General features: G+C 66.8%; 60 protein-coding genes and 1 tRNA gene (2 of these 61 running past the window's edge). 27 read left to right on the top strand and 34 right to left on the bottom strand.

Annotated elements, in window-relative coordinates; all coding sequences use genetic code 11:
- From pgmG to AC1ME3_RS05480, 3 genes are all read right to left on the bottom strand, one after another.
- Positions 1 to 628, bottom strand: the beginning of a protein-coding gene (pgmG, locus tag AC1ME3_RS05490) for a phosphoglucomutase/phosphomannomutase PgmG (RefSeq protein ID WP_480955177.1). The gene continues 749 nt to the left of window position 1, outside the view; the window shows 628 of its 1,377 coding nt (coding positions 1–628); the start codon lies at positions 626 to 628; its stop codon lies beyond the left edge, outside the window.
- A 110-nt stretch (positions 629 to 738) separates the two neighbouring features.
- On the bottom strand, positions 739 to 993 hold the full coding sequence (locus tag AC1ME3_RS05485) for a DnaJ domain-containing protein (RefSeq protein WP_107964210.1): 255 nt from the start codon (positions 991 to 993) through the stop codon (positions 739 to 741).
- Complete coding sequence (locus tag AC1ME3_RS05480; protein ID WP_480955176.1) at positions 990 to 1,829, bottom strand: division plane positioning ATPase MipZ; 840 nt, start codon at positions 1,827 to 1,829, stop codon at positions 990 to 992. The genes AC1ME3_RS05485 and AC1ME3_RS05480 overlap by 4 nt, the downstream gene beginning before the upstream one ends.
- A gap of 75 nt (positions 1,830 to 1,904) precedes the next feature.
- On the opposite strand from AC1ME3_RS05480, the gene panC reads away from it, so the two are divergent.
- Both panC and AC1ME3_RS05470 read left to right on the top strand, forming a co-directional pair.
- Positions 1,905 to 2,744 (top strand): pantoate--beta-alanine ligase, encoded by an 840-nt coding sequence (gene panC, locus AC1ME3_RS05475; protein WP_480955175.1) that lies wholly within the window; start codon positions 1,905 to 1,907, stop codon positions 2,742 to 2,744.
- Positions 2,745 to 2,822: 78 nt separating this feature from the next.
- The gene (locus AC1ME3_RS05470; RefSeq protein ID WP_480955174.1) at positions 2,823 to 3,119 is read left to right on the top strand and encodes a hypothetical protein; all 297 of its coding nucleotides are present in this window, start codon (positions 2,823 to 2,825) and stop codon (positions 3,117 to 3,119) included.
- Between the two features lie 143 nt (positions 3,120 to 3,262).
- Here the strand turns inward: AC1ME3_RS05470 and topA are convergent, their stop codons facing one another.
- A complete protein-coding gene (gene topA / locus AC1ME3_RS05465) occupies positions 3,263 to 5,881 on the bottom strand; it encodes a type I DNA topoisomerase (protein WP_480955173.1) in 2,619 nt (872 codons plus the stop codon).
- Between the two features lie 353 nt (positions 5,882 to 6,234).
- On the opposite strand from topA, the gene AC1ME3_RS05460 reads away from it, so the two are divergent.
- On the top strand, positions 6,235 to 6,693 hold the full coding sequence (locus tag AC1ME3_RS05460) for a GNAT family N-acetyltransferase (protein ID WP_480955172.1): 459 nt from the start codon (positions 6,235 to 6,237) through the stop codon (positions 6,691 to 6,693).
- Positions 6,694 to 6,851: 158 nt separating this feature from the next.
- Here AC1ME3_RS05460 and AC1ME3_RS05455 read toward each other — a convergent pair whose 3' ends face one another.
- Positions 6,852 to 7,079, bottom strand: a complete 228-nt coding sequence (locus tag AC1ME3_RS05455; protein WP_480955171.1) for a hypothetical protein — start codon at positions 7,077 to 7,079, stop codon at positions 6,852 to 6,854.
- A gap of 161 nt (positions 7,080 to 7,240) precedes the next feature.
- Between AC1ME3_RS05455 and AC1ME3_RS05450 the strand changes: the two genes are divergently transcribed.
- Both AC1ME3_RS05450 and AC1ME3_RS05445 read left to right on the top strand, forming a co-directional pair.
- Complete coding sequence (locus AC1ME3_RS05450; protein WP_480955170.1) at positions 7,241 to 7,495, top strand: hypothetical protein; 255 nt, start codon at positions 7,241 to 7,243, stop codon at positions 7,493 to 7,495.
- Positions 7,496 to 7,644: 149 nt separating this feature from the next.
- Complete coding sequence (locus AC1ME3_RS05445) at positions 7,645 to 7,911, top strand: hypothetical protein (RefSeq protein ID WP_480955169.1); 267 nt, start codon at positions 7,645 to 7,647, stop codon at positions 7,909 to 7,911.
- 191 nt (positions 7,912 to 8,102) lie between these two features.
- On the opposite strand, the gene AC1ME3_RS05440 is transcribed toward AC1ME3_RS05445, so the two are convergent.
- Positions 8,103 to 9,764, bottom strand: coding sequence for a uroporphyrinogen-III synthase (locus tag AC1ME3_RS05440; protein WP_480955168.1), 1,662 nt, complete (start codon positions 9,762 to 9,764; stop codon positions 8,103 to 8,105).
- On the bottom strand, positions 9,761 to 10,666 hold the full coding sequence (hemC, locus tag AC1ME3_RS05435) for a hydroxymethylbilane synthase (protein WP_480955167.1): 906 nt from the start codon (positions 10,664 to 10,666) through the stop codon (positions 9,761 to 9,763). Before hemC ends, AC1ME3_RS05440 begins: the two co-directional genes overlap by 4 nt.
- Positions 10,667 to 10,730: 64 nt before the next feature.
- On the opposite strand from hemC, the gene tsaD reads away from it, so the two are divergent.
- From tsaD to AC1ME3_RS05420, 3 genes are read left to right on the top strand one after another with little or no spacing between them, the layout of a single operon-like run.
- A complete protein-coding gene (tsaD, locus tag AC1ME3_RS05430; RefSeq protein ID WP_353466144.1) occupies positions 10,731 to 11,756 on the top strand; it encodes a tRNA (adenosine(37)-N6)-threonylcarbamoyltransferase complex transferase subunit TsaD in 1,026 nt (341 codons plus the stop codon).
- Positions 11,753 to 12,730: an NAD(P)H-dependent glycerol-3-phosphate dehydrogenase gene (locus AC1ME3_RS05425; protein WP_480955166.1), complete on the top strand. Its 978-nt coding sequence runs from the start codon at positions 11,753 to 11,755 to the stop codon at positions 12,728 to 12,730. Before tsaD ends, AC1ME3_RS05425 begins: the two co-directional genes overlap by 4 nt.
- 59 nt (positions 12,731 to 12,789) lie before the next feature.
- Positions 12,790 to 13,287: an MmcB family DNA repair protein gene (locus AC1ME3_RS05420; protein ID WP_480955165.1), complete on the top strand. Its 498-nt coding sequence runs from the start codon at positions 12,790 to 12,792 to the stop codon at positions 13,285 to 13,287.
- 137 nt (positions 13,288 to 13,424) lie between these two features.
- On the opposite strand, the gene AC1ME3_RS05415 is transcribed toward AC1ME3_RS05420, so the two are convergent.
- Complete coding sequence (locus tag AC1ME3_RS05415) at positions 13,425 to 14,033, bottom strand: ankyrin repeat domain-containing protein (RefSeq protein ID WP_480955164.1); 609 nt, start codon at positions 14,031 to 14,033, stop codon at positions 13,425 to 13,427.
- Positions 14,034 to 14,112: 79 nt separating this feature from the next.
- On the opposite strand from AC1ME3_RS05415, the gene AC1ME3_RS05410 reads away from it, so the two are divergent.
- From AC1ME3_RS05410 to AC1ME3_RS05400, 3 genes are read left to right on the top strand one after another with little or no spacing between them, the layout of a single operon-like run.
- Positions 14,113 to 14,706, top strand: a complete 594-nt coding sequence (locus tag AC1ME3_RS05410; RefSeq protein WP_480955163.1) for an SCO family protein — start codon at positions 14,113 to 14,115, stop codon at positions 14,704 to 14,706.
- Positions 14,703 to 15,137, top strand: a complete 435-nt coding sequence (locus AC1ME3_RS05405) for a YcgN family cysteine cluster protein (RefSeq protein ID WP_133020171.1) — start codon at positions 14,703 to 14,705, stop codon at positions 15,135 to 15,137. The genes AC1ME3_RS05410 and AC1ME3_RS05405 overlap by 4 nt, the downstream gene beginning before the upstream one ends.
- Before the next feature lie 15 nt (positions 15,138 to 15,152).
- Entirely contained in the window at positions 15,153 to 15,827 is a 675-nt protein-coding gene (locus AC1ME3_RS05400; protein WP_480955162.1) for a M48 family metallopeptidase, read from the top strand.
- Here the strand turns inward: AC1ME3_RS05400 and AC1ME3_RS05395 are convergent.
- From AC1ME3_RS05395 to AC1ME3_RS05375, 5 genes are read right to left on the bottom strand one after another with little or no spacing between them, the layout of a single operon-like run.
- Positions 15,803 to 17,974 carry a transglycosylase domain-containing protein gene (locus AC1ME3_RS05395; protein WP_480955161.1) on the bottom strand — a complete coding sequence of 724 codons (2,172 nt, stop codon included), beginning with the start codon at positions 17,972 to 17,974 and terminating at the stop codon, positions 15,803 to 15,805. The two genes, AC1ME3_RS05400 and AC1ME3_RS05395, sit on opposite strands and share 25 nt — an antisense overlap.
- A gap of 44 nt (positions 17,975 to 18,018) precedes the next feature.
- Positions 18,019 to 18,429, bottom strand: a complete 411-nt coding sequence (gene msrB, locus AC1ME3_RS05390) for a peptide-methionine (R)-S-oxide reductase MsrB (protein WP_136188816.1) — start codon at positions 18,427 to 18,429, stop codon at positions 18,019 to 18,021.
- 31 nt (positions 18,430 to 18,460) lie between these two features.
- On the bottom strand, positions 18,461 to 19,549 hold the full coding sequence (locus AC1ME3_RS05385; RefSeq protein ID WP_480955160.1) for an NAD(P)/FAD-dependent oxidoreductase: 1,089 nt from the start codon (positions 19,547 to 19,549) through the stop codon (positions 18,461 to 18,463).
- Positions 19,528 to 20,208: a methyltransferase domain-containing protein gene (locus AC1ME3_RS05380; protein WP_480955159.1), complete on the bottom strand. Its 681-nt coding sequence runs from the start codon at positions 20,206 to 20,208 to the stop codon at positions 19,528 to 19,530. The genes AC1ME3_RS05385 and AC1ME3_RS05380 overlap by 22 nt, the downstream gene beginning before the upstream one ends.
- The gene (locus AC1ME3_RS05375; RefSeq protein WP_480955158.1) at positions 20,205 to 21,269 is read right to left on the bottom strand and encodes a type III polyketide synthase; all 1,065 of its coding nucleotides are present in this window, start codon (positions 21,267 to 21,269) and stop codon (positions 20,205 to 20,207) included. Before AC1ME3_RS05375 ends, AC1ME3_RS05380 begins: the two co-directional genes overlap by 4 nt.
- 449 nt (positions 21,270 to 21,718) lie before the next feature.
- On the opposite strand from AC1ME3_RS05375, the gene AC1ME3_RS05370 reads away from it, so the two are divergent.
- The 6 genes from AC1ME3_RS05370 (at position 21,719) to AC1ME3_RS05345 (ending at position 30,576) form a co-directional block, all read left to right on the top strand.
- Positions 21,719 to 22,180: a hypothetical protein gene (locus AC1ME3_RS05370; protein WP_480955157.1), complete on the top strand. Its 462-nt coding sequence runs from the start codon at positions 21,719 to 21,721 to the stop codon at positions 22,178 to 22,180.
- 373 nt (positions 22,181 to 22,553) lie between these two features.
- Positions 22,554 to 23,528: a hypothetical protein gene (locus tag AC1ME3_RS05365; RefSeq protein WP_480955156.1), complete on the top strand. Its 975-nt coding sequence runs from the start codon at positions 22,554 to 22,556 to the stop codon at positions 23,526 to 23,528.
- 11 nt (positions 23,529 to 23,539) lie between these two features.
- Positions 23,540 to 24,013: a hypothetical protein gene (locus AC1ME3_RS05360; protein WP_480955155.1), complete on the top strand. Its 474-nt coding sequence runs from the start codon at positions 23,540 to 23,542 to the stop codon at positions 24,011 to 24,013.
- Positions 24,014 to 24,069: 56 nt separating this feature from the next.
- A complete protein-coding gene (locus tag AC1ME3_RS05355; protein WP_480955154.1) occupies positions 24,070 to 25,206 on the top strand; it encodes a hypothetical protein in 1,137 nt (378 codons plus the stop codon).
- 69 nt (positions 25,207 to 25,275) lie between these two features.
- A complete protein-coding gene (locus AC1ME3_RS05350; protein WP_480955153.1) occupies positions 25,276 to 30,306 on the top strand; it encodes a hypothetical protein in 5,031 nt (1,676 codons plus the stop codon).
- A gap of 18 nt (positions 30,307 to 30,324) precedes the next feature.
- Positions 30,325 to 30,576 (top strand): hypothetical protein, encoded by a 252-nt coding sequence (locus tag AC1ME3_RS05345; protein WP_056064202.1) that lies wholly within the window; start codon positions 30,325 to 30,327, stop codon positions 30,574 to 30,576.
- A 117-nt stretch (positions 30,577 to 30,693) separates the two neighbouring features.
- On the opposite strand, the gene AC1ME3_RS05340 is transcribed toward AC1ME3_RS05345, so the two are convergent.
- From AC1ME3_RS05340 to AC1ME3_RS05330, 3 genes are all read right to left on the bottom strand, one after another.
- Positions 30,694 to 30,846 (bottom strand): hypothetical protein, encoded by a 153-nt coding sequence (locus AC1ME3_RS05340; protein ID WP_165886441.1) that lies wholly within the window; start codon positions 30,844 to 30,846, stop codon positions 30,694 to 30,696.
- 77 nt (positions 30,847 to 30,923) lie between these two features.
- Positions 30,924 to 31,010, bottom strand: a tRNA-Leu gene (locus tag AC1ME3_RS05335).
- A 162-nt stretch (positions 31,011 to 31,172) separates the two neighbouring features.
- Positions 31,173 to 31,940, bottom strand: a complete 768-nt coding sequence (locus tag AC1ME3_RS05330) for an MJ0042-type zinc finger domain-containing protein (RefSeq protein ID WP_480955152.1) — start codon at positions 31,938 to 31,940, stop codon at positions 31,173 to 31,175.
- A gap of 165 nt (positions 31,941 to 32,105) precedes the next feature.
- On the opposite strand from AC1ME3_RS05330, the gene ftsE reads away from it, so the two are divergent.
- Genes ftsE through AC1ME3_RS05310 form a run of 4 tightly spaced genes read left to right on the top strand, consistent with a single transcriptional unit; the run spans position 32,106 to position 34,925 of the window.
- On the top strand, positions 32,106 to 32,825 hold the full coding sequence (gene ftsE / locus AC1ME3_RS05325) for a cell division ATP-binding protein FtsE (RefSeq protein WP_480955767.1): 720 nt from the start codon (positions 32,106 to 32,108) through the stop codon (positions 32,823 to 32,825).
- Positions 32,825 to 33,715: a cell division protein FtsX gene (locus AC1ME3_RS05320; RefSeq protein WP_480955151.1), complete on the top strand. Its 891-nt coding sequence runs from the start codon at positions 32,825 to 32,827 to the stop codon at positions 33,713 to 33,715. The genes ftsE and AC1ME3_RS05320 overlap by 1 nt, the downstream gene beginning before the upstream one ends.
- Positions 33,712 to 34,248, top strand: a complete 537-nt coding sequence (locus tag AC1ME3_RS05315; protein WP_480955150.1) for a YdcF family protein — start codon at positions 33,712 to 33,714, stop codon at positions 34,246 to 34,248. Before AC1ME3_RS05320 ends, AC1ME3_RS05315 begins: the two co-directional genes overlap by 4 nt.
- Complete coding sequence (locus tag AC1ME3_RS05310; RefSeq protein WP_480955149.1) at positions 34,245 to 34,925, top strand: lysophospholipid acyltransferase family protein; 681 nt, start codon at positions 34,245 to 34,247, stop codon at positions 34,923 to 34,925. Before AC1ME3_RS05315 ends, AC1ME3_RS05310 begins: the two co-directional genes overlap by 4 nt.
- 162 nt (positions 34,926 to 35,087) lie before the next feature.
- On the opposite strand, the gene AC1ME3_RS05305 is transcribed toward AC1ME3_RS05310, so the two are convergent.
- Together AC1ME3_RS05305 and hisC are read right to left on the bottom strand one after the other, a co-directional pair.
- Positions 35,088 to 35,996 (bottom strand): prephenate/arogenate dehydrogenase family protein, encoded by a 909-nt coding sequence (locus tag AC1ME3_RS05305; RefSeq protein ID WP_480955148.1) that lies wholly within the window; start codon positions 35,994 to 35,996, stop codon positions 35,088 to 35,090.
- Positions 35,996 to 37,105, bottom strand: coding sequence for a histidinol-phosphate transaminase (gene hisC, locus AC1ME3_RS05300; RefSeq protein ID WP_480955147.1), 1,110 nt, complete (start codon positions 37,103 to 37,105; stop codon positions 35,996 to 35,998). Before hisC ends, AC1ME3_RS05305 begins: the two co-directional genes overlap by 1 nt.
- Before the next feature lie 269 nt (positions 37,106 to 37,374).
- Here hisC and metX point away from each other — a divergent pair, with 269 nt between their 5' ends.
- From metX to AC1ME3_RS05280, 4 genes are all read left to right on the top strand, one after another.
- Positions 37,375 to 38,526: a homoserine O-acetyltransferase MetX gene (gene metX, locus AC1ME3_RS05295; RefSeq protein ID WP_480955146.1), complete on the top strand. Its 1,152-nt coding sequence runs from the start codon at positions 37,375 to 37,377 to the stop codon at positions 38,524 to 38,526.
- Entirely contained in the window at positions 38,523 to 38,957 is a 435-nt protein-coding gene (locus AC1ME3_RS05290; RefSeq protein ID WP_480955145.1) for a GNAT family N-acetyltransferase, read from the top strand. The genes metX and AC1ME3_RS05290 overlap by 4 nt, the downstream gene beginning before the upstream one ends.
- A complete protein-coding gene (metW, locus tag AC1ME3_RS05285) occupies positions 38,954 to 39,541 on the top strand; it encodes a methionine biosynthesis protein MetW (protein WP_480955144.1) in 588 nt (195 codons plus the stop codon). The genes AC1ME3_RS05290 and metW overlap by 4 nt, the downstream gene beginning before the upstream one ends.
- Before the next feature lie 102 nt (positions 39,542 to 39,643).
- On the top strand, positions 39,644 to 40,027 hold the full coding sequence (locus tag AC1ME3_RS05280; RefSeq protein ID WP_480955143.1) for a response regulator: 384 nt from the start codon (positions 39,644 to 39,646) through the stop codon (positions 40,025 to 40,027).
- Here the strand turns inward: AC1ME3_RS05280 and AC1ME3_RS05275 are convergent.
- The 6 genes from AC1ME3_RS05275 to AC1ME3_RS05250 all read right to left on the bottom strand — a co-directional run bounded on the left by AC1ME3_RS05275 (position 40,017) and on the right by AC1ME3_RS05250 (position 46,084).
- On the bottom strand, positions 40,017 to 41,516 hold the full coding sequence (locus AC1ME3_RS05275; RefSeq protein WP_480955142.1) for a sensor histidine kinase: 1,500 nt from the start codon (positions 41,514 to 41,516) through the stop codon (positions 40,017 to 40,019). The genes AC1ME3_RS05280 and AC1ME3_RS05275 overlap by 11 nt on opposite strands.
- A 38-nt stretch (positions 41,517 to 41,554) precedes the next feature.
- Positions 41,555 to 42,145: a single-stranded DNA-binding protein gene (gene ssb, locus AC1ME3_RS05270; RefSeq protein ID WP_480955141.1), complete on the bottom strand. Its 591-nt coding sequence runs from the start codon at positions 42,143 to 42,145 to the stop codon at positions 41,555 to 41,557.
- Positions 42,146 to 42,153: 8 nt separating this feature from the next.
- Positions 42,154 to 44,028: a ferrous iron transporter B gene (gene feoB / locus AC1ME3_RS05265; protein WP_480955140.1), complete on the bottom strand. Its 1,875-nt coding sequence runs from the start codon at positions 44,026 to 44,028 to the stop codon at positions 42,154 to 42,156.
- Positions 44,029 to 44,037: 9 nt separating this feature from the next.
- Positions 44,038 to 44,313, bottom strand: coding sequence for a FeoA family protein (locus AC1ME3_RS05260; RefSeq protein ID WP_056487822.1), 276 nt, complete (start codon positions 44,311 to 44,313; stop codon positions 44,038 to 44,040).
- Positions 44,314 to 44,441: 128 nt separating this feature from the next.
- The gene (locus tag AC1ME3_RS05255) at positions 44,442 to 45,095 is read right to left on the bottom strand and encodes a COQ9 family protein (RefSeq protein ID WP_480955139.1); all 654 of its coding nucleotides are present in this window, start codon (positions 45,093 to 45,095) and stop codon (positions 44,442 to 44,444) included.
- Positions 45,092 to 46,084 carry a DMT family transporter gene (locus AC1ME3_RS05250; protein ID WP_480955138.1) on the bottom strand — a complete coding sequence of 331 codons (993 nt, stop codon included), beginning with the start codon at positions 46,082 to 46,084 and terminating at the stop codon, positions 45,092 to 45,094. Before AC1ME3_RS05250 ends, AC1ME3_RS05255 begins: the two co-directional genes overlap by 4 nt.
- Positions 46,085 to 46,135: 51 nt before the next feature.
- On the opposite strand from AC1ME3_RS05250, the gene AC1ME3_RS05245 reads away from it, so the two are divergent.
- Entirely contained in the window at positions 46,136 to 47,224 is a 1,089-nt protein-coding gene (locus AC1ME3_RS05245; protein ID WP_107963357.1) for an alkene reductase, read from the top strand.
- Positions 47,225 to 47,453: 229 nt separating this feature from the next.
- Positions 47,454 to 47,948 (top strand): hypothetical protein, encoded by a 495-nt coding sequence (locus AC1ME3_RS05240; protein WP_480955137.1) that lies wholly within the window; start codon positions 47,454 to 47,456, stop codon positions 47,946 to 47,948.
- 7 nt (positions 47,949 to 47,955) lie between these two features.
- Here AC1ME3_RS05240 and AC1ME3_RS05235 read toward each other — a convergent pair whose 3' ends face one another.
- From AC1ME3_RS05235 to AC1ME3_RS05190, 10 genes are all read right to left on the bottom strand, one after another.
- Positions 47,956 to 48,330 carry a hypothetical protein gene (locus AC1ME3_RS05235; RefSeq protein WP_480955136.1) on the bottom strand — a complete coding sequence of 125 codons (375 nt, stop codon included), beginning with the start codon at positions 48,328 to 48,330 and terminating at the stop codon, positions 47,956 to 47,958.
- Positions 48,331 to 48,491: 161 nt separating this feature from the next.
- Entirely contained in the window at positions 48,492 to 49,307 is an 816-nt protein-coding gene (locus AC1ME3_RS05230; RefSeq protein WP_480955135.1) for a DUF1206 domain-containing protein, read from the bottom strand.
- A gap of 518 nt (positions 49,308 to 49,825) precedes the next feature.
- Complete coding sequence (locus AC1ME3_RS05225) at positions 49,826 to 50,023, bottom strand: DUF4169 family protein (RefSeq protein WP_480955134.1); 198 nt, start codon at positions 50,021 to 50,023, stop codon at positions 49,826 to 49,828.
- Positions 50,016 to 50,561 carry a GNAT family N-acetyltransferase gene (locus tag AC1ME3_RS05220; protein ID WP_480955133.1) on the bottom strand — a complete coding sequence of 182 codons (546 nt, stop codon included), beginning with the start codon at positions 50,559 to 50,561 and terminating at the stop codon, positions 50,016 to 50,018. Before AC1ME3_RS05220 ends, AC1ME3_RS05225 begins: the two co-directional genes overlap by 8 nt.
- Positions 50,558 to 50,980 carry a 6,7-dimethyl-8-ribityllumazine synthase gene (gene ribH / locus AC1ME3_RS05215; RefSeq protein ID WP_056064133.1) on the bottom strand — a complete coding sequence of 141 codons (423 nt, stop codon included), beginning with the start codon at positions 50,978 to 50,980 and terminating at the stop codon, positions 50,558 to 50,560. Before ribH ends, AC1ME3_RS05220 begins: the two co-directional genes overlap by 4 nt.
- Positions 50,980 to 52,146 (bottom strand): 3,4-dihydroxy-2-butanone-4-phosphate synthase, encoded by a 1,167-nt coding sequence (ribB, locus tag AC1ME3_RS05210; protein WP_056487847.1) that lies wholly within the window; start codon positions 52,144 to 52,146, stop codon positions 50,980 to 50,982. The genes ribH and ribB overlap by 1 nt, the downstream gene beginning before the upstream one ends.
- On the bottom strand, positions 52,130 to 52,753 hold the full coding sequence (locus AC1ME3_RS05205; protein ID WP_480955132.1) for a riboflavin synthase: 624 nt from the start codon (positions 52,751 to 52,753) through the stop codon (positions 52,130 to 52,132). Before AC1ME3_RS05205 ends, ribB begins: the two co-directional genes overlap by 17 nt.
- Positions 52,753 to 53,736: a bifunctional diaminohydroxyphosphoribosylaminopyrimidine deaminase/5-amino-6-(5-phosphoribosylamino)uracil reductase RibD gene (ribD, locus tag AC1ME3_RS05200; protein WP_480955766.1), complete on the bottom strand. Its 984-nt coding sequence runs from the start codon at positions 53,734 to 53,736 to the stop codon at positions 52,753 to 52,755. Before ribD ends, AC1ME3_RS05205 begins: the two co-directional genes overlap by 1 nt.
- Entirely contained in the window at positions 53,733 to 54,080 is a 348-nt protein-coding gene (locus AC1ME3_RS05195; protein ID WP_480955765.1) for a hypothetical protein, read from the bottom strand. Before AC1ME3_RS05195 ends, ribD begins: the two co-directional genes overlap by 4 nt.
- Before the next feature lie 55 nt (positions 54,081 to 54,135).
- Positions 54,136 to 54,779: the 3' portion of a TonB family protein gene (locus AC1ME3_RS05190; RefSeq protein WP_480955131.1), read on the bottom strand. 22 nt of this gene lie beyond the right edge of the window; only the last 644 of its 666 coding nucleotides appear in the window; its start codon lies off the right edge, out of view; it ends in the stop codon at positions 54,136 to 54,138.

The following is a 54,779-nucleotide window of genomic DNA, read 5'->3' as shown; positions in this document are numbered from 1 at the left end:
GATGATGGTTGGGAAAATTGCCGTCGACATCGGCGAAGATCACATGATGCTCACCCGGCAGCAATTGCACGAGCTTCTCGATCACCGGGCCGGCGGCGCCGTTGCCCGTGTCCCAGCCGATCCGGTACGCGCCGCCCGCATAGCCAGCCATCAGCCGCCCGACATAGGCGTCGAGCACGTCCGCAGTCGTGACTTCGCCCTCGCCTTCGCTCCAGGCGCCGGACGCCGCGAGCGCGGCCAAGTCCTGAATGTCGTCGCCGAAGAATGGCGCGTGGGCGTGCACCATCTTGAAGCCGTTATATTCGGGGGGATTGTGGCTGCCGGTTACCTGGATGCCGCCGTCCACTTCTAGCGTCGCTTCGGCGTAATAGAGCATCGGCGAGGTACTGAGGCCGATCCGGACGACGTCTACACCGCCTGCGGTCAGGCCGGCGACGAGCGCGGCTTCGAGGTCTGGCGAGGAGTTGCGGCCGTCATAGCCGACCGCGACGCGCGTTCCTCCGGCGGCGCGGATGCGGGTGGCGAAGCCTCGGCCGATCGCCACGGCGTCGGCGGGGCCGAGCGCTTTGCCGACGATCCCGCGGATGTCGTATTCGCGGAGCGAGGTCGGGTCGAACTGGTGAGTCATGAGCCTCTCGACGATTATATCTCACTGCGGTTCCCCCGCGAAAGCGGGGCCCAGGAGCCAAGAGCGATGGCGTTTGTAACGCTGGACTCCTGCGTTCGCAGGAGAACGGTTTAGCGGGCGCGCTTTAGGAGGAGGTCGCGCGCTGCGTTCACCCGGCGGGTCAGGTCGGTCGAGCCACCGCGATCCGGGTGGACCGAAGCGATCAGGCGGCGGTGCGCGCTGCGGATCGCGTCGGCGTTCGCGTTGCTGTCGATGCCGAGGATCGAGCGGGCCTCGGCTTCATCCGTGACCACGCGCTGTTTTGGCTTCGGGCGGAGGTAATGCCATGCCAGCCAGATGAAGACTGCGGCGACGATCCACTTCACGCAGCGACGTCCGGCGCTTGCTCGACAACTTCGGGCAACTGCAACGCCGCCATCATCTCGCGCAGTTCCTGGCGCGCCGCGACATGGCCGAGGCCCATGCTGCCGAACGCCTTCGAATCGATCATCGTCAGCCCGGCGGGGAACATCTCGCGGTAGATCACGCGCTCGCCAAGCCCCGGGATGATCCGGAAGCCGACGCGCTTCGCCAGTTGCGCAAGCGCGTCCGACACGCGGCGCATGTTGCGCGCCTCGATGTGCTGGAGGCGGTTGCGCAGCACGACCCAGTCGATCGTCGTGCCATCGGCGCGTGCGCGCTGTTTCCGCGCATCCCAGATCAGTTCGGAATAAAAGCTCGGGCGAGTCACCTGATACGTCTCGGGATCGACCTGGCCGATCAGGTCGAAGTCGACGAAGCTGTCGTTCATCGGCGTGACCAGCGTGTTCGCCAGCGCGGCGGCGGTGCGCGCGAACGGATCGTCGCGGCCCGGCGTGTCGACGACGAGGAAGTCCGAGCGTTCGCTGAGCGAGTGCCAGAGATCCTCGAACTGGTCCTCGCTCTGGTCCGACAGCGTCGCGTGGCGCGGCATCGGCAACACCGAGCCGTTGCGCTTCATCGTCTCGGCGCGGTTGTCGAGATAGCGGCCGACGGTGCGCTGGCGGTGATCCAGATCGAGACACGCGACGCGCGCACCCTTGGCGGCGAGCGCGATCGCGACGTGCACCGCGGTCGTCGACTTGCCGGTGCCGCCCTTCTCGTTGGCGAACACGATGACGTGCGTCGATACCGACGGGGCAACGTGCGTCGAAGCTTGGGGTGTATCCGGGCCCGTGGCCAACGCGCGTTTCCTTATTGATCGTAACAGTCACCCTTCATAGAAGCCGCGACCGCACTTATCGAGTAGGAGTTTCACGTGGACACCGTCCGGGACCTTAATGCGTTGCGCGAAAGCGTCGCCGCCTTCCGTGCGGCGGGGCAGCGCGTCGCGCTCGTCCCGACGATGGGCGCGCTGCACGCGGGCCATGTCGCGCTGATCGAGGCGGCGAAGCGGCCGGGGACCAAGGTCGTCGCGTCGATCTTCGTCAACCCGACGCAGTTCGGCCCGAACGAGGACCTGTCGCGGTATCCGCGGCGCGAGATGGCCGATATCCGGATGCTCAACGAAGCCGGGTGCGACCTGCTCTGGCTGCCGTCGGTCGAGACGATGTATCCCGACGGGTTCGCGACGTCGGTGCGCGTCTCGGGTGTCAGCGACGGGTTCGACGGCGCCTCGCGGCCCGGCCATTTCGACGGCGTCGCGACGGTCGTGTCGAAGCTGTTCAACCAAGTCGGGCCCGACGCGGCGTATTTCGGCGAGAAGGATTACCAGCAGCTCGCGGTCGTCCGGCGGTTCGTGGCGGATCTCGATTTCGCGATCGATATCGTCGGGGTGCCGACGCAGCGCGACGACGACGGCCTGGCGATGTCGTCGCGCAACATCTATCTCGACGACGAGCAGCGCAAGCAGGCGGTCGCCTTGCCGCGAGCCTTGGGTGTCGCCGCGCGGGCGATCGCGAAGGGCGAGGACGTGGAGTCCGTGCTCGACGATGCGCGGACGGCGTTGGTCGGGGCGGGGTTCACGATCGATTACGTCGCGCTGGCGGATGCCGAGACGCTGGCGGAGACCCCTGCGGCGGATCGCCCGCGGCGGTTGCTGGCGGCGGCGCGGATGGGCGCGACGCGGTTGATCGACAATATCGCGATAGATTTGTAAAAAACGAGCGTTAACCCATTAACCATTTCGTAGTCGGAATCGCCGCAGTCTGTCCTCAAGAACATTGGGGGCAAGACCATGGGCAGCAGTTTCAAGAACGCCAATATCGGAATCGAACGTCGTCTGGCGGATGCCGCGCGCGGCGACGACCGCGCGTGTTACGAACTGGGGATGGTGTATTCGACGGGGACGGCGGGTGTCGTCCTCGACCTGATCGAGGCGCACAAGTGGTTCAACCTGGCGGCGGTGTCGGGGAACATCGCCGCGCAGGAATGCCGGGCTGAGATCGCCGAGGACATGACGGCTCGGGAAATTTCTGTGGCGCAGCGTGCGGCGCGGGATTGGATGCAGTTGACGCAGCGGCGGGCCGCTTGAGCTAGTCTCTCGATCCTCCCCCGTCAGGGGGAGGTGGCTGGCACTTGCCAGACGGAGGGGGAGGTAAGGAAAAGCTCTGTTCCGTGTCCTCCCCCTCCGTCACTTTCGGTGCCACCTCCCCCTGGCGGGGGAGGATCGAGAGGTCAGGCTTCCGCTTTCTTCTTCGGGGCGGCTTTCTTGGCGGGGGCCTTTTTAGCCGCGGGCTTCTTCGCTGGAGCCTTCGCCTCAGCCTCGTCCTTGGCCACTGCCGTCTTGGCCGGTGCCTTCTTCGCCGCCGGCTTCTTGGCGGGCGCTTTCTTCTTCTTCGTGGCAGGTGCCGCGGCGGCGCGTGCGTCGATCAAGGACGCCGCTTCCTCGAGCGTCAGCTGGTCCTTCTCAATCGACTTGGGCAGCGTCGCGTTGGTCGTGCCGTCGGTGACGTAGGCGCCGTAGCGGCCCTCCATCAGCTTGATCTCTGCCTCGGTGCGCGGATGGTTGCCGAGGATCTTGAGCGGTGCCTGCGCCCCACGCGCGGTGCGACCGCCGCCGGCCGCGGCTTCGGCAAGCTTCACGACTGCCGCATTCATGCCCGTCTCGAACACGTCCGCCGTCGTCTGGAGCCGCGCGTACTTGCCCGCGTGCTTCAGATACGGCCCGAACTTACCGATCGTCGAGATGATCGGTTCGCCGGTTTCGGGGTGGTTGCCGACCGTCCGCGGGAGCGACAGCAGTTTGACCGCCCACTCCAAATTGAGCTCGCCGATGTCCTTCGGGATCGAGGCCATCTTGCGGTCTTCGCCTTCGCCGATCTGCAGATACGGGCCGAAGCGTCCCGACTTGCGCTCGATCGGCTGCCCCGTGTCCGGATGCGTGCCGAGCGTCGACGGGCCTGCGTCCGCCTCGGCATCGCCACCGGGCTGTGCGAAACGACGCGTATATTTGCACTCAGGGTAGTTCGAGCAGGCGATAAACGCGCCGAACTTGCCGCCGCGAAGCGCCAGCTGGCCCTCGCCGCAGTTCGGGCAAAGCCGCGGATCGCCGCCGTCGGCCTTGGCGGGGAACAGATACGGCGCGAGGAAGGTGTCGAGCTCGGCGGTGATCGCCGAGGGCTGCTGCTCCATCACCTCGTTGGTGCGCGGCTTGAAATCGCGCCAGAACGCGTCGAGCACCGACTGCCACTGCGCGCGGCCGCCGGAGACGTCGTCGAGCTCTTCCTCCAGTTCGGCGGTGTAGTCGTAGCCGACGTATTTCTCGAAGAAGCGTTCGAGGAATGCCGTCACCAGACGGCCGGATTCTTCGGCGAAGAAGCGGTTCTTCTCGATCCGGACATAGGCGCGATCCTTCAGCGTCTTGATGATCGACGCGTAGGTGGACGGCCGGCCGATGCCGAGCTCCTCCATCCGCTTGACCAGCGAGGCTTCGGAAAAGCGCGGCGGCGGCTGGGTGAAGTGCTGCTCGGCGTCGACCTTCTTCTTGGCGGGCGCATCGCCTTCGCGCATCCGCGGCAGGCGGCGGGCGTCCTCGTCGGCCGAGTCATCCGACCCTTCCTCGTACAGCGCGAGGTAGCCGGGGAAGAGCACCACCTGGCCGGTGGCGCGCAGGATGTTTCGACCGGTGCCGTCGGCCATCTCGACCGTGGTGCGCTCCATCCGCGCCGACGCCATCTGGCTCGCCAGCGCGCGCTTGAAGATCAGGTCGTAGAGGCGTGCGTGATCGCCGCCGCCGGCCTTGTCCTTGCCGAAATCGGTCGGGCGGATCGCCTCATGCGCTTCCTGCGCGTTCTTCGCCTTCGACTGATATTGGCGCGGCTTGTCGGGGACATAGCTCGCGTCGAAGCGGTTCGCGACGGCGAGGCGCGCGGCGCTGATCGCGCTGCTGTCCATCTGCACGCCGTCGGTACGCATATAGGTGATCGCGCCGTCCTCGTAGAGACCCTGCGCGATCCGCATCGTGTGATCGGCGGAGAAACCTAGCTTGCGCGACGCCTCCTGCTGGAGCGTCGAGGTGGTGAACGGCGGCGGCGGGTTGCGACCGGCGGGCTTGGTCTCGACCGACTGGACGGAGAAATTGCCGTCGAGCACTGCCTGCTTGGCGCGCAGGGCATCGCCTTCGTTGCCGATCGAGAGGCGGTCGAGCTTGTTGCCCTCGAACTGCGTCAGCCGCGAGGTGAAGGCGGTGCCGTCATGCTCCATCTCGGCCGTGACCGACCAGTATTCCTGCGGCTTGAAGACGTCGATCTCGCGCTCGCGCTGGACGATCAGGCGCAGCGAGACGGACTGGACGCGACCGGCGGACTTGGCGCCCGGCAGCTTGCGCCACAGCACCGGCGAGAGCGTGAAGCCGACGAGATAATCGAGCGCGCGCCGCGCGCGGTACGCGTCGATCAGGTCGTCGTCCAACTCGCGCGGGTTCTTCATCGCCTCGGTGACGGTGGCCTTGGTGATCGCGTTGAAGGTGACGCGCTCGACCTCTTTCGGCAGTGCCTTCCGCGCCCGCAGCACTTCGCGGACGTGCCACGAGATCGCCTCGCCCTCGCGATCCGGATCGGTCGCGAGGATCAGGCGGTCGGCGACCTTGGCGAGATCGGTGATCGCCTTCAGCTGCTTTGACTTGTCCGCGTAATTCTCCCACGTCATCGCGAACGCATCGTCGGGATCGACCGAACCGTCCTTGGGCGGCAAATCGCGGACATGGCCGTAGCTGGCCAGGACGCGGTAATCGCTGCCCAGATACTTCTCGATGGTTTTGGCCTTGGCAGGCGATTCGACGATGACAAGCTGCATGGGGAAACCGGGGTCCTTACGTGTACGCGTACGAGGGTGGGGACGAAGGGGCGGTGCCGTCAACCCGGGGTGGGGCCGGAGTGAAGTATAGGAAGTGCAGACGCTGACGTCCGTTTTCCAGAGGAGGATGCCTAGAGCAACGTTTTTGCAGTTCGGTGAAATGCGGGCGGCAGCGTGCGCGAACGACGTCCTCTTGGTTGGTAGCGAATGCCGTGGACCACAATCCGCCAGTAGGACAGCGGTAGGTCGGACGGGAAGGGAAGCCGGCGCGGATTGAGAAACGGCAGAGACTTGATGATCGGCTCCGGTGTCGGCATTCGGATTACGAAACGATCGGTAAGGCGGGGAGCGCGATGTTCGATATTCGCGAGGATGACCTGTCTGGCGATCAGACCCGATCCTTGTTGGCGCTGCATCTCGCGGGCATGCACGCCGCTTCGCCCCCCGGCAACGTCTTCGCGCTCGATGTGTCGGGATTGCAGGTTCCAGAGATAACGGTCTGGACGGCGTGGTGCGACGGCCGCGTGGCCAGCGTCGGCGCGATCAAGCTGCTCGCCGACGGTACTGCCGAGGTGAAATCGATGCGCACGCACCCCGATTTCACGCGCAAGGGCGCTGCCGCAGCGATCCTCGACACGATCATGGCGTTCGCCCGAAAGCGCGGCATAACGCGGCTAAGCCTCGAAACCGGGAGCGGCCCAGCGTTCGAGCCAGCCCTCGCCCTGTATCGCCACCGCGGTTTCGTGAGCGGCGCAGCGTTCGGCGACTATGAGGCAACCGCGTTCAACCAGTTCTTCCACCTCGAAATGTAGAGTCCGCGTGACGGGCCTTCCCGGGCAAGCACGGTGTGCTTGGTATCTGGTCATACCGGCGACTCTGGCAGCGAACGTCGAGCAAAAGCGGCCTGTCTGCTTACGCCCAATCTAAGCCGCTCACGGCTTCGACCGCGCTCCCGATAGCTGCCGGTCGTTCAGCTATGCCGCTTTGCGATGCCAAGAAGGAACAACAGGGCGGGGGTGAAGAAGATCGGGAATGGTAACCAGTCTGCGGTGCGATAGCCCAGACCATCTAACACCGCTTGACCCACCAAGATCGCCGCGACCGTAGGGAGAATGACGGCTGCCAATACTCCGAAGCCTTTCCAGTGACACGGCATGTAGCTCGACGCCACTTTTTCGAACCAGACTTCGCGCTGCAAAGGTCACCTCGTAATGTCCGCTTCCAGTAGATTAGCGCCTAAAGCGGTCAGGCTGCAAACCTCCCATTCCAGCCATTCCGATAACGCCCACTTCCGGTCACAGTAGGGTGGATCGATGCTCCCCGATTGCGGACATCCCCTCGCGCATGCAAAGTGAGCGGATGAGCAAACTTTACCCTGCCCGTCGCGTGGCCCAGTGGTGGGTTGGTATCGGCCTAATCGCGGTCGTCGCCTCGATCGCAATAGATATTGCGCACTTCGGATTCGGCGTTGAGGTTTTCGACAGCGATACTCGCGAGCCTGCAACATCAGCGAGCATCGTGTCGGGCACGGCGTTTATTGGCCTGATCGGGGCGGTGTTCGCATCCGCTGGATCCCTGTTGCTTAGAGCAGCCAATCGCCACAACGGCAGCTAATCGGATCACCTTCCCCAAAGCGGACCGTCGCATAACCTGCCGAAAACAACTTATAGCCGCCTTTCCGCTTTCGCCAATCCCAGAATATTCGGGGCTGTATTGAGGCTTCTCCATTGCAGACTTGATTGATGCCATGCAGGATCTATTTTATGAAGGCACCAGAGTTCCCAAGACGGCATCCTTATTTGTTTCAGGTCGTTGCAACCGCAGTGGTCGCAGCAGCATTTGTTTTGGCGACTGACGCTGTCGGTTACAGGGGAATGGCTAACGCCATCAGTATTTTCCTCCCGCCGATCGCAATTGCGGTGCTGTTGAACCGAAGCTGTGATAGGCGCATTTTCATGATTATGGCCTTGGTTAGCGTGTCGCTGCTCACCAGTATCGTCGTGGGGGTCAACTTTACCAGCTATCGCTGAGCGACGGCAATGGCGCCTCAGGCCGATAAGCGGACCGTCCGCTTTCCTTCCCATTCCGGCCATTCCGCGTCGCCCACGTTCAGCCGTTCAAGGCCGTATTCGGTCGCACTGATCGCGGACATTCGCCCAGAGGCTCATGCGGTCAATAAACACGCTCTGGATTGGCAAAATCGTATCCGCGGCGCCTCTGGTCAGACGCCCGTCGCGTCCGGCGTTTCCTCAATCGTGGGGGCTGCCGGTTCGGGCGTGGGCATTACAACCGGTGCCGGCTGGGGCTGGCCCGGTTGGCCGATGAGTGCGGTGTTCTCGATCACGTCGAGCGCCTGGCGGGCGACGACGTAGCGCCGGGCGGCGTCTATCCAGTTGCCGGCTTGCGCCGCGCCGGGCAGGCGGGCGACTTCGGCGCGGGCCGCCTCGACCTGGCCCGCGCCGAGCAGTCGGCGCGCGCGTGCGAGGCGGTCGGCGGGCATCGGCGAGGGCGTGCCAGCCTTGCGCAAGACCACCAGTGAATCGATCTGATGCTGGATCGTGTCGAGCCAGTTTTCGCCGGTCGAACTCGTGAGATCGGGCGCGATCGCGTCGAGGCCCTGGCGCAAATCCTCGAGCGTCACCGGCTGGCGCGCAGACTGGATCAGCAGCATGGTCGCACGCGGCTGGGCCTGGCCGAACCGCAGGCGCAATTGCTCCTCCAGATAGCCAAGGCCGACCCCGCGATCGAGCGCACGGCGCGCGGCGAACGCCACCAGCAGGCCTTCCGCCCGCGTGGCTTGCCCACCGGCAGCGGCCGCGTCGGTGGTAATCGCTGCGGTGCGCGCCTCGAGCGCGGTCAGCTGGCCCGCCAGCGTCGCCTCGCGGGTTGCCAGCACGGCCGTGTCGACCGGCGCGGCCGCCTGCGGCTGGCCATCCGGACCGAGCGGTTGCGACGGGATATACCCGGAATTGCTCGCGCCGGCTTTCTGGCCCGCGACGGGGGCGCCAGCGGTGGTCGACGCCGTGGCGCCGAACCAGGGCAGCTTCCTTGCGGCATAGGCCATCAGCGCCAGTCCGGCGATGAACGCAAGCGCGGTGAGGGCGATGATGACGCCCATTCTGGGTCCGCGTGCCCGTGGGCGATCGGTCGGCACGTAGTCGCTCATGGCGTGCTTATCCCCGCCATCCACCGGATGGTCAATCGCGCGTATGTTCGCACGTGCAGCAGCCAGCGCGACGAGCGCCGGATCGCTCGGTTGCGGGGCGATCGAGACGGTCGCCCAGCCGGTTCCGGCGGCTTCGGCGACGGCGGCGCTGATCGCGGCAATCTCGATACCGGACCGGTTAATGTCCGCCGTATCGAGCATAGCCTTCAACCGGGCCGCGGCGCGTTCGGAGTGCAGCAGCACTACGGTATCGGCGAACGACTGCGCCGCCGTAGCGTCGATCGGGAGGTCATCGCTCGCGTAGACCGTGACCGCCTCGACCCCGTCGCCGGTCGGGGCACGATCGCGCCCGGCAAGGTGGAGCAGTCGCGCAAAGCCGCGATCGCGTGCTTCGGAAACGGCATCGCGCGCATCGCCCGACCCGGTCACCGCGACCGCAAAACCCGCGTCGGTCGCCGCCGCCGCCGTCGCAGCGCCGACCGCGACCACCGGCAGGCGCTTTAACGCGTCCAGTCCCGCACCGCCGTGCCGCACTGCGTTCGCGCTGGTCAGCAACAGCCCGTCGAACCCTGCAGGATCCGGCACGCTCCAGTCGACCGGAGCTACGGCGAACAGCGGAACCTGCCGTACGTCTAGCCCGAGCGCCCGCAGCGCCGCCGCGGTCCGCGCATTGCCGGGCTCCGGCCGCACGACGACGACCGCGTAAGGCGAGGTCATGCCGCGAACAGCCGGCGGACGCTGGCCGGCGCGCGGGTGAGAAGATCGACCGCCAGCATCGTGCCCAGGTCTTCGTCAGCGCCGCCCTCGATCGATCCGGCGACGTCGCAAGTCCCGTCCTCGGCGATCAGCTCGGCGCGCAACGTCAGCGTCTCGCCTGCCAGCGACGCGAGCGCCGCGACCGGCGAGTGGCAGTCCGCGCCGAGCCGCGCCAGCAACGCCCGCTCGGTCAGCACGCACAGGCTGGTGTCGGCATGGTCGATCGCGGCGACGATCGCATGCGCGGCACTGCCGTCGAGGACCTCGATCCCGACCGCGCCCTGCGCGGGTGCGGGCAGCATGATATCGGTCGGGATCGCATGGCCGTCGTCGCGCCCGAGGCGATCGAGCCCGGCGGCGGCGAGCAGCGTGGCGTCCATCTCGCCGCTCGCCACCCGGCCGAGCCGCGTATCGACGTTGCCGCGGATCAGCACGATCTCCAGGTCGGGCCGCAGCCGCAGCAACTGCGCACGGCGTCGCGGTGAACTCGTCCCGACGACGGCGCCCGGGCGGAGGTCGGCGAAGATCTCCGCACCGATCAGCCGGTCTCGCACGTCGGCGCGCGGCAGCATCGCGGCGATCCGAAGCGTGCGCGGCCGGATCGTCTCGACGTCCTTCATCGAATGCACCGCGCAGTCGATGTCGCCGTCGTGCAGCGCGCGATCGAGCTCCCTGGTCCACAGCGCCTTGCCGCCGATCTCGGCGAGCGCGCGATCCTGCACGCGGTCGCCGGTGGTGCGGATCACGACCGTCTCGACCTTGTCGGGTGACCAGCCATGCGCCGCGCACAGGGCATCGCGGACCAGGCCTGCCTGGGTGAGCGCCAGCGGCGAACCGCGCGTACCGAGCCGAAAAACTGTCATCGTGCGTGCCATGCAGAAAGGGGCCCCCTTCGACAAGCTTCACGCGGGCCTATACAGACACGCGATGATCATTCTCGGCATTGAATCCTCCTGCGACGAAACCGCCGCCGCGCTTGTCACCGGCGACCGGCAGGTCCTCGCGCACCGGCTGCTCGGGCAGGAAGCGGCGCACGCTCCGTTCGGTGGCGTCGTCCCCGAAATCGCCGCGCGCGCGCATGTCGAGGCACTGGAGCCGCTGATCGTCGCGGCGCTGGCCGACGCGAAGCTGACGCTGGCGGATGTCGACGCGATCGCCGCGACCGCGGGGCCGGGGTTGATCGGCGGGGTGATGGTCGGGCTCGTCACCGGCAAGGCGCTCGCACACGCCGCGGGCAAGCCATTGATCGCGGTCAACCATCTCGAAGGCCACGCGCTCTCGCCGCGCCTGTCGGATCCGGACCTGGAGTTTCCCTATCTTCTGCTGCTCGTGTCTGGCGGGCATTGCCAGTTGCTGCTGGTCGAGGGCGTTGGTGCGTATCGGCGCCTCGCCACGACGATCGACGACGCGGCGGGCGAGGCGTTCGACAAGACCGCCAAGCTCTTGGGCTTGGGCTTCCCGGGAGGTCCTGCGGTCGAGCGGGCCGCGGCGTTGGGAGATCCAAAGGCTGTCCCACTGCCGCGCCCGCTGAAAGGCTCGGCCGAACCGCATTTCTCGTTCGCCGGGTTGAAGAGCGCGGTCGCGCGCGTCGTCGGCCAGTATTCGCCCGAGGATATCGCCGCGTCGTTCCAGGCGGCGGTGGTGGACTGTCTGATCGACCGCACGACCAAGGCTTTGCGGACATCGCATGGCGCCACCGCGCTCGTCGTCGCGGGTGGAGTCGCGGCCAACACGGCAGTCCGTACCGCGTTGCAGGGTCTTGCCAGCGCCCACGGGCTCCGCTTCGTCGCGCCGCCCTTGTGGCTGTGCACCGACAACGCCGCGATGATCGGCTGGGCGGGGGCCGAGCGGTTTGCCGCGGGCCTCACCGATCCGCTCGATGTCGCCGCGCGTCCGCGCTGGCCGCTCGATCCGAATGCCGAAGCCGTGCGTGGCGCAGGGGTGAAGGCATGAAAATCGGCGTCATCGGAGGCGGCGCCTGGGGCACCGCCTTGGCTCAAGTCGCGGCCTATGGTGGTCGCGAGGTGATCCTGTGGGCACGCGAGGGCGCGGTGGTCGAGTCGATCAACACTGACCATAAGAACACGCTGTTCCTCGGCGGCGTCGCGCTGTCGCCGGGGATCCGCGCGACCGACGACCTCGCGGCGCTCGCGGACATGGAGGCGATCCTCGTCGTCGCGCCCGCCCAGCACGTCGGCAGTGTGCTCGCCGCCGCCCCGATCGGCCGCATTCCGCTCGTGCTGTGCGCGAAGGGGATCGAGGCGGGGAGCAAGCGTCTCGTCGGCGAGGTCGCGCGCGCGGTACATCCCGATGCGCCGATCGCGGTGCTCTCGGGACCGACCTTCGCGCACGAAGTTGCTGCCGGGTTACCGACCGCGGTGACGCTGGCCTGCGAGGATGCGGCGCTCGGCGAGCGGCTCGCGACACGCCTCGCGGCCCGCCATTTCCGCACCTACGCCTCGACCGACGTCGCGGGCGCGGAGATCGGTGGCGCGGTGAAGAACGTCCTCGCGATCGGTTGCGGTGTGGTCGAGGGGGCAGGGCTCGGCCAGAACGCGCGCGCGGCGTTGATCGCGCGCGGGTTCGCCGAGATGACGCGGTTCGGGCTGGCCCGCGGCGCGCGGGCGGAGACGCTGGCCGGGCTTTCCGGGCTGGGTGATCTCGTGCTCACCTGTTCCTCGACGAGTTCGCGCAACTTTTCGCTGGGCGTCGGCCTCGGGCGTGGCGATTCGGCGGCGACCTTGCTGGCGGACCGCCGGACCGTCGCGGAAGGCGCGTTCACCGCGCCCGTCCTGCGCGAGGCGGCGCGCGACGCGCGCGTCGACATGCCGATCACCGAAGCCGTCTGCCGACTGCTGGAGGGCGCTCCGGTGAGCGACGTTATCGGCGATCTGCTCGCCCGGCCGCTGAAGGGCGAGGCGGGCTGACGACGCGACCAATCCGCGAATGGGCTTGCCTCGTTCGCGGATTGTTCTATTTCCGCCGCATGCTCGATATGCCGCCGGACTCCTGCATCGACAAACCTGGATCACCCTTATGTGCGGCCGACGTGGCGCGCGGCGTGATCCGGATGTTGCTGCGCCACGATCTCACCGCGATGACCGAAGTGCCGCTAGATGGTGGCCGCCGTGCCGACCTGATGGCGGTGGACGCGCGCGGCCAGATCGTCATCCTCGAGATCAAGGTGTCGCGCGCCGATCTGCTAGGCGACGGAAAGTGGCCGGATTATCTCGGGCATTGCGACCGGTACTTCTGGGCTGTCCCTGCCGGGTTCGACGTCGGGCCCTTGAACGGACCTGCGTTCCTGCCCGAGCGGACGGGGATCATCGTCGCCGACCGCTATGACGCGGCGATCGTGCGCGAGGCGCATACCGTGCCGCTGCCGGCGCATGTGCGGAAACGGTGTACGCTCGCGTTCGCCCGGCGCGCTGCGCGTCGTCTGATTGCGCAGATGGACCCGGACGCCGACGGGTTGGCATTCTAACACTAAATCCTCCCCCGCCAGGGGGAGGTGGCACCGAAGGTGACGGAGGGGGAGGAACACGCAACGACCGTAACCCTTTCCTCCCCTCCGTCTGGCAAGCGCCAGCCACCTCCCCCTGGCGGGGGAGGATCAGAAGTTCAGAACTTCGGGCCCGAAACGGCCTTCCGCACCTTCTTCGGCGCATCTTCCAGCAGCTTGCTCACGATCGGGTTGCGTCCATCCTGCTTGGCATAGGCGCGCGCGGACATACCCGCCATGATGTCCGCCTGATCGGGATCGGCGTTCTCGGCCAGCAGCACCCGGATCATGCCCACGTCACGGCGCTGCACGGCGCGGATCAGCGGCGTCTCGCCCGCCGAATTGGCCAGATTCGGGTTCGCCCCTGCCGCGGTCAGGATCGGGATCATGTTCGTCTGGCCCAGCGTCACCGCGAGCAGCAGCGGCGTATTGCCCTTGCCGTCGCGCAGGTTCGCGTCCGCACCCTTTTGCAGCAGGAAGCGCAGATACACTTCGTCGCCGCGCTTGATGACGATATGGAGCGCGCCTTCGCCGCTGGTCACGTCGCGCGTGTTGATGATGTTGCTGCCCGGGCGCCCCAGCATCTCCAGCACCTCGTTGTTCTTCGCATCGCGCACCGCGGACAGGAACTTGTACCCCTCCGACTGGCCTTGCGCGAACGCGGGCGCCGCGACGCAGGCGAGCGCAGGCGTCAGGAGGGTAGCGGCGAGCATCAGACGGATACGCATCGAGAGACTTCCTTGGTTCGTCCTGGATATCGGGTGACGCTTGCGCCGCAGTAGCGAACAGATCAAGACTGGCGGCACCATGACCCTCCGTTTCCTCCTCTGCGCGCTCGCACTGCCTGGCTTGGCGCTGTCCGCGTGCAACTCGTCCCAGCCCCCCGCCAAACCGCCCCTCGAAGGCGCCCGGATCGGCGGCGCCTTCACGCTGACCGACCAGAACGGACAGACCGTCACGGAGCGCAACTTCGACGGCAAATACCGGATCATGTATTTCGGCTACACCTTCTGTCCCGATGTGTGTCCGACGGATGTCCAGGCGATCGGCGCCGCGGTGAAAAAGCTCGAAACGAGCGACCCCGCGCTTGCCGCCAAGATCGTGCCGGTGTTCGTGACCGTCGATCCGGCGCGCGATACCCCTGCGGTACTCAGGCAGTTCGTCTCGGCGTTCCACCCGCGCATGGTTGGCCTCACCGGCACCGACGCGCAAATCGCCAAGATCAAGACCGAGTATGCGGTGTATTCGAGCAAGGGCGACGCGTCGCCGGGTGGCGGCTACCTCGTAAACCACTCGCGCCAGGCCTATCTGATGGACCCGGACGGCAAGCCCCTCGCTTTGCTGCCACAGGAACAAGGGCCCGACGCAGTGGTGACGGAAATCAAGCGCTGGGCCCGGTGAGCGCGCGCTTCTGGGAAGATACGCCGATCGACCAGCTCGACCGCGGCCAGTGGGAAGCGTTGTGCGACGGCTGCGGCAAATGCTGCATCCACAAGCTCGAGGACGAGGATACCGGCGAGCTCGTCGCGACCAACGTCTCGTGCCGCCTGCTCGACCGGCGCAGCGGGCAATGCTCCGATTACCGCCATCGCCACGCCTATGTCCCCGAATGCGTGCGGCTGACGACCGGCAACGTCCGCGGGATCGACTGGCTGCCCTCGACCTGCGCGTACCGCCTGCGCGCGGCCGGCGAGCAGCTGCCCGAATGGCATTACCTCGTCTGCGGGGACCGCGAAGCCGTCCACCGCGCCAAGCAATCGGTGCGCGGCTGGACGATCAGCGAGGACGAAGCGGGCGAGCTCGAATACCACGTGATCGACCGCGAGCTCTGACCCGGTGATAGCCCGATGATCGAGGGCCTGGAGATCGTCCGTCACCCGCGCGCACGCCGCGCGCGTCTGTCGATCGATCCCGCGAGCGGCCGGGCCAGGCTCGTCCTTCCCAAGCGTGCGGCGTTGAAGCAGGCACTGGCCTGGGCGGAGGACAAGGCCGGCTGGATCGCCGAACAGCGCGCGCTGCTCCCCCAGCCGCGCCCGTTCGTGCCCGGTGCGGTCCTTACCGTCGCCGACGAACCGCTGACGATCGTATGGACCCCCGGCAGCCGCCGAACCGTGGTTCGCGAGGGCTCGGTCCTGTCGCTGTCCGGCCCCCCTGAAACGATCGCGCGCCGCGTCGAAGCGTGGCTCAAGCGCACCGCGCTCGCCGTGCTGGAGACCGAAACCGCCGAATACGCCGCCAAGGCGAAGGTAACCGTCGCCCAGGTCGCGGTCGGCGATGCCAAGGGTCGCTGGGGCAGTTGCGCGTCGAGCGGCGTCATCCGCTACAGCTGGCGGTTGATCCTCGCGCCGAGCTGGGTCCGCCGCGCCACGGTCGCGCACGAAGTCGCGCACCGTGTCCACATGAACCACGCGCCGGTCTTCCACGCGCTCGTGGAGCAACTCTACGGCGAAGACCCGACGCCCGCGCGGGTGTGGCTACGCACGCACGGCGCTGGCCTTCACTGGTTCGGCCGCTCTTCCTGATCGCTCTGATAGCGCTGCGTCTGCACTTGGTCGCGTGGCACATCGCGTTGGAGAGGTTGCCGGCCAGCCGGTGACGGCTCGCGCCGCTCACGCCCGGTAACCCGGTCGATCCAGTCCTGATTCAACTGCTGCGGCGGCGTCGCGGGGACTTCGGGCTGATCCGCATCGGGCCGCGGGATCGTGTCGCCGGTCTGCGCATCGGTCGGGACCGGCGGCTGGCCCTGCTCGATCGGATTGCCATCCGCGTCGACCGCCATCTGGCCGTTGTCGGGCTGCCCGAAATAGCTCTCCTCGTCTGGCTCGAGCTGCCACTCGGGCAACGTGACCTTCGTATCGAACTGCTCGATCGGGCGATTGGCCGTCGCGGGCTTCATGAACGCAGCCCAGGCCTTGGCCGGCGCGGTGCCGCCGTGCAGGCCGGCGATAGGCTTGGCATCGTCGCGACCCATCCACACGCCTGTGGTGATTCCGCTGGAGAAGCCCAGGAACCAGCCGTCCTTCGATGCGGTGGTGGTGCCGGTCTTGCCCGCGACCGGCCGACCGATCTGCGCCGCGCGCCCGGTGCCGGTGTTGACCGCGGTCTGCAACAGGTCGGTCATCTCGGCGGCGACATAGGGCGCGACCAATACGTGGCTACGGTCGACCTCATGCGTGTAGATCGTCTGGCCGTTCGCCGTGACTCGCGTGATCCCGTACGGCGTGACCGCCACGCCCTTGTTGGCGACCGACGCAAACGCGCGCGTCATGTCGATCACGCGAACCTCCGATGTGCCCAGCACCATCGACGGATGGACGTTGACCGGGGTGGTGATCCCGAACCGCCGTGCCATGTCGGCGACAGTGTTGAAGCCGACCTCCTGGCCCAGCTTGGCGGCGACGGTGTTCAGCGAATAGGCGAATGCGGTCCGCAACGACACCGCGCCGGAGTTGCGGCGGGAATCGTTGCGTGGGCTCCAGCCGTTGATCGTGACGGGTTCGTCGACGATCGAGTCCTCGGGCTTGTGGCCAGCCTCGAGCGCGGCGAGATACACGAACAGCTTGAACGACGAGCCCGGCTGGCGGACCGCCTGCGTCGCGCGGTTGTAGATCGACGAGACATAATCCTTGCCGCCGACCATCGCGCGGACCTCGCCCCCACGATCGAGCGCAACCAGCGCGCCCTGTGCGCCGGGAGGTGCATTGGCGCGGATCGCGTCATCTGCCTGGCGCTGCATCGTCAGGTCGAGCGTCGTCCAGACCTCCAGCGGTTCGGTCGTCTCGTCGATCAGCGTGTCGAGCTGCGGCAAGGCCCAGTCGGTGAAGTACCGCACGCTGTTCTGCTTCGGCTCGGGCGCCAGTTTCAGTCCGGATACATCGGCATCGGCAGCCTCGGACGCGGTAATCGCACCGGTTTCCTGCATCGTCTCCAGCACGACACCGGCGCGGCCCATTGCGGCTTCCGCGTCGGCAGTCGGCGAGTAGTTGGACGGTGCCTTGACGAGACCCGCAATGACGGCGGCTTCGGCAAGGCTCAGATGATCTGCGCCATGACCGAAGAACTTCCGCGAAGCCGCGTCGATCCCGTAGGCACCGCCGCCATAATAAACCTTGTTCAGATAGAGTTCGAGAATCTGGTCCTTCGAAAACTTCCATTCGAGCGCGAACGCCAGGATGCCCTCGCGGAATTTACGCCCGAACTTCTTCTGGTTGTTGAGGAAGACCGTACGCGCGAGCTGCTGCGTGATCGTCGATCCCCCTTGCGTCCAGTGACCGCGATCGAACCGCACCTTCACCGAGCGCGCGATGCCGACCGGATCGACGCCGATATGCGAGCGGAAGCGGCGATCCTCGACCGAGACGGTCGCGTCGCGCATCACTTTGGGAATCTGGCCGTAAGGCAGCCATTCGCCGAAGCTCGGCCCCATCGACACGATCACGGTGCCGTCGGCGGCATGGACGCGGATCATCTGGCCGTTGGGCGAAGACTTCAGGCTGTCGAAGCTGGGCAACTGCGACATCGCGATATAGACCGCGATCGCCAGCGCACCGAGCGCGAGGACACCGATCCCGACCATGACCTGGAGAAAGACGACCAGCCGCCGCCGCCAGCGTGACGCCGGTGGAGTTGGGGACCGACGAGACGGGGGAGCAGAACGCGTACGAGCCATGTGGCCGCAGAATTACGCGCGATGGTCCCGCCCTACAAGCGACATCAGGCCGCGACGTTCGCTTTGCGCGGTCGGAATTCGAGCGAGAGCGAGTTCATGCAATAACGCTGCCCGGTCGGCGGCGGGCCGTCCGGGAAGACGTGGCCCATATGGCTGTCGCAGCGCGCGCACCGCGTCTCGATACGCGTCATGCCGTGGCTGCGATCGGCGTGATCGGTGACCGCATCGGGGCGGATCGGCTGGGTGAAGCTCGGCCAGCCGGAGCCGGAATCATACTTGTCCGCGCTGTCGAACAGTTCGTTGCTGCACGCAGCACACCGGTAGATGCCGTCAGCCTTGTTGTCGTTCAGCACGCCCGCAAAGGCGCGCTCGGTGCCGCCCTCGCGCAGCACATGATATTGTTCGGCGGATAGCCGCTTGCGCCATTCGGCCTCGGAAAGATTGAGCTGGTCCATGGACATGCATCTCGTGCTGGCGGGGCGATTTTCAAGATTGCCCCATTCTGGTTGCGTTGGCGATGACCTGGATCAGTGTGGGGCGCAGGAAAGGAAGCAGCCACGCCGCACGTTCGCTTTCGGCGATATTACGGACGATGCCGGCGATACCGATCGGGCGAGCGAGGCGGCGGGCGAAATCCTCCTGCCATGACGCTGCGGCGGCGGGGCCACCGTTCTCGTAGGCGCGCGCGGCGGCGACTCCGCTGGCGAGCGCGATGCCCATGCCTTCGCCGGCAAGCGAAGGGATCACGCCGGCCTGATCTCCCAGTCGGAAGAGCGCATCGGCACCGGTGCGCTGGCGCCAGCCATAGGGGACGTTGGCGATCGCATCGATCTGCGCGCTAGGATCGATCAGCGCGACCCATTCGCCGAGCGCGGGCATCTCTCGGCCGAGGGCTTCGAGCAGTTGCGCAGGGGAGCCAGCTGCCTGAAGCCTTGACCGGTGAACCGCCATGCACAAGTTCGCGGTGCCGTCCTCCTGCATCGCCAGCCCGACATAGCCGCGGTCGAACAAATGAAGCTCGATGCCACCGGCGAGCGATTTGCTAAGCGCAGGCGAAGGCGTGATCCGAACGCGGATCCCCAGCGTCGGGTCGAGGCCGCGTGCCTCCTCGGGGCGCGCCATCCCGCGAACGTCGTGCTTGCCGCTGGCCAGAAACAGCGCATCGGCCGCGATCGTCGCGCCGTCCGCAAGTCGTGCGCTCGTCGCGTCGATCTCGCGCACGGTGACACCGCGCTCGACCGGCGTGCCCAGCCGTTCGGCCTCTGCCAGCAGCACGGTATCGAGCCGGTGGCGCGTCACCGAGACCGCCGGATGGGGCAGGGAGGCCTCGGCCCGGCGATTGCCCGCGAAGATGCGGGCACGCGTCACGCGTTCGGGGTTGAGCGTGTCGGGATCGATCCCGAGACCGGCGAGTGTTTCCAGCGTCCGCCAACTCAGGAACCCGCCGCAGATCGCATCAGCGGTCTCGCGTGATCGCTCGACGAGCAGATGCGGCAGGCCGGCGCGCGCAAGCTGAATCGCGGTCGCGGCCCCGGCGAGCCCGCCGCCGACGATCAGCGCAGGCGTTCGACGCATAACCGGAACGGAAAGACGCGGCGGACCTTCGCCTCGGTGATGCCGGCCTCGGCCAGCAGCGGCGGCCATTCGTCGGGGCGATAGCTGCGCGCGATCGACAGCGTCCCGTCGTGGCGGACGATCGGATGCCAGCGCGCGATCGTCGCGAGAACCGGGAAACCCCAATGCGCGAAGCCGTGACGGTGGAGGTCGTTGACGAACCACCCCGCGCTCGCATGTCCCTCCATGAACCGCAGGAACGCGATCAACTGGTCGTGGCTCATGTGATGCGCGACGAGGCTGCTGACGATCACGTCCCACGGCTCCTGCGCAAGGTCGGCATAGTCGCCCGTGACGTAGCGGATGTCGCCGCCATGCGCCCGCGCCGCCTGTTCGCTGCGCGGGTTGAGATCGACCCCGACCAGCTCCGCCTCGATACCCTTCGCCTTCGCCCAGCGCGCGATCCGCCGCAGCATGTCACCATCGCCGAAACCAACGTCGAGCAGCCGGAAACTTTTCCGCCCCGCAGTCGCCCGCGCGAGGAAATCCAGCGTCGGCCGGCGCGCCATCGTCACCGTGTTGACCGTCGCGAGATCGCCGACCACGTCGGCATAGGTCGCCGCGTCGAGATCGTCGGCGTCCATCAGCTCTTCGGCCTGGCTGCGGACCGCGAGGCTCATGCCGCGCTCCGGAACCCGAAGCCCTCCGCTGCCAGGCCGGGCCCGAACGCGAGCGCCACGCCGTGTTCGACCGGTGGCCCGGCGAGCAGTCGCTCGAACACGAACATCAACGTCGCCGACGACATGTTGCCATTGTCCGCCAGCACCTGCCGCGACGCTGCCAGCGCCTCGGGCTTCAGGTGCATCGCATGCTCGACCGCATCGAGGATCGATCGCCCACCGGCATGGACAGCCCAGCCATCGATCGATTCGGCCGGTCGACCGGCACTCACGATCGCGCGAAACTCCTCGTCGGACAGTGCGGCGGCGATCCGCCCCGGCACCTCGCCCGACAAATGCATCGCAAAGCCGGCATCGGTCACGTCCCAGCGGATCAGCTGCTCGCTATCCGGCAACGACGCGGCGAACGGTGCTTCGAGCACGAACCCGGTCGCATCCGCCGTCACCAGCGCCGCCGCAGCCCCATCGCCGAACTGCAGCATCGCCAGCAACGCCTCGATGTCGTTGGCCGGTTGCAGGTGCAGCGTGGACAGCTCGACCGTCACCACCAGCACGCGCGCGCTGGGCTCGGAGCGAACGATATGCCGCGCACTTCGCAACGCCACGATCGCCGCGTAACACCCCATGAAACCGATCAGCAGCCGCTCGACGCTCGACGCAAGGCCGAGGCGACGCGCGATGATCTGGTCGATCCCCGGCGCGACGAACCCCGTGCAGCTCGCCACGACCAGATGCGTGATGCCCTCGACTGCGACCTTCTCGCGCAACGCCTCGATCGCGCGGATCGCGAGGTCGGGTGCATGCTCGGCATACAGGACCATCCGCGCGCTCGTCCCGGGGTGGGGCTCCGTCGCGTAGAAGCCAGCGTCGTCGACCGGCGAGCCACCCCCCGCGGTCGGCGGCAGCACGGACCAGCGATGGCCGATCCCCGACCGCGACGCCATCCGGTCGAAGACACGCTCGGCACGGGCATCGACGCGCGATCGCGCCCAGGCAATGAACGCCGCGTGGATATCGTGACCGGGAACGGCGGACCCTACGGCATTGAGATAAGCGGACACGATACCCTTTCCTGCGATCGACGCCCAACGCATGGCACGTTCGATCGGACTATGGGACGCGTGCGATATCGGTTCGTCGCAAATCAGCGTCGCATTGGGAACGGTGCATGGAGTGTTGGCTTCTGCGTCGGGGACTCACGCGTCGCTGTAAACGATCTGGCGCGTTAAGCACTTACACCCATAACGGGTATGCATCAGGACTATAACATCCATAACGGCTTGATTAATATATAATAAGTTTGAATACGATACTTAAATATAGTGTTGTCTGTTCACGACTGTTTCCGCAGTTAATAAAATGGAAGGACGGTGCCGTATTTCCGGCGTCTAGTCCGAAAGTGAGGGCGTCTCAGCCTGTTTCTGGGGTGGTCGGAAGTGCAGTGCGATAGCAGCGACAGGTTGCGGGCACAGCGGTTCCGGCACGTATCGATGGCAACGGGGAGCCTTTGATGAAAAACGAAACCGTCGTGGAATTGATCAAGGATCTGACTGCAAAATTATCGGCGGTTGCCGAAGAATTTAACGGACGGGTCGCCAAGGCTGCCGAACCGGCACCGGCAGGCAACGAGCCAAGCGACGCCGCACTCGTCGAGCATGCGAACGCCGTGCTCGAGCAACGGCGATTGCGGCGGCAGTTCCTGCCTGGCGAACTGTTTCACGAACCGGCCTGGGACATGCTGCTCGCGCTGTTCGCCTCACGCGACGATCGGATGCCGATGAACATCAAGGCGCTGGTCAGCATGTCCGACGCGCCGGTCACCACCTCGCAGCGCTGGATCGAGCACCTCCACAAGCTGAAGCTGATCCACCGCGTCACCGACCCGACCGACCGGCGGCGCGTCGAGATATCGCTGAGCCATACCGGCGACCAGCAGATGAAGGCCTATCTACGCGCACTCCTTCGCGGCTGACCCTAGCACAACGCCCGCCAAGACCGGCCACGGCGCGTCTTCCCTGGAAGGCGTGTCGTGGCCGGTCTTTTCACGTTCGTGCGAAGAGATCGGCAATAAATCTATTATGGTTCTAGATTAGCAGTAAACTGAACCGAATCGGAATAAGAAGTCATTTAGACCAGTTAAGCTACGACCGCTGAACTCTAAACGGATGTTGTCACATTAACTATCAGAGTTTGGCTTTCTGATCCCATTTTGATTTTGTAGCATTTGATTAAGCGGCTTTGGACAATTTGTTCCCGATCAAAGGATTGGGGCAAAGTTGATTCGTCTGATGGCACGGCATGGGGGAAAGAGCGGACGGTTCCGGCGCGTTGCAGCAGCACCGTGCGTGTTGTCCTGCATCCTGGCTGCGGGCCTGGGCGCTGGAGCGTTCCAGCCGGCGCTTGCCCAGACGCCCGCTGGTACAACCCCGGCGGGTACCCCGATCGTCAATACCGCGGGCTTGCGGTACGACGCCGATGGTACGGCGCAGTCGACTAGTTCGAACACCGTCACGATCATCGTCGCGGAGCGGCTCGACGTAGCGCTGGTCCGCGACGGGCAGGGCGCGGTTGTCGTTACCGCGCAGCCGGTCGCCATTCCTTTCACGCTGACCAACCTGGACAATGGCGCCGAAGCGTTCGTGCTCGCCGCGTCCGTGTCGCCCGGCGCGGCCATCTTGCGCGCGCTGGTGATCGATGCCGACGGCGATGGCCGCTACGATCCTGCCAAGGATCTCGCGCCGGCTGATAACAAGACACCGCTCCTGGCGCCGGGCCAGTCGATCAAGCTGCTCGCGATTCTGGTCCCGACGCCGGACGGCGGCACCGCGAACGCCGTGCTGACCGTCACGGCACGCTCGATCACGGGATCCGGCACGAGCGGTAATCTCTATACCGGCGCGGGTGACGGCGGCGGCGATGCGGTCGTCGGACCGACCGGCGCGCTCGCGACCGTCTCGGTTCCGATCGGCACGGGGCCCGCCGGCCCGGTACTGCTCAAGAGCCAGTCGGTACGCGCCGCCGACGGATCGCAGAACGCGGTACGCGACGCGGTCATCACTTATACGCTCGAGGCGCGCTTTACCGATGCCGTCACCGGCGCGCGGATCGCCGACCCGATTCCCGCGGGCACCGTCTTCGTTCCCGGCAGCCTGACGCTCGACGGCGCACCGCTCAGCGACGGCGCCGACGGCGATGCCGGGCGCTTCGATGCAGCGGGCACACAGGCAGGCGGCACGCAGGCGCCGGGGATCACCGTCGCGCTCGGCCAGGTCGCCGCCGCGTCCGCCCATACCGTTCAATTCAAAGCCAAGATCCAATGAGGAGCACAGCCATGATCTCACGTCCGATGATTGCCGCCATCCTGGCGTCGACTGCCGCCGTTGCGTCCGCCGCCGCAGGGCCCTTGCAGGTCACCAGCAGCATCCTGGTCGAGGCCCGCAGCGCCGCGGCCGACGGCACGACCCGGGTTACGCTGGTAAAGCCGACCAAGGTAACGCCGGGCGACAAGGTGATTTTCGTCCTCGCCTATCGCAACACCGGCGCGCAGCCGCTGGCCAACGTGGTGCTTGACAACCCGTTGCCGCGCCAGATCGCCTATCGATCGGCCAATCCCGGTTCGCCCGCGCCCGACGTCTCGGTCGACGGCAAGACTTACGGTTCGCTCGCCACCCTCCGCGTCCGCAGCCCCGACGGCAGCACGCGCGCGGCGAGCCCCAATGATGTCACCAGCGTCCGGTGGCGCCTCGCGAGCCCTTTAGCGGCCGGTTCGCAAGGCCAGTTCGCGTTCCAGGCCGTCCTCAAATGATTCCGTTCGTCACTCTCCACACCTGACCAAACCACGCACAGAAGGAAGATCAAGACATGTACGCAAAAGGGGTAATACGCACGCTGCTGGCCGGTACGGCCGCCATCGTGTCGGCGGGCACCGCTACCGCGCAGACCGCACCGGGACCGGCCGGTACTGCCGCCGGGACGACCGTCACCAACACCGCGCAGGCGAGCTATTCGGTCAACGGCGTCCAGCAATCGGCGACGTCGAACGCGGTCACCTTCGTGGTCGATCGCAAGGTCAACCTGACCGTCATCGCCAACCAGCCCGCCAACACCCCGGTCTCGATCGGCCAGGCCGGCGTGGTGACGACGTTCAAGGTGACCAACAACACCAACGGCACGCAGGATTTCCTGTTGTCGACCAGCCAGACGCCGATCCAGGGCCTGTTCACCGGCGACAATTTCGACGTCAGCAATGTCAAGATCTTCGTCGATTCGAACAACAACGGCACGTATGACGTCGGCGTCGATACCGCGACGTACATCAACGAACTCGCTGCCGATGCGTCGGCGGTCGTGTTCATCGTCGCGGACGTTCCCAGCCAGCAGAGCGCGGTGCTCGCGGGGATCACGCTGATCGCGCAAGTGGCCGCGGGTGGCGATCCCTTGGCACAGGGTGCGCCCTTGGCGGCCAGTGTCGCGCCCAACGACGATAACGTCGTCGACGTCGTCTTCGCCGACAACGACTCGGATGGCCTGGGTCCCGATATCGTGCTGAATGGTCAGGGTCGCGCGTCGCTCGGCTACGAGATCACAACGCGCAATGTCGCCTTGAGTGTCACCAAGTCGCAGCTGGTGTTGTCCGATCCGATCAACCAGCTCGTCGCACCGAAGGCGATCCCGGGCGCGGTCGTGCAATATTGCCTGGTCGTCAACAACGCGACGGTCGGAACCCCGGCGTCCAACGTCACGCTGACGGACATCATCCCGGCCAACACGACCTATGTCGCCAACTCGATCTCGATCGGCGTAATCGCGCTGGGCAACTCCTGTCTGGTGACGGGTATCACCGGCGGCGTTCCGCTGGCGGACAACGGCTCGACCACCGTGCCGCTGCTGAACTACACCGGCTCGTACAACACGGGCTCGAAGACGGTGAGCGCGACGATCCCGACCTTGCTCGGTGGGACATCCGTCGCGGCACTCTTCCGCGTGACGATCAACTAAACCCCGTCCCTCGCACAAAGGAACGACCGATCCCGGCGCGTGGAGACGCGCGTCGGGAGAGGACCCTTCATGTCCAGCTTCCGTTGCCTTTCGCGCCTTTGCGCCCTGATCCTGACGCTGCTGCTCGGGCTGATCGTCGGCACCCTGCCGGCGGCCGCGCAGACGGGTGTCCAGACGAGTCGTATCCAGAATACCGCGACGCTGTCGTTCGACGACGCGGGCAGCGATTCCGGCGTACGCATCGTACCGTCCAACACGGTCGCGCTTGACGTGAACCGTGCCAAGCGCCCGACGACGCTCACCTTCCACCTGCCACCGCCCAATTACGAACTGACAGGCGCCAAGTGCCAGACGGCCCCCAGCTTCCTGTTCACGCCAGCGCCGATTGATGCCGCCACCTACGCCGCATCGCCCTGGGTCGCGGCGATCGACATCTACGCCGACATGATCCTGGTGCTCGACAACCAGGCCGGCAACCACGATCCCGATGCACGCGAGACCGCGGTCATCGCCGTCGATGTCGGTACGATCCACACGACGCTGACACTGATCGAGACCGCGGCCGACAGCGGCATCTTCGCCGGCGGCATCCCCGCGAGCGCGACGGGCAAGCATCCCGAACTCGCCGCCTGCGACATCCGCAACATGCGCGGCGCGACGATCAAACTGAGCTTTTCCGAGGACGGCTACAGCCTCGCTTCGATGGCGTCGCTGCTGATCGATCCGGCCGGCTACACCTTCGATTCGCGGACCGGCGCGCTGGTCGACGGCACCACCGTGTCGCTGGTCGACGATGCCGGCCAGCCCGCGACCGTGTTCGGCGACGACGGCGTCAGCCGCTATCCCTCCACCGTCGTCACCGGTGAGGCAGTCACCGACGCCAGCGGCCGCGTGTACCCGGGCGAGACCGGCCGGTACCGCTTCCCGCTCACCGCACCCGGCCGCTATTACCTGAAAGTGACGCCACCGGGCACCTACACCGCGCCGTCGACCGTCGATCGCGCGACGCTTGCCGCGTTGAAGGATCCGCAGGGCACGCCGTTCATCCTCAACGACACTAGCTTCGGCGGTTCGCTGACGCTGTCGACGCCCGAGCCGTTTTCAGCCGACATCCCGCTCGACAGTCCCGGCGCGGGGACGCTGCTGCTGACGAAGGTCGCTTCCGTGCGAGAGGCGTCCCCCGGCGATTTCGTCCAGTATCTGCTGCGCATCACCAACCGCGATACGGTCCCCGCACGCGGACTCCACGTCGCCGACACGCTGCCCAAGGGACTGCGCTACGAACGCAATTCCGCGCGCGGTGGCGATGAGCCGACCGTATCGACCGACGGCCGCAGTCTCGATTTCGTCATACCCGTGCTCGCGGCGGGTGCGTCTACCGAACTCAAGTACGTCGTCAGCATCGCCCCCGGCGCGCCCACCGGCGAAGCGCTCAACCGCGCGCGTGTCGTCGGCCAAGGCACCGTCACCAGCAACGAGGCCGCGGCATCGGTCCGCCTGCGCCCGTTGCTGTTCACCGACGCGATGACCATCATCGGCCGCGTGACCGAGGGAAATTGCGGCGATCCGGTCGACAAGCGCAAGGGCGTGCCCGGAATCCGCCTGCTGATGGAGGACGGCACGTTCGTCTCCACCGATCGCGACGGGCTGTACCATTTCGAGGGCGTCCGCGCCGGGCGTCACGTCGTCCAGATCGACACGTCGAGCATCCCCGCGACGCACGCACCGGTCGCCTGCGACATCGACACGCGCCAGGCCAACAGCCCGATCTCGCGCTTTGTCGAGGGCGATGGTGGATTGCTCAAGCGCGTCGACTTCCAGCTCAAGCCGACCGGCAAGGCTGCGTCGGCGGACGCGGGCCTCCCTGTCACGGTCGCCGATGCCGCCGTCGCCGCGGGCAGCCGCGACTGGCTGGCGGGCGAGCAGACTGCCGGCATCGACTGGCTGTTCCCACAGGCCGATCACAACCCGCGCGCGCCGATCGTCCGCGCGGTTGTCAAGCACGCGCCCGGCCAGCGCGTTGCGCTTTCGATCAACGGCAAGCAGGTCGAGCCGCTCGCGTTCGACGGCACAGATCAGCGCGACGGCACCGACATCGCGGTCTCGCGCTGGACGGGCATCCCGTTGATCGACGGCGACAATCGCCTCCAGGCACGCGTGCTCGCCGCCGACGGCAGCGTCGTGAAGACGCTCGACCGCGTGGTGCATTACTCCGGGCCCGGCGTTCGCGCGGTGTTCGACGCCGCCAGCAGCCGCCTCGTCGCCGACGGCATGACCCGCCCGCTGATCGCGGTGCGCGTGACCGACAAGACCGGTCGCCCGGTGCGCGCGGGCACGCTCGTCCCGTTCACCGTCGACCAGCCCTACACCGCGGCGGTCGAGGCCGAACTCGAACAGGGTCGCCAGCTCGCCGGTCGCGAGCGCTCGTCCACCACTGCACAGGTGGTCGGCGACGACGGCCTAGCCTTCATCGCGCTCCAGCCGACGACGCAGGCCGGCGCGGTGCACGTCGTCGTCTCGCTGGCTGAAGAGAAGATCGTCCATACCAGCGAAGTCCGTGCCTGGCTCGCCGCGTCGGCCAAGGATTGGGTCGTGGTCGGGTTCGGCGCGGGCTCGCTCGGCTACGACATGCTCAGCAAGCGCCAGTCGGGCCTGCCGCGGTCGCAGCGGAACAGCGTCGTCACCGACGGCCAGCTCGCTTTCTATGCCAAGGGTCGCGTCAAGGGCTCGTGGCTGGCGACGATCGCCTATGACAGCGACCGCAAATACGATCCCGACCGCGGCCTGCTCGGCACGATCGACCCCGACCGCTATTACACCGTCTACGGCGACGGCTCGCGCCAGGGCTATGACGCGGCAACCCGCCGGAAGCTGTACCTGCGGCTCGAGCGTCGTGAGTTCTACGCGCTGTTCGGCGATTTCGAGACCGGGTTCACCGATACGCAGCTGACGCGCTACAACCGCACGCTCAACGGCATCAAGACCGCGTACGAGGGCAAGCGGGTTCGTGCGACCGGATTCGCCGCGCATACCGACACGCTGTATTCGCGCGATGAGATCCAGGGCAACGGGCTGAGCGGTCCCTACCGCCTGTCGGGGCGTAACATCGTGCCGAACAGCGATAAATTGCGGCTCGAAACCCGCGATCGCTTCCGCTCCGAACTGATCGTCGCCAGCACCGAACTCACCCGCCACATAGACTACGACATAGACACGTCGATGGGCACAGTCCGCTTCCGCCAACCGATCCTGAGCCGCGACGGCAACCTGAATCCGATCTTCATCGTCGCCGATTACGAGGTCGAGGGCGGCAGGTCGGCGAAGCTCGCAGCCGCCGCGCGCGTTGCGACCAAGCTCGCGAACGGCCGCGTCGAAGTGGGCGCTGCGGTGATCCGCGACGAGACCGTCGGCAAGGCCACCGTGCTCGGCGCAGACATCAAGGCGCACGTCACCGCCAATACCGAACTGCGCGGCGAGATCGCCAAGGGCGGTCGCGGCGGACTTGGCCAGGGCCTCGCCTATCTGGCCGAGGTCGATCACCACGGCACCAAGCTCGATCTGCTCGCCTATGCGCGCCAGCAGGATACCGCGTTCGGCGTCGGCCAGCAGAACCTCGTCGAGGCGGGGACGCGCAAGTTCGGGCTCGACGGCCGGCTACGGCTGACCGATCGGCTGAGCGTGACCGGGGTTGCCTGGTACCAGCAGCAGTTGACCAACCCCGGTACGCGCGCCGCCGGCGAGGCGCGCCTGGAATATCGCCGCGACACCGGCACGATCTTCGTCGGCGGCCAGTTCGCGTCGGACCGCGGCATGGACGGCAAGAACCGCGACAGTCGTCTGCTGACGGTCGGCGGCACGCAAGCGCTGTTCGGCAATGCGGTGACGCTCACCGGCCAGACGCAGTTCGCGCCCGGTGGCGACAGCGACAGCGTCGACTTCCCTATCCGCCACCAAATTCAGCTCGCCTACCGCATCAAGCCCGGCATCCGCCTGATCGGCGGGTACGAGATTGCGAACGGCGACGGCTATGTCGCGCATACCAAGCAGTTCGGCGTCGACGTGGCCCCCTGGACCGGCGCCAAGCTGATGAGCACGCTCAACCAGCAGGCGATCGGTGAGAACGGCGCAAGGACCTACGCGCAATACGGGCTGAGCCAGTCGGTGCCGCTCGGCAAGAACTGGACCGTCGACGGCACGCTCGACGCCAGCAACACGCTCAAGGGTGAGATTCCCAAGGGCGCGGTGGTCAATGCCTTCCAGCCGGTCACCTCGGGTGGGTATGTCGGGCAGGACCAGACCAACGGCGATTATGCCGCGGTGACGCTGGGGGCGACCTATCGCCAGGCCCGCTGGTCGGTGAACGGGCGCCTGGAATACCGCAACGCCGACAGCGGCGATCGCTGGGGGATCACCACCAACTTCCTGCGCACGCTGGGGCAGGGCAAGACGCTCGCGTCGAGCATCAAGGGGTACACGATCAAGGACAAGACCGGTGCGGTCGCGACCTATGCCACCGCCGACATCGCGCTCGCGCTGCGTCCGCTCGACAGCCGCTGGTCGGTGCTCGAACGGCTCGAACTGCGGCACGAGAGCGCGGATGCCGGGTTCACCGACACCAATTCGCTCGGCGTGCCGGCGTATGGTGGCGGCGATCAGGTGACGTCGCGGATCATCAACAACCTGGCGGTCAACTATCGCACCGGCCCCGAAGGGCTTGGCCACGGCACCGAGGCGACGCTGTATTACGGCGCGAAATACGTCGCCGGGCGCTTCGCCGACGATACCTATGACGGGTATATCGACGTGACTGGGTTCGAGTTGCGCCAGGATGTCGGCACGCGGTTCGACATCGGCGTCAGCGGCTCGGTCCAGCATGCGTGGGAGCGTGGTGCGTGGTCGTGGAGCGGCGGACCGTCGGTCGGCGTGTCGCCCGCGCAGAACACGTGGATCAGCGCCGGCTACAACGTGTCCGGCTACCGCGACCGCGATTTCGAAGACGACCGCTACACGCGGCAGGGGCCGTACGTCACGATGCGGCTGAAGTTCGACCAGGCGACGCTCGGTGGCGCCACGCGCGCCCTGTTCGGTGGTCGACGGTAATTACAGGGAGAGAGATATATGCCGATGCCGAGCCAGCCTACACCCATGCCGCTGCCGCGCGACTTCACCGACCACGGTCCGTGCGTCGAGGACCTCGCACGGGCGTTCGCGGCGCAGGACGCGGCGACCAGCGAGGCGCTGATCGAGACGCTGGCGACGCAGGCAATCCGCCAATGGCGGCTCGACGACGCGACGTTCTGGCAGCGCGTGAAGTTCCAAGCGCGGATGATCCGGGCGAGGCAGGGGTCGGGGAGTTCGGGGAAGCACTGACCTTCTCCCCTCCCGCTTGCGGGAGGGGTCGGGGGAGGGCGTGGCCGCAAATGCCGTAGCCAAGGAGGCCGGCCCCTCCCCTAACTTCTCCCGCAAGCGGAAGGGGAACAGGCCCCACTACTTCTCGTCGGTGGTCAGCTTCACCTTGTTGGGCAGCTTCTTCCCCTTGGTCCGGCGCGAGGGCAGCTGGACCGGGTTCTTCTTCTTCCACTGCGCAAACGTCATCGGCCCCTCGGGCGTGTCGATGATCGTGTCGTCGATCGAACTCATGCAATGCCTCCGCCCAGCCCAACGCACAGCAGCGAAAGGGGGACCCTCGAAGGGGGTGTTTACTCTAATCTAAAAAATGGTGCGGCCAAGAAGACTCGAACTTCCACGGGCTTTCGCCCACAACGACCTCAACGTTGCGCGTCTACCAGTTCCGCCATGGCCGCCCATGAAACATCACCGGGCGGACCCGGCATCTGGTAGGCGAGCGCCACTAGCAAGGGTTTTCGCATCGTGCAACGCCCTTTGCGAAAAAGCGTTCGTCCGGCGCCGCAAACAATGATTCCGACAGGGCTTGGGCGCCACCGCCGGATCGTCGTCCCTCGCTGCTAGCGCGTCGCCTCGCCGGCAAAGCTCAGCTCGAGGCGCTTCGAGTTCGCGGGCACGTTCAGCGTCGCGGAGTTGAAGTCGATCGCACCGCCCGGCGCCAACGTCCGCTGCTGCGGGGTGATGGTCCAGCTATACACCAGCCGCCCCTGCGCATCGCGGAGTTCGGCGCGGATATCGGGCACGCGCTGGCGCTGGTTCGACGGGTTGGTGACCTGGCCACTGACCGCGAACAGTTCCGAGCCGTTGTCGAGTTCTCGTCGCTCGATCGGGTTGTCGCGCAGTCGCAGCGGAGTCTCGTCGCTGCCGATCCCGAGACCCAGCTTCGCCGCGACTCCGGGCGCACCGAGATACACGATCGCTCCCGCCGCGATCAGCATCAGCAACCCGGCGAGTACCGCGACGATCGTCCAGCGGCGCGTCGTGTTGCGGCGCAGGCGAACCGGCAGGTTTTCGACCTGCGGGGTTGCCGGTGGAACGAATGTGGGTGCTACGACCGCAAGCTCGGGCGCGACCGGTGCGGCAGGGGCGAAAGGTGCGAACCGTTCGGCCGGCTCCGCGATCGGTGGCCGCGCCAGCGGGGCGAGCGGTGGTGGTGCGGGCGCCAGCGGGGTAGGCTCCGGAATCTCCAGCGCATCCTCGACGTCCGGTGCGGCGGCCTGGAACCAGCTATGCTTGCAATTGGCGCAGCGCACGGTGCGCCCCTCGGTCCCGATCGCGCTGTCGGGGACCAGATAGCGCGTGCTGCACTCGGGACATTGGAGGATCATGGGTACGCTTCACCAGCGGCCGCCGGAGCGCGACCGTATCTCATGCCGAATAAGCACGCGGCCCGCATATGTGGCAAGCTTGAAGCGGCGCGCGCTTTCATGCGAAAGCGCCGATACGGGCATTGGCACGGGCATCAAGCGGGCGAGAGCGGGCGCAACCACGTCATGGCGAATATCGTCCAATTCGAGAATGTCGGGCTCCGCTACGGTACGGGCCCGGACGCAGGGCCGGAGACGCTGTCCGACCTCAGCTTCACGCTGCGCAGCGGTGCGTTCTATTTCCTGACCGGCGCTAGCGGCGCGGGAAAGACCTCGCTGCTCAAGCTGCTGTATCTCGCACAGCGCCCGACACGCGGCGTCATCCGGCTGTTCGGCGAGGATGCGGTGGTGTTGTCGCGCGACCGGTTGCCCGGGTTCCGCCGGCGGATCGGCGTGGTGTTCCAGGATTTCCGGCTCGTCCCGCATCTGTCGACCTGGGACAATATCGCGCTGCCGTTGCGCGTGGCGGGAATGCCAGAGGCGGACATCGAGCAACCGGTGCGCGAGATGCTCGCCTGGGTCGGGCTGACCGAGCGTGCCGATGCGCGTCCAGCGACGCTGTCGGGTGGTGAGCAGCAGCGCGTCGCGATCGCCCGCGCCGTCATCGGGCGCCCGGAGATCCTGGTCGCGGACGAGCCGACCGGCAATGTCGATCCCGACATGGCCGAGCGGCTGCTCCATCTGTTCGAATCGCTCAACAAGCTGGGCACGACCGTCGTGGTCGCGACGCACGACTTTCATCTGCTCGGGCGGATTCCGGGCGCGCAGATGATGCGGCTCGATCGTGGGCGCCTGCTCGATCCGACGGGCTCGCTCCGCTATCCGCCGACACGGCCTGATTCGTGATGCGGTCGAAGGCGCGATCTTCGGCAGAACGCCGCGTGCTCGACGAAGCGGGCGGACTGCGCGCGATGACGTGGGTGATGGCGATCATGCTGTTCCTGACGATGCTCGCTGCGGCGTTGGGTTTGGCGACGGCGGGTGCGGCGCGGTTGCTCGACCGGCAGTTGGCGGGGCGGTTGACGGTGCAGGTCGTCGATGGCGATCCGGTGCGGCGTGACGCTGTCGCGGCGCGCGTACTGGCTGCGCTGCGGAGAATGCCGGCGGTGGCGACGGCGACGCCGGTCGATCGCGCCGAACTCACGCGACTGCTGCAACCCTGGCTCGGGTCCGATGGCGCCGATCCGCAATTGCCGGTGCCGGCGATGATCGACGTCGACCTCGGCAATCAGGACGAGGCGGTCGCGGCGCGGATTGCGACCAGTGTCCGCCGCCTGAGCCCGATCGTCCGCGTCGACCGCCACGAGAGCTGGATGTCGCCGGTCAACGACGTGATGGGCTCGCTGACGGTGCTCGCTCTGGCGCTGGTCCTGCTGATGGCGAGTGCCACGGCTGCCGTCGTCGTACTCGCCGCGCGCGCGGGGCTGGAGACGCACCGCGAGACGATCGCGGTGATGCACATGCTCGGCTCGACCGATCTCCAGGTCGCGCGGCTGTTCCAGCGGCGGATCGCGCTCGACGCGACGATCGGCGGGGTTGGAGGTGGCGTCGCGGCGCTGCTGGTGGTTGCGTTCATCGGCATCCGGTTGCACGGACTGGGCTCGGAACTGCTCGGCGGCGTGACGCTTGGTGGAGTCGACTGGGTGGCACTCGCGATGCTGCCGATCGCGTTCGTCGTCCTGGCTACGCTTGCCGCGCGCGTGACGATCGTCCGCGCGCTGAGGCATATCCTGTGATCGTGCGGTTCCTCGGCATCCTGGGGCTTGCCTGGGCGTTCGGGTTCGCGGTGTTCATGCTTCTGCTGCCGAAACCGCTCGACGGCTTCACCTCGGATGCGATCGTCGTGCCGACCGGTGGGGCGGGGCGGATCGACCGCGGCATCGCGCTGCTGCGCGATCACCAGGCGAAGCGGATGCTGGTGACGGGCGTCGCGCCGGGGGTGCGGCCGATCGATCTCGCGCTCGAGTATCGGACGTCGCCCAGGCTGTTCGCGTGCTGCATCGACCTTGGTGCAGATGCGGTCGATACGCGCTCGAACGCGGAGGAAACCGCGCAGTGGGTACGTGCGCACAAATACCGCTCGGTGCGGCTGGTGACGTCGGACTGGCACGTCGCCCGCGCCCGGATGGAGCTGGCGGCGGCGCTCGACAAGAACGTCGTGATTCTCGGCGACGGCGTGCCGGGTACGCCGCGGCTCGGGACCCTGGTCAACGAATATAACAAATTGATCCTTCGCCGGATCGCATTGTGGATTGGATTTGGCGGATGATCTGGCTGCGCAACTGGGCGTTCATGCTCGTTTTCTACACGATCTCCGTGCCGATCGTGGTGACCGTGCCGATCTCGGCGCTGTTCGGCTCCCGCGCGGTAATCGTGCATTCGACGATCTGGACGCGCTTCCATCGCTGGTGCGCGCGGGTGATCCTCGGCGTGCATATCCGCGTGGAGGGGACACGACCGACCGAGCCGGCGTTCTACGCGTGCAAGCACCAGGCGATGTTCGAGACGCTCGAGTTGCAGCGTTTGCTCGATGGCCCGGCGATCGTGTTGAAGCGCGAACTGGCGGATATTCCGGCCTGGGGCTGGGCGGCGCGGCGCTACGGCGCGATCGTGGTCGACCGCGAGGCATCGGCCAAGGCGATGCGGAACATGATGCGCGAGGCGACCGCGGCGAAGGCGACCGGGCGTTCGATCCTGATCTTTCCGGAGGGGACGCGGGTGTCGCCGGGCGAGCATCCGCCGCTGAAGCCAGGGTTCGCCGGGCTGTACCGTGCGCTGAAGATGCCGACGGTGCCGATCGCGTGCGACAGCGGGCTGGTGTGGCCACGGAAGGGCCCGAAGCTGCCGGGGGTGATCACCTTCCGGTTTGGCGAGGTGGTGCCGCCGGGCTTGCCGCGGGAGGAGGCCGAGCAGCGGGTTCATGCGGCGATGAACGCGCTGGACTAGATTGGGCAGCCACCACCTCTAGAGCCACCACCCCGGCGAAGGACGGGGCCCAGTTGGGTAGGCCGGAGTAACGGCGCGAAACGCACATTAGCGCCGTCGTCCAACTGGGCCCCGGCCTTCGCCGGGGTGGTGGCATTCTTAGGTACGGCGCAGGCTCAGCCGTTACCCGTGAGTCCGCCCGAAATCCTGGACGTCATCGTCCTGCCCCTGCTCGACGATGCTCCGCCGGATCGCTCGAGTCCGCGTGAACAGGTCGAACAGCGCATCGCCGTCGCCCCAGCGAATCGCGCGCTGCAAATGGCTCAGATCCTCCGAGAAGCGCTGCAACATCTCCAGCACCGCCTCGCGGTTGTTGAGGAAGATGTCGCGCCACATCGTCGGGTCCGACGCGGCGATGCGCGTGAAGTCGCGGAAACCGCCCGCCGAATATTTGATGACCTCCGACTGCGTCACTTCCTCCAGATCGCCCGCGGTGCCGACGATCGTATAGGCGATCAGATGCGGTAGGTGGCTGGTGACGGCGAGGACGCGGTCGTGATGCTCGGGGGCCATCGTCTCGACTTGCGCGCCAAGCCTGCGCCAGAACTCCGACACGCGCTCGACCGCGACCGGTTCCGCGCCTTCGGGCGGCGTGACGATGCACCATCGGTGGCGGAAGAGCGTTGCGAAGCCCGCTTCGGGGCCGCTCCGCTCGGTGCCCGCCACTGGATGTGCAGGGATGACTGTCGCGTTCGGCAGCGCTTCGGTCAGCGCGCGGACGATCTCCGCCTTGCAGCTGCCGACGTCGCTGACGATCGCATCCGCCGGCAGTTCAGCCGCGAACTCGGCGGCGACCTCACCCATGATCCCGACGGGTACGCACAGGATCACGAGGTCGGCATCGATCACCGCCGCGCCGGCCGAGTCCGCGACGTCGTCGCAGAACTGCAGCCGGTCCGCCGTCTCGCGCACGCTGGCATCGGCGTCGTAGCCGGTGACGCGCACCGTCGGCATCGTCGCCTGAATCGCGCGCGCCACCGACGAGCCGATCAGTCCTAGCCCGATGATCGTGACGCGCGCGAACGGCAGCATCAGGCCGCTTCGACCAGGTTGCGCAGCGCCGCGGTGACGCCGCGCGTTTCCGCCTCGGTGCCGATCGTGATGCGCAGCGCGTTGGGCAGGCCCTGGCCGGGCAGCCAGCGGACGATGTAGCCCGTGTCCATCAGCCCGTGATACGCGGCGTCGGCGGTCAGCTTGCCCTCGAACAGCACGAGCACGAAGTTCGCCTTCGACGGTACGGCGCGAAGCCCGGCATTGCCCATCTGCCCGATCTGCTCGACGAACCAGCTCCGCCACGTATCGTTATGCGCGCGCGTCGCGTCGACGAAAGCGGTGTCGCCGATCGCGGCGACAGCGGCGGCCTGGCCTGCCGTCGTCACGTTGAAGGGGGCGCGGATGCGGTGCATCGCGTCGATGATCGGCGCGCAGGCATAGCCCCAGCCGATCCGCTCGGCGGCCAGCCCGTGGATCTTCGAGAAGGTCCGCGTGACCAGCACGTTCGCCTCGGTCATCGCCAGCGCCAGGCCGGCATCGTCCTCCTCGGGCGACAGATATTCGGCATAGGCCTGGTCGAGCACGAGCAGCACCGACTTCGGCAACCCCGCATGCAGCCGCGCGATTTCGGCGCGCGGCGTGAACGTGCCGGTCGGGTTGTTCGGGTTGGCGACGAACACGACTCGGGTGCGCTCGGTGACGGCGGCGAGGATCGCGTCGACGTCGGTCGCATAGTCGCGATCGTCGACGATCACCGGCTCGGCGCCGACGCGGCGCGTGGCGATCTCGTACACCGCGAAGCCGTAGCGGACGTGGATGATCTCGTCGCCGGGACCCGCATAGGCGCCCGCGACCAGATGCAGGATCTCGTCGGAGCCGGTGCCGTAGATCACGCGCGCCGGATCGAGGTCGTAATGCGCCGCCAGCGCCTCGCGCAGTTCCGCCGCGCCCGCATCCGGATAGCGCTCCAGCGTCCGGTCGGCGGCGTCGAACGCGGCCTTCGCGGCAGGGCTGGTGCCGAGCGGGTTCTCGTTCGACGACAGCTTGATCACCGTGCGGCCATCATCGGTCGTCGAGCGGCCGGGCGTGTACGGCGCGATCCCCAGGATCCAGGGCTTCGGCGCAGGGGCGGGCGTGATGTTTGTCATGGCCGCGGGACATAGCGGGCGGTGTGGCGCGGTGGCAATCTTTGTGCGTGGCAAGGACGGCGTTCACGATCTCCCCCGCCAGGGGGAGGTGGCGCCGAAGGCGACGGAGGGGGAGGACACGGAGCAGCTGTTTTCCTTACCGCCCCCTCCGTCTGGCAAGCGCCAGCCACCTCCCCCTTGCGGGGGAGGATCGCGGAACGCCCGCTTCGCATCACCACGGGACCACCACCGCGCTGGCATGACCGTGGCCCCCTATGGTAGCGCGCGGCATGCTCGAAACGCCTGCCATCGACCCCGGGACCGGCCACGACACCGACCAGCGCTTCGGCCTCGCGCGGCGCGTCACGTTGCCGGGGCCGTTGCGGCTAGACGGTGGCGTCCTGCTGTCGCCGGTCGATATCGCCTACGAGACCTACGGCACGCTCAACGCAGACGCGTCGAACGCCATCCTGATCTGCCACGCGCTGACCGGCGACCAGCATGTCGCCTCGCACCACCCGCGCACCGGCAAGCCCGGCTGGTGGACGCGGATGGTTGGCGAGGGCAAGCCGATCGACCCTGCGCGGCACTTCATCGTCTGCGCCAACGTACTGGGCAGTTGCATGGGCACGTCTGGCCCAGCGACGATCAACCCGGCGACCGGGCGGCCGTGGGCGATGAGTTTTCCGGTCATCACGATCCGTGACATGGTGCGCGCGCAGGCGATGCTGCTCGACCATCTCGGCGTCGGCGTGCTCCACGCGGTGGTCGGCGGATCGATGGGCGGGATGCAGGCGCTGAGCTGGCCCGCCACCTTTCCCGAGCGCGTGAAGGCGTGCGTCGTGATCGCCTCGACCGCGCGTCATACTGCGCAGAACATAGCGTTCCACGAAGTCGGGCGGCAGGCGGTAATGGCCGATCCGAACTGGCGCGGCGGCGAGTATCATGACGACGCGGCGCCGACCGCGGGGCTCGCCGTCGCACGGATGGCGGCGCACATCACCTATCTATCGGAGGCAGGGCTGACCGAGAAGTTCGGTCGTCGCCTGCAAGCGCGCGACGCGAAGTCGTTCGGGTTCGACGCGGATTTCCAGGTCGAGAGCTATCTGCGCCACCAGGGGCTCGCCTTCACCGACCGGTTCGACGCGAACTCCTACCTCTACATCACGCGGGCGATGGATTATTTCGACCTCGCCGAGGAGCATGGCGGTTTGCTCGCCAATGCGTTTCGCGCGACCAAATCGCGGTTCTGCCTCGTTAGTTTCGACACCGATTGGCTTTATCCGACCGCCGAATCGCGCGCTATCGTCCAGGCACTAAACGCAGCCGGCGCACCGGTCAGCTTCGTCGAGCTGTCGAGCCCGTATGGCCATGACGCATTCCTGCTGGAGGCGCCCGATCTCAACCGCGTCGTCGATGGCTTCCTGAGGGCCGGCCGATGACGATCATCCTGTCGGACGACGCAACCAGGTTGCAGGTCGACCGCATCCACGGGTGGCTTGCGAGCAGTTACTGGTCGCCAGGGATCGAGCGCGGTCTGGTCGAACGGGCGATCGCCGGCTCGCATTGCCTCGGCGCATACCAAGACGAAGCGCAGGTCGGGTTCGCGCGGATGATCACCGATCACGCGACCTTCGCGTGGCTGGCGGACGTATGGGTCGAGGAATCCGTGCGCGGGCAGGGGCTCGGGCGCATGATGGTAAGCTGGTTCCTCGACCATCCGTCGTTCGCCGGACTGCGGCGGTTCGGCCTCGTCACCGCCGACGCGCATGGCGTGTATGCGGATCTTGGCTTCCATCCGCTGGTCCGCGCCGATCGCTACATGGAACGCCTCGCTCCGGGCTTAGCCGAGCAACTCCGGACCGCACCATGAACTTACGTACCGATCTTGCCGTAATCGCCGAGAACGTCGCGCAGGGTAGTCGCGTGCTCGACATCGGTTGCGGCGACGGCGCGTTGATGGCCGCACTCCGCGACACGCGCGATGTCGATGCACGAGGGCTGGAGATCGACGCGCACAACGTAGCGTCGGCGGTCGCGCGCGGGCTGTCGGTGATCCAGGGCGATGCGGATATCGATCTTGCCGGCTATCCCGACGGCAGCTTCGACTACGCGATCCTCAGCCAGACGTTGCAGACCGCACGCGCGCCCGATCTGGTGCTCGATCAGCTGCTAAGGATCGGCCGGCGCGCGTTCGTCAGCTTCCCGAATTTCGCGCACTGGCGCGTGCGGTTGTCGCTGCTCTTGGGCGGTCGCATGCCGGTGACGCGGCAGTTGCCCGAGAGCTGGTACGACACGCCGAACATCCACCACGTCACGATCGACGATTTCCACGCCTTCGTGAAAGCGCGCGGGATAACCGTCGAGGACGCGTGGTTCCTGTCGGGCGACAAGCGCACCGGGGCAGGGGGTGCCAACCTGTTCGCCGAGCATGCGGTGTTCCTACTGAGGCGGTAATCGATTGCGAAATCGGCAACGATCAGGCCATATCGGGACAAGCGGTTGATCTAAATCACCGATCTGGCGGAACTGATCAGCGGGCGACTGGTTACTTCGCCGATGACCAAGACCGCCCTCATTGTCGAAGACGAAATCTTCGTCGCGCTCGACCTCGAGAGAATCCTCATGGATGCCGGCTACGGCGTCGCGGGGATCGCGGCGGATCGCGACAGCGCGATCGCGGCGGCGCCGGGGTGCAATTTCGCTTTCGTTGACATCAACCTGCGCGACGGACCGACCGGGCCTGAGATCGCCAGGCGGATGGCGCAGGACTATGGCGTCAAGGTCGTGTTCGTGACCGCCAACCCTGCACAGATCGGTGACGCGGAATGCCTGGGGTATATCCGTAAGCCGTTCAGCGATGCGGCCATCCTCGCGGCTGCCGCTTTGGCGTGCAACGACGACACAAGCGCGCACGACGACGTCATTCGCGTCAGCGGCTGAACGCGGTCTTCGGAATAGTCAGGGCGACGATCAGGCCGTCGTCGTTCCACGTCCGATTAACGCTACCGCCTAACTGACGCACCGCGCTCATCTCGATCAATTGTGTGCCAAAACCCGGTGGTGTCGTAGGCTTGGTGACGGACGGACCTCCCACCTCTCGCCAGTGCAATGTCACCGTATCGGTATTGGCCGCGACGGTGATCCGCACCGTGCCGAGTTCGGTCGCGAGCGCACCGTATTTGGTCGCGTTGGTTGCAAGTTCGTGAAACATCAGCGCGAGCGGAGTCGCGGAACGATCATCGATCGTCACATCGTCGCCCACGACGCTGACACGGGCGCCATCGATTCGCTGATACGGCTCGAACAATTCGTGGAGCAAGCCATGCAGGCTATTTTGCGCCATCGATGGTCGTGAGTTGGCGCTATGAGGGCGGACGAAGTCGTGGGCGCGACCCAGCGCGTTGATCCGGTGGCGCAAGTCCGTTGCGATCCCGGCGAACTCCGGCTTTCCCCTCGCCGAGAACGCGATGAGTCCGGCGATCACCGCGAAGATGTTCTTGATGCGGTGGCTCAGCTCCTGGCTGATGATCTCGCGCTCTTCATAAGCAAGCTTTTGTTCGTGGATGTCGGTGCACGTCCCGAACCAGCGCGTGATCGCACCGTTTTCGTCGCGTACCGGCAGCGCACGGCCGAGCACCCAGCGGTAGGTGCCGTCGAAATGCCGAAGCCTGTATTCGATGTTGTAAGGCTCGCCGGTATCGAGCGACTGGCGCCAGACGGCCCAGGCGCGATCCTGGTCGTCGGGATGGAACATGTCGTTCCAGCCTTCGCCATCGGTCGTTCCCACGGGCGTGCCGGTGAACTCGTACCAGCGCGCGTTAAAGTAATCGTGGAAGCCATCGGGCAGCGTCGACCACACCATCTGCGGCATGGTGTCGGCGAGCGTGCGAAACTTCAGGTCGCTCGCTTCCAGCGTGCGGCGGGCTTCGGCCTCGGCCATCGCCTGCTCGCGTGCGGTACGGCGGTCGTCGAGCCGGCCCATCGCCGCCTTGGCCAGCAGCGTGAGGCCGTCGCGCTGGAACCGGGTCAGGCCTTCGCGAGGCTCGTTCGCCAGCACGCATAGCGCACCCAGCGGCACGCCCTCGCTGGAGACGAGCGGCGCGCCGGCGTAGAACCGGACATACGGCTCGCCCGTCACCAGCGGGTTGTCGACGAAGCGCGGATCGGCCTGCGCGTCGGGCACTTCCATCACCTCGTGATGGTGCATCGCGTGCGCGCAGAACGACATGCTGCGGGGCGTCTGCTCCAGGTCGAACCCGGTCCGCGCCAGGAAACGCTGATATTCCTCCTCGACCAGGCTCAGCAACGCGACCGGGGCGCCGCACAGCTCGGCTGCGAACGCCACGATATCGTCGAGCTGGCCCTTCGCACGCGCACCGGCGACGTCGTAGGCCGAGATCACGCGGGAACGCTCGGCCTCGTCGAACACGGTGGTAGTCGGAACGGAATACAGCGTCGTCACGGCAATCAGAACGGCACGTCGTCGTCGAGATCGTCCGAGAAGCCGCCGGTCTGGCCGAAGCTGCCGCCGCGGGCGCCACCACCGCCACCGGAAGGTGCGCTGCCGCCGCGACCGCCGCCGCCGTAACCGCCGCCGCCACCCGACGAACCACCGCCGAAGTCGTTGCCGCCGCCACCGCCGGCCCAGTCGTCGCCACCGCCGCGGCTACCACCGCCGCCGCCTGCACCACCGCCTGCGCCGCCGTTCGGGCCGTCGAGCATCGTCAGCACGCTGTTGAAGCCCTGCAGCACGATCTCGGTCGAATATTTGTCCTGGCCCTGCGCGTCCTGCCACTTACGGGTCTGGAGCGCGCCCTCGATATAGACCTTCGAGCCCTTGCGGAGATACTTTTCGGCGACGTTCGCGAGACCTTCGTTGAAGATCGCGACCGAATGCCATTCGGTCTTTTCCTTGCGCTCGCCCGACATCTTGTCTTTCCAAGACTCGGATGTCGCGATGCGCAGGTTGACGACCTTGCCGCCGTTCTGGAACGCCTTGCTCTCCGGGTCGCGACCCAGATTGCCGACGATGATGACCTTGTTGACGCTGCCTGCCATGATGCCCCTCAGAGGCCGGCGAACACCGCCAGCCAATATGTGATTCCGGCCATGATGTAGGCGGCGGCGAACAAATAGCCAACCATGAACGCCGGCCATTTCCACCCATTGGTCTCGCGGCGCGTGACGGCGATGGTGGAAATGCACTGCGGCGCGAACACGAACCACATCAGGAAGGCGAGCGCGGTCGGCAGGCTCCAGCGGCCGCGGAGGTTCTCGATCATCGCCTTGCCGCCCTGATTGCTGGCGGGATCGTCGATCGCATATACGGTGCCGATCGCCGCGACCGCGACTTCGCGCGCGGCCATCGCCGGGATCAGCGCGAGGACGATGTCGCGGTTGAAGCCGATCGGTGCGAATATCGGCGCGATGCCGTTGGCGATACGCCCGGCGACCGAATAATCGACCGCCGAGATCTTCGGTGCGCCAGCCGGCTGTTCGGGCGGCTTGGGAAAGCTCAGCAGCACCCACAGGATGATCGTCGAGGTCAGGATGATCCCGCCGGCGCGCTTCAGGAAGATCTGCGCGCGGCTCCACAGGCCGATGCCGACGTCGCGCCACTGCGGCCACTGGTATTTCGGCATCTCCATCATGAAGCCCGACGACACGCCCTTGGTCACCGTCCGGCGCAGCACCAGCGCGGCGACGAACGCACCGACGATGCCCATCACGTACAGCCCGAGCATCACCAGCCCCTGCAACCCGACGAACGGCAGCACCTGCGTGTTGGGAATGAACGCGCCGATGATCAGCGTGTAGACCGGCAGGCGCGCGGAGCACGTCATCAGCGGCGCGATCAGGATCGTGGTCAGCCGGTCCTTCTCGTCGTCGATCGTCCGCGTCGCCATGATCCCCGGAATCGCGCAGGCGAAGCTCGACAGCAGCGGGATGAACGCGCGGCCCGACAGCCCGACGCTCGCCATCACCCGGTCCATCAGGAACGCCGCGCGGACCATATAGCCGCTCGCCTCGAGCACGAGGATGAAGAGGAACAGGATCAGGATCTGCGGCAGGAACACGATCACCGCGCCGACGCCGGCGATCACGCCATCGACCAGCAGCGAGCGGAGCAGCGAATCGGGCAGCTCTGCGGTCAGGAACCCCTGCAACGCGGTGAAGCCCGCATCGATCGCGTCCATGAACGGCTGCGCCCAGCTGAACACCGCCTGGAACATCAGGAACATGATCGCGAGCAGCAGGATCGGGCCGGCAACCGGGTGCAGCGCGACCGCGTCGAGCATGTGCGTCCAGCGGCGGACCTGCGTCTCGGATACGGTCGCCGACGTCGCGATCTGGCGCGCGCGGCGCTGGAGCGTGACGATGTCGTCCTGGACGCTGCCGTCGGATTTGCGGAGCCGCATCGGCCCGTTGACGACGATGCCGGACAGCGCCGCCTTCAACTCGTCGAGGCCACGCTTGCGCACTGCGACGGTCGGGATCACCGGCACGCCGAGTTCGCGTTCGAGAACCTTGGGGTCGAGCTTCAGGCCGTCGCGCTCGGCGAGATCGACCATGTTGAGCGCAACGACGACCGGCAGGCCGAGCGCGATCAGCTGGAGCGTGAAGCGGAGGTGATTGTCGAGATTGGCGGCATCGACGACGACGACCAGCGCGTCGGGCAGGCGTTCGCCGTCCTGCGTGCCGGTGACGACGTCGCGCGTGACCCGCTCGTCGGGGGAGGAAGGTTCCAGGCTGTACGCGCCGGGCAGGTCGACCAGTTCGATCGGCCGGCCGTCGTCGAGCATCAGCCGCCCGACCTTCCGCTCGACCGTGACGCCGGGATAATTGCCGACCTTCTGGCGCGCACCCGTCAGCGCATTGAACAGCGCGCTCTTGCCGGCATTGGGATTGCCGACCAGCGCAACCAGCGGTGCTGCATTCATTTTATGGGATTATTCAGCCGCGGCAGGCATTGGCGAGACGTGGATCGCGCCCGCGACCGCGCGGCGGAGCGCAACCGTCATCCGGCCGATCCGGCAGGCGATCGGGCCCTGGCCCAGAGTCGCGCGGTGGAGGACCTCGACATCGACACCCTCGTCGAAGCCCAGTTCGCGGAGGCGACGCGCCTCGGGATCGGCAAGTCGTGCCCATTCGATCGCGGCAACGATGCCATGCTGCTTGCGAGGCAACGTTTCGAGGCTGACGGAACGATCGGGGCGAGTGTCCATGATGCGAGTGATTATCAGTAACGCCCGGGGAAGGGAAGCCCTAACCGTCGTGGGTTACGACCGTCTCGACGCCTCGCCATCCGGGTGAAAGTCAGAATACAGAGACACTTAGCGGATCGTTGGTGGCTTCAGGCAGTCGGATAGCGCAGGCGGCCAACGAATCGCGACAGGCTGAAACCATGTTCGGTGCGCTTGAGGAACCCGGCCTTGGCCTTCTCGAACTGCATGATCCCGTTAATGCGACGACCGAGGAACGCGCGGGTGTCGGCGAGGCTTTCGCTCTCGTCGTCGAGGAAGACCGTGATCGTCGACGCGTACACGCCGAGCAGGATCGTCCGCTTGGTATAGTAGTTGTAGTCGGTCGCGACGTCGCCGGCCGCGCGCCAGATCGTGTCGACCGTCCGCCAGCCAAGCCGTGTCGCCTTCGCCAGGTTCTGCGGCAGCGCGAGGATCGCCAGCGCGCGCCGCAGCGACTCGCGATCGATCGACGTGGCATCGAGCCGCGCCTCGACCAGCGCGGTGATCTTCTCGCGGATCTTCATCATCGCGAGCCGCTCGGGTGGTACTGCGGCGAGCATCACGCCGTCGATATGCGCGAACCACGCGTCGATCATGTCGACCGGGCCGTCCTTGAACGCGAGCGCGGCGATGTCGGTGTCAATTCCCGCGGCCTGCGCGGCCATGTCGCGCGCGGCGTCGCTCCAGCCGTCGAACGCCGCGTTGGCGGCGATGCCGGGGGCGAGCTTTGCGCGGATTTCGTCGAGCGTAAGGTCCTTGGTCATACCGTCTCCTGCCGTTCAAAATCAGGCGTATCAAGCGTGTCTTCAAGGGGGACTTCCGGGGGAGGTCCCCGGCGGACGAGCACCAGCGCGACCGCCACCATCACCACGCCGACCAGATCCGCCGCGCCGAGCCGCTCGCCATAGACCAGCCAGCCCACGACGCCGGCGACCACCGGCTGGATCAGCAACGCGATCCCGATCACCAGCGGCGAGAAGCGGCCGAGCGCATAGATCATCAGGCCTTGCCCGAGCACCTGGCTGCACAGAGCGAGCCCGATCAGCGGCCCCCAGTGCGTCGGCATCACCCGCTCGCCCATCGCCAGCGCGAACACGAGCAGCGGCACGATCCCTGCCAGCGTGGACAAGGTCAGCGCGGACAGCGGCGCCAGCGTCGCCCGCGCGCGCGCCATCAGGATGAAATAGACCGTATAAAGCAGCCCCGCCAGAATGCAGAGCAGGTCGCCGACGAGGTTCTTCGCATCGAGCTGATACGAGCGCCCGAGCAACAGCGCAGCGCCCGTCGCCGCCAGTACCAGCGCCCATCCCTGAGTCCGCGTCGGCCACGTCTTCGCGATCAGGAAGCCGTAGATCGGGAAGATCAGCGTCGCCGCGTTGCCGAACAGCGTCGCGTTGGCGAGCGTCGTGCGCCGGATCCCGAGATGCCACGCACCGAGATCGGCCGCGAAACACACGCCGCCGACGATCAGCCCGATCCACACGCCACGGCTCAACCGGGTCGGTCGCGCGCCCTGCTGGACCGCCAAGGCAATCAGGAACGGCACGGCGAGCGTGAGGCGCCAGAATCCCGCGGCCACCGGCCCGACCTCGGTCGCGCGGACGAACCACGGCCCGAATGCCAGTGCGACGTTCGCCACCACCAGCGCTGCGAAGGCAATAAGTCCCGGCGCGGCAACACTTTCCGCAACCGGCGTCAAACCGTGCGGCGTATCGGGCACGCTAGATAATCTTTGCGGGTCGGGGCGATGCATGCCGCCCTGTAGCCTCCTATCTTCCGCCCGTCAGGCCAATAAGGAGCTTCCATGCCTAGCCTATTCGATCCGATTACCCTTGGTGCCGTCGAAGCGCCGAACCGCATCATCATGGCGCCGCTCACCCGCGGGCGTGCCGACAGGGATGCGGTGCCGACCGACATCATGGTCGAATATTACACGCAGCGTGCGAGCGCCGGCCTGATCATCTCGGAAGCCACCGGCATCAGCCGCGAAGGCCTCGGCTGGCCGTTCGCGCCGGGCCTGTGGACCGATGCGCAGGTCGCCGCCTGGAAGCCCGTCACCGACTCGGTCCACGCCGCCGGCGGCCGGATCGTCGCGCAGTTGTGGCACATGGGTCGCCAGGGCCATTCGTCGGTGTACGAGACGCAGCCCGTGTCGTCGTCGGCCACCGCGACCGAAGGCCAGGCGCACACGTTCGAGGGCAAGAAGGACTTCGAGGTCGCGCGTCCGCTCGAGACCAACGAGATCCCGCGCCTGCTGAACGACTATGAGCTGGCGACCAAGAACGCGCTCGCGGCCGGTTTTGACGGCGTGCAGATCCACGCGGCCAATGGGTATCTGATCGACCAGTTCCTGCGCGACAACGCGAACTTCCGCACCGACGAATATGGCGGCTCGATCGAGAACCGCGTCCGCCTGCTCCGCGAAGTCGCCGAGCGCGTGATCTCGGTCGCAGGGGCCGATCGCGTCAGCGTCCGCCTGTCGCCCAACGGCGATTCGCAGGGTGTCGACGACAGCAACCCCGAGGCGCTGTTCACCGCCGCTGCCAAGGCGCTGTCCGATCTCGGCATCGCGTTCCTCGAACTGCGCGAGCCCGGTCCCGACGGTACCTTCGGCAAGACCGACGTGCCGAAGCTCAGCCCGGCGATCCGCAAGGTGTTCAACGGCGTGCTGATCGTGAACTCGGACTACACGACGGTCGAGGAGGCACAGGCCGAGCTCGATTCGGGCAATGCCGATGCGATCACCTTCGGTCGCACGTTCATCGCCAACCCAGACCTCCCCGAGCGCCTGCGCACCGGCGCCCCGCTCGCGAAGGACGATGCGAAGACGTGGTACAGCCAAGGCCCCGAGGGCTACATCGACTACCCCGCGCTCGAAACTGCGAACGCGTAACGGCTGAAAGACGCTCGATCCTCCCCCGCAAGGGGGAGGTGGCAGGCGCCAGCCTGACGGAGGGGGAGGCATGAGCCAACGTTGGTTCGGTGTCCTCCCCCTCCGTCACCTGCGGCGACACCTCCCCCTGGCGGGGGAGGATCGTCAGGGCCCTAGTCACCGATGACGCCATGGCCTAGCAGCGCGCTTCCGCGCTCTGGGTAGCGTACCGGTGACGACAGGATATCTAATGACCGACGGCTGGCCGAGCGGCGGCAGGGGAACGGGGCCGCTCATGCCCGGCACCGCCGACCGGGCCGCAAAGCGCGCGGAGGAGCGTGCCAACGGCCGCGAGCAGCGCGCGAAGGAGCGGCTTGCCGCGTCCGAACAGCGATCCGAATCGCGTGCCGCACAACGTGATCTCCAGTCCCAGGAACGCGAACGCGCCCGCGAAAGCCGGCGTATCGAGGAGGATCAGCGGATCAAGGCGCGGCTCGATGCGCCGCCGACCAACGATGTCGAGGCGTTGAAGATTTCCAAACGCCGACGTTCGGGCGCGCTCGCGCGCAGCGGCGCGGAATCGAAGACCGACCGCGACACGCGTAGCTACAAGACCATCGTCGACACCGCGCGGATTCGCACGCTCGCCGATCGCGGCGCGTCGGTGGCGGGGCTTGCCGGCGCGTTCGGCATCACGATCGAAGAGGTAGAGGCGGCGTTGCTGGAAACGGCCAGCGAGAACTGAGGGCCGATCAGACGGCCATGCGATCCCCGCCCAGCCACGCCTTCGCCTCGTCGATGTCGAGGAACGTCCGGCAATTCTCCGCCTTCAGATAGCGTTCGGTCTGGAGCTTGGCCAAGTGCGACGCGACGACCGCAGCGATCGGCGCCGACGTCACCTTCAACGCCTTGGGCATCATCGCTTCGAGCGCATCGACGACTTTCAAAGGCTGGATCGCGGCCTTGCGCAGGTCGGCGAGCACGACGAACCGGCCGTGATACAGCCGCGCTGCCGATCCCCGGGCGAGCAGTTCCGCCGAGAACGCCGCCGTCGTCGCGACCGACCAGAACCCCTCGGTAACAATGTTGAGTGTCTTGGTCGGGACGTCGAAGCTGATCGTGTACATGACGATCTCCGTAACGTCCGCGGCTTAACGATACCCTGATGACTAGGGATCTTTCGCCGCCGGCTATCTTTCTCGTTCTCCCGCGAAGGCGGGGGCCCAGGGTCACGAACGCCGTCGTGTCCCGCCTGTGCGGGGGAACGGACATGGGAGAGAAGAAAGCTCTAATCGGTACCCGGCAGGTCGACATGGATCCGGCGGAAGCGCGCCTCGACCAGGCTGTACGCACCGAACAGCGCCAGCCCGATCCCGGTCAGCGCCAGCAGCCACTTCCCGCCCGGTTGCGATTGCAGCCGCTCCAGCGCCTCGGCCACGCCGCCCGCGTCGCTGGCATGCGCGGTCCAGGCGGCCAGCCCGAACAGTCCGGCAACGATCAGGAACACGAGCGCGCGCGCACCGTAGCCGATCCTCCCCATCGTGCAGACATAGCCGGGCGCGGGGGCGTCGCCACGCAGATCCTGGATGAAGTCGCCGCGCCACGCCTTCTGAGCCTGCTGGCACGCAGCGACCAACACGCCGACCGCGACCGCGCCGACCAACACACGCCCCGCCGGCTGGTCGAGTAGCAACGCGGTCCAGTCGCGCGCGCTCTCTTCTCCGGGTGAGACGGCGGCGTCGCGCGATCCCGTCTTCATGGCGAGCTTGGCGGCGGTCCAGGCGAGGATCAGATGCGCGATTCCGCTGACGACGTGGCCGATCCGCTTGAGGCTGCCCTTGACGTCGCTGCCGATCTGCTCGGGGTTCGCTGCGGCCTCGGTCAGTCGCCAGACCGCGTAGCCGAGCAGGCCCGCAGCGACGATCGCGAGTAGCACCGGGCCGAACGCCTCGTCCGCCATCGACCCGATCGCGCCCTGATTGTCGGCGATCTTGCCCCCGCGGAGTGCCGCGTCGACCGCGAACCAGCCGACGAGAATATACACCACCCCGCGCGCGGCGAAGCCGAGTTTGGCGAGCCACGTCGCATTCGCATCCGAAATCATGAGCGCCCCTTTGTTACGGATGCACAACGGCGCGGCGCGCGTGACGTTCCTCTGGTGAGGCAGTTGAGGACGGTTGGGAGCGGCTATCTCTTCCGAGCAAGATTTGTTTCCCCGCGAAGGCGGGGATCCAGTCTGGGCTCCCGCCTTCGCGGGAGAACAAGGGGTCGTGCCGTGGAACTGCCCGCGCGTACTTGCTCAAGGAGACAAACACCGTTGCAGTCGAGGGGCGGCGGAAAAGGGTTTGAGAGCCAAGGTGCCATCCGGTTCGGCCAGAGCTGCCACCATTTTAGCCGTCTTAGGGCGCAGACGTGATCGATCCTCCCCCCGCCAGGGGGAGGTGGCGCCATAGGCGACGGAGGGGGCGGACACGGAGCAGCGGTTACGCTTACCTCCCCCTCCGTCAGGCTAACGCCTGCCACCTCCCCCTGGCGGGGGAGGATAGTAAATCGGACGTTGGTTCGGTTTGGCGCTCGCGAGGGAAGGGACTCGCAGGTGCCGTCGGAAGGGTGAGCGCGAGGTTATTCCTCGAGCGTGTCGGAGGTGGAATCTAGCTTCGCGCTATCCAGAGTTTTCTCGATCCGAGTCTTGGCAGCTGCGTCCGCCGCCTTCTCCGCCACCGTCCGCCCGAACAGCCTGCGGTTCCGATCCGCCTTCGACGAAGCCTCGTCACGAGCCCGCTGTTTCCGGACGAGCCGCAGGTTGATCACGTCACCCACGCCCCGCCCTCCGCGCTCGCCAGGCAGTAGCACTCTGGCCCCAATCGTCCACCGGCAGCACTTCGAGCGGCGGGGGGAGTTTCGTTCGGCCGCGGTTGGTCGACCCGAGCCGTTGCGCGAGCGCGATCGACTCCACGTTGTCGGGTGCGATGGTGTGGATGATGTCGGTCCATCCGAGCACATCCACCGCATAGTCGATCGTCGCCGTCGCAGCCTCGCGCGCGAACCCGCGACCGGCGAACCGCGATGCGAGTCCCCAGCCGATCTCCGTCCCCGGCCAGTCTTCAGGCTGCCACGGACCGACGCGGCCGATCCATTCGCCGGTATCGCGCAGCGTCACCGCGAACAACGAGAAGCCGCGAATGCTCCACGCGCCCGCCATGGCGCACAGACCACGCCAGGCGACGCTGCGCGACTGGACGCCGCCTAGATGGCGCATCGTGACGGGATCGGCATGGAACGCATACCATGCCTCGGCATCCTCCGGTCCCAAGGGCCGGAGCAACAGGCGCTCCGTCAGGAGCACCGGCGCGGTCATGCGATGAAGCGGTCCTTGAGCGCCAGCATCGCCAGCGCCGCGTTCGCCGCGCCGCCACCCTTGTCGCCTTCGGTGGGCTTCGCGCGGGTCAAGGCCTGCGCCTCGTTCTCGGTGGTCAGGATGCCGTTGCCGATCGGCAGGCCGTCCATCGTCAACTGCATGATCCCGCGCGCGCTCTCGCCCGCGACGATCTCGAAATGATAGGTCTCGCCGCGGATCACGACGCCCAGCGCGACATAGGCGTCGAACGTCTCGCTCTCGGCTGCCAGCGCGATCGCGCCGGGGACTTCGAGCGCGCCGGGCACGGTGATCGTCTCATGGGTGTGGCCGGCCGCTTCGATCGCGGCCTTCGCACCCTCGACCAGCAGGTCGTTGAGGTGATCGTAGAACCGGGCTTCGACGATGAGGAGATGCGCCATCAGTTGCTCTTTTCCGTGTTCAGGGACGCGATCGGGCGCTCGCCGACGATCGACAGGCCGTAGCCGTCGAGGCCGACCAGCGTATGATGCGTGTTGGTGATCAGCACCATGTCGTGGACGCCGAGTTCGGTCAGGATCATCGCGCCGACGCCGTAGTCGCGCAGTTCCTCCATGTCCGGGGTGATTTCCGCGCCGGCCTTCTTCATCACCGCCGAGGTGAAGGTGTTGCTGCGCGGACGGTTGATGACGACGATCACGCCGGCGCCCTCATCCGCGATCATCTGCATCGATCGCGCGAGAATCCGGCCGCGATCGCCCGATTCTCCGAAGATATCCGCGAACGGCGACAGCGCGTGCATGCGGACGAGCGTCGGCTTGGCAGGGTCGATCTTGCCCTTGACAAGCGCGACCTGCTCGGTGCCGGTCGCCTTGTTCCAGAACGTCAGCGCGCTCCAGTCGCCACCCCATTCGGAGGTGAACTTGGCCTCGGCGCGCTTCTCGACGAGGTGATCGTGGCGGCGGCGATAGGCGATCAGGTCGCGGATCGTGCCGATCTTGACGTTGTGGAACTGCGCGAAGGTGACGAGGTCGTCCATCCGCGCCATCGTGCCATCCTCATTCATGATCTCGCAGATCACGCCCGAGGGATTGAGCCCGGCGAGCCGCGCGACGTCGACCGCCGCCTCGGTATGGCCGGCGCGGATCAGCACGCCGCCGTCACGCGCGACGAGCGGGAAGACGTGGCCGGGGGTGACGATGTCCGGCTTGCCCTTGGTCGCATCGACCGCGACCGCGATCGTCCGCGCGCGATCCGCCGCCGAGATGCCCGTCGTGACGCCTTCGAGCGCCTCGATCGACACGGTGAACGCGGTTTCGTGCCGGGTGCCGTTGTTGCGGCTCATCAGTTCGAGCCCGAGTTCCTCGGTACGCTCCCTGGTCAGCGCGAGGCAGATCAGGCCGCGACCGAACTTCGCCATGAAGTTGATCTTCTCCGGCGTCGCCATCTGCGCGGGGATGACAAGGTCGCCCTCGTTCTCGCGATCCTCGTCATCGACCAGGATGAACATCCGGCCGTTGCGCGCCTCGTCGATGATCTCTTCGGGGCTCGATAGATAGCCGTGCTTGAGACGGGCCAATTCGGACGAACGTTCAGCTGGCTTTGACACGGTAATGCTCCATGCGTTGGAGATAGCGGGCGAGGACGTCGATCTCGATATTGACCGACTGCCCCATCTGGATCGTCCCGAGCGTGGTGACCGCCCAGGTATGCGGGATGATGTTGAGGCCGAACTCGACGTCCCCGTCGATGTCTTGAACGCTGTTTACCGTGAGCGAGACGCCATCGACCGTCACCGACCCCTTGGGTGCGATGAACGGCGCGATGTCGGCCCCTGCGCGGATCGTGACGCGGTGCGATCCGCCTTCCTCCGCGAGCGCGACGACGGTGCCGAGGCCGTCGACATGGCCCGTGACGATATGGCCGCCGAGCTCGTCGCCGAGCTTCATCGCGCGTTCGAGGTTGAACTTGCGACCCTCGGTCCATTGGTCCTTGGCCGTGCGCCCGATCGTCTCGCCGGAGACGTCGACCGCGAACCAGCCCCCCTGGGCATCGGTGCCCTTGTCGACCACGGTCAGGCAGACGCCCGAGCAGGCGATCGACGCGCCGAGATCGACGGTGGCGGTATCATAGGCGGTGCTGACGACGACACGCGTGTCGCCGGGCGACTCCACGCGCGCGACCGTGCCGATGTCGGTGATGATTCCGGTAAACATTATGCCTCGTTTCGTTCGCGCTCGTAGACCTCGAGCCGGTCCATGCCAAGTTGCCGCGCATCGACGATCGCCCACCGACCATGCGCTTTGATCAGGTCCGTGAGGCCGATGTCGCGGAGTGCGGGCTTGCCGCCGCCAATCAGGATCGGCGCGCGGTAGAGGACGATGCGGTCGACCAGATCGGCCGCAAGGAACGCCGACGCTACGGCCGCGCCGCCTTCGACTAGGATATGGTCGACGGCGGGGAGGGTGGCGAGGTCTTGCGGCGCGGCGATGACGGTCCAGCCGGGCACGTCTTCGGCGGTTGAAGATAAAAGCACCCGCATCGGACCGCGAGGCTCCAGCCCCGGCAGCCGCACGTCGAGTCGCGGTGCATCTGCATCGTACGTGCCGCGGCCGACGAGGATCGCTTCGTGCCGACTCCGCTCGAGATGCGCGTGGGCGCGGGCCTGCGGGCCGGTGATCCAGCGACTCGACCCGTCCGGCATCGCGATGCAGCCGTCGAGCGATGTGGCGAGCTTTAGCGTGATGTGGGGGCGACCGAGCGCTTGCCGGGTGAGAAAGCCGGCCATCGAACGTCTGGCTTCGGTCGCGCGAACGCCGCGCGTCACGGCGATACCAGCGGCCTCAAGCCGGGCAAACCCCTGGCCAGCCGTTCGTGCGTCGGGGTCTTCGAGGGCGGCAACGACGCGCGAGACGCCTGCCTCGATCAGCAGATCGCTACACGCGGGCCCGCGCGAAGACCGATGTGCGCACGGCTCCAGCGTGACGTAAGCCGTAGCCCCTCGTGCTTCCGCACCAGCCTCGGCCAGTGCCATCGCTTCGGCATGCGGTCGCCCGCCCGCCTGCGTCCAGCCGCGACCGACGACGCGGCCCTCGCGCACGATCACGCAACCGACATTGGGGTTGGACGCGGTCCGCCCTCGGCCGCGCTCGGCGAGTGCCAGCGCGGCGCCCATCCAGCGCGCGTCAGCCTGAGTCAGATCCCCATGGCCTTCAGCTTGTCGTCCAGCCGCTTGAACGACTCGCGCTGGGCGTCCTCGCGGGCCTTCTGCTCGGCGAGCGCCTTGGCCTTGATCGGCGCGTCGATTTTCTGCTGGGCGATAATCTGCGCATCGGTGCGGTCCGCGGGCCATTGCTCGACGTAGATGATCTTCGGGCGGTATTCCTTCTCGACGTACGAATCCTTCATGAACGCGTAGATCAGGAAGCTGGTGACGCCGAGCGCGGCCGCGAGAAAAAACAGCTCGTACGGCCGGCGCTGGCTGAAGAAGAGCCGCAGGTCGCGATAGGCGACGATCGGCGTGAAACGACTGAAAAAGCCCATGCGCGCCAAGATAGGGGGGCGGAGCCGGCTAGGCCAGCCCCGCGCCCCTCAAGCTTTAGTTCTGGAGGACAAACGTCAGCGCCATCGATCGCCACGCCTCGACCGGAACGCCGTCGCGAGTCGCAGGCTTGAACCGCCATTTCGCCAGCGCGCGGTCGAACGTCGCGCGGTAGAACGCGTCGGTGGTCGCGCTGACCCGCTCGACCTGCTTCACCCGGCCGTCGGTCCCGACCAGCACGCGGACCACGACGCGACCTTCGCGTTCGGCGCGGCGTTCCTCGGAGGGGTAGCTCGGCTGGAAATCGGCGGCATAGCGCGGGTCGATGCCGGGCTGGACGAATACCGGTGCGGCTTTCGGCGGCTCGACCGCGACGGTGCCTGTTCCAGTGCCTTCGACCCCGATCGGCGGCGTATAGGGGATCGGATCGGGAGCGACCGCGAAGCCGTCGGTTTGCGGTATCTGCACTACCGTAATCGGTGCGTCGGGACGCGGGGCGGGGCGCGGTTGCTGGCGGACCAGCGGATCGGCGGGCGGCACCGGCTCGGGCGGCGGCGGCGGGGTGTACGGCACATAGGTCACGAGTGGCTTGTCGGGCACGAACGGCAGCACGTTGGGTGCCGCGAAGAACAAGGCTCCGATCACCGCGCAATTGATGGCCAGCGCGACGCCGAGGCTCCCGGGATTGAACCCGCCCGTCC

This window comes from Sphingomonas sp. BL2 (genome assembly GCF_056680015.1).
The sequence above is the reverse complement of the archived record's forward strand: the minus strand, read 5'-3'. Positions and strand labels throughout refer to the sequence as shown.

Coding starts and splice junctions, on each gene's coding strand:
- AC1ME3_RS05470 (WP_480955174.1), top strand. CDS start 2,823: ATGGGCAGCAGTTTCAAGAACGCCAATATCGGAATCGAACGTCGTCTG.
- topA (WP_480955173.1), bottom strand. CDS start 5,881: ATGCAGCTTGTCATCGTCGAATCGCCTGCCAAGGCCAAAACCATCGAG.
- AC1ME3_RS05460 (WP_480955172.1), top strand. CDS start 6,235: ATGTTCGATATTCGCGAGGATGACCTGTCTGGCGATCAGACCCGATCC.
- AC1ME3_RS05450 (WP_480955170.1), top strand. CDS start 7,241: ATGAGCAAACTTTACCCTGCCCGTCGCGTGGCCCAGTGGTGGGTTGGT.
- AC1ME3_RS05445 (WP_480955169.1), top strand. CDS start 7,645: ATGAAGGCACCAGAGTTCCCAAGACGGCATCCTTATTTGTTTCAGGTC.
- AC1ME3_RS05440 (WP_480955168.1), bottom strand. CDS start 9,764: ATGACCTCGCCTTACGCGGTCGTCGTCGTGCGGCCGGAGCCCGGCAAT.
- hemC (WP_480955167.1), bottom strand. CDS start 10,666: ATGACAGTTTTTCGGCTCGGTACGCGCGGTTCGCCGCTGGCGCTCACC.
- tsaD (WP_353466144.1), top strand. CDS start 10,731: ATGATCATTCTCGGCATTGAATCCTCCTGCGACGAAACCGCCGCCGCG.
- AC1ME3_RS05425 (WP_480955166.1), top strand. CDS start 11,753: ATGAAAATCGGCGTCATCGGAGGCGGCGCCTGGGGCACCGCCTTGGCT.
- AC1ME3_RS05420 (WP_480955165.1), top strand. CDS start 12,790: ATGCTCGATATGCCGCCGGACTCCTGCATCGACAAACCTGGATCACCC.
- AC1ME3_RS05415 (WP_480955164.1), bottom strand. CDS start 14,033: ATGCGTATCCGTCTGATGCTCGCCGCTACCCTCCTGACGCCTGCGCTC.
- AC1ME3_RS05410 (WP_480955163.1), top strand. CDS start 14,113: ATGACCCTCCGTTTCCTCCTCTGCGCGCTCGCACTGCCTGGCTTGGCG.
- AC1ME3_RS05400 (WP_480955162.1), top strand. CDS start 15,153: ATGATCGAGGGCCTGGAGATCGTCCGTCACCCGCGCGCACGCCGCGCG.
- AC1ME3_RS05395 (WP_480955161.1), bottom strand. CDS start 17,974: ATGGCTCGTACGCGTTCTGCTCCCCCGTCTCGTCGGTCCCCAACTCCA.
- msrB (WP_136188816.1), bottom strand. CDS start 18,429: ATGGACCAGCTCAATCTTTCCGAGGCCGAATGGCGCAAGCGGCTATCC.
- AC1ME3_RS05385 (WP_480955160.1), bottom strand. CDS start 19,549: ATGCGTCGAACGCCTGCGCTGATCGTCGGCGGCGGGCTCGCCGGGGCC.
- AC1ME3_RS05380 (WP_480955159.1), bottom strand. CDS start 20,208: ATGAGCCTCGCGGTCCGCAGCCAGGCCGAAGAGCTGATGGACGCCGAC.
- AC1ME3_RS05370 (WP_480955157.1), top strand. CDS start 21,719: ATGAAAAACGAAACCGTCGTGGAATTGATCAAGGATCTGACTGCAAAA.
- AC1ME3_RS05360 (WP_480955155.1), top strand. CDS start 23,540: ATGATCTCACGTCCGATGATTGCCGCCATCCTGGCGTCGACTGCCGCC.
- AC1ME3_RS05355 (WP_480955154.1), top strand. CDS start 24,070: ATGTACGCAAAAGGGGTAATACGCACGCTGCTGGCCGGTACGGCCGCC.
- AC1ME3_RS05350 (WP_480955153.1), top strand. CDS start 25,276: ATGTCCAGCTTCCGTTGCCTTTCGCGCCTTTGCGCCCTGATCCTGACG.
- AC1ME3_RS05345 (WP_056064202.1), top strand. CDS start 30,325: ATGCCGATGCCGAGCCAGCCTACACCCATGCCGCTGCCGCGCGACTTC.
- AC1ME3_RS05340 (WP_165886441.1), bottom strand. CDS start 30,846: ATGAGTTCGATCGACGACACGATCATCGACACGCCCGAGGGGCCGATG.
- AC1ME3_RS05330 (WP_480955152.1), bottom strand. CDS start 31,940: ATGATCCTCCAATGTCCCGAGTGCAGCACGCGCTATCTGGTCCCCGAC.
- ftsE (WP_480955767.1), top strand. CDS start 32,106: ATGGCGAATATCGTCCAATTCGAGAATGTCGGGCTCCGCTACGGTACG.
- AC1ME3_RS05320 (WP_480955151.1), top strand. CDS start 32,825: ATGCGGTCGAAGGCGCGATCTTCGGCAGAACGCCGCGTGCTCGACGAA.
- AC1ME3_RS05310 (WP_480955149.1), top strand. CDS start 34,245: ATGATCTGGCTGCGCAACTGGGCGTTCATGCTCGTTTTCTACACGATC.
- AC1ME3_RS05305 (WP_480955148.1), bottom strand. CDS start 35,996: ATGCTGCCGTTCGCGCGCGTCACGATCATCGGGCTAGGACTGATCGGC.
- hisC (WP_480955147.1), bottom strand. CDS start 37,105: ATGACAAACATCACGCCCGCCCCTGCGCCGAAGCCCTGGATCCTGGGG.
- metX (WP_480955146.1), top strand. CDS start 37,375: ATGCTCGAAACGCCTGCCATCGACCCCGGGACCGGCCACGACACCGAC.
- AC1ME3_RS05290 (WP_480955145.1), top strand. CDS start 38,523: ATGACGATCATCCTGTCGGACGACGCAACCAGGTTGCAGGTCGACCGC.
- metW (WP_480955144.1), top strand. CDS start 38,954: ATGAACTTACGTACCGATCTTGCCGTAATCGCCGAGAACGTCGCGCAG.
- AC1ME3_RS05280 (WP_480955143.1), top strand. CDS start 39,644: ATGACCAAGACCGCCCTCATTGTCGAAGACGAAATCTTCGTCGCGCTC.
- ssb (WP_480955141.1), bottom strand. CDS start 42,145: ATGGCAGGCAGCGTCAACAAGGTCATCATCGTCGGCAATCTGGGTCGC.
- feoB (WP_480955140.1), bottom strand. CDS start 44,028: ATGAATGCAGCACCGCTGGTTGCGCTGGTCGGCAATCCCAATGCCGGC.
- AC1ME3_RS05260 (WP_056487822.1), bottom strand. CDS start 44,313: ATGGACACTCGCCCCGATCGTTCCGTCAGCCTCGAAACGTTGCCTCGC.
- AC1ME3_RS05255 (WP_480955139.1), bottom strand. CDS start 45,095: ATGACCAAGGACCTTACGCTCGACGAAATCCGCGCAAAGCTCGCCCCC.
- AC1ME3_RS05250 (WP_480955138.1), bottom strand. CDS start 46,084: ATGCATCGCCCCGACCCGCAAAGATTATCTAGCGTGCCCGATACGCCG.
- AC1ME3_RS05245 (WP_107963357.1), top strand. CDS start 46,136: ATGCCTAGCCTATTCGATCCGATTACCCTTGGTGCCGTCGAAGCGCCG.
- AC1ME3_RS05240 (WP_480955137.1), top strand. CDS start 47,454: ATGACCGACGGCTGGCCGAGCGGCGGCAGGGGAACGGGGCCGCTCATG.
- AC1ME3_RS05235 (WP_480955136.1), bottom strand. CDS start 48,330: ATGTACACGATCAGCTTCGACGTCCCGACCAAGACACTCAACATTGTT.
- AC1ME3_RS05230 (WP_480955135.1), bottom strand. CDS start 49,307: ATGATTTCGGATGCGAATGCGACGTGGCTCGCCAAACTCGGCTTCGCC.
- AC1ME3_RS05220 (WP_480955133.1), bottom strand. CDS start 50,561: ATGACCGCGCCGGTGCTCCTGACGGAGCGCCTGTTGCTCCGGCCCTTG.
- ribH (WP_056064133.1), bottom strand. CDS start 50,980: ATGGCGCATCTCCTCATCGTCGAAGCCCGGTTCTACGATCACCTCAAC.
- AC1ME3_RS05205 (WP_480955132.1), bottom strand. CDS start 52,753: ATGTTTACCGGAATCATCACCGACATCGGCACGGTCGCGCGCGTGGAG.
- AC1ME3_RS05195 (WP_480955765.1), bottom strand. CDS start 54,080: ATGGGCTTTTTCAGTCGTTTCACGCCGATCGTCGCCTATCGCGACCTG.